Origin of the sequence: Kocuria salsicia (assembly GCF_039532055.1) — a bacterium.
Taxonomy (GTDB): domain Bacteria; phylum Actinomycetota; class Actinomycetes; order Actinomycetales; family Micrococcaceae; genus Kocuria; species Kocuria salsicia.
Map to the genome: position 1 here is coordinate 56847 of NZ_BAAARF010000008.1, position 57671 is coordinate 114517.

Genomic DNA, 57671 nt, shown 5'->3' on the forward strand with positions numbered 1-57671 from the left:
GAGGCCCCTGCCAAGTCCACGACGTCGTTCTGCCACGATGATGTCCCTCCACGTAGTAATCGTTGCATCCATCGTAGTCAACGCAAGGGTGGAAGAACCGCCGAAAGGCTGTGTTTGCCGGTCAGCGACCTCCCCTCAGTCGATGTCCGTTCCCCAAGCGGCCCCCAGACAAGGTGCGCATCGCGTACTTCATGGCCGCCCATTGTGCGCCAGGATTACAAGCACGTGAAGCACTCCCAAAACTCGACAACGACGAAGGGCCGCGATGTTTCACGTGAAACATCGCCGCCCTTCGTCGTTGTCGAGTTTTNCATAGGTGATGACGCTCTGCTGATAACTCGGTGCCTCGGAGATGCGCACGGAGCGCGGAATCATTGTCTCCATGACCTCATCCGGGAAGTGCTGACGCACTTCGTCGGCCACCTGTGACGCGAGGTTCGTGCGCCCGTCGTACATGGTGAGGAGAATGTTGGATACCGTGAGCCCGGGGTTCAAGTGCCTTTGGATCATTTTGATGTTGTTGAGCAACTGGCTGAGCCCCTCGAGTGCGTAGTACTCGCACTGGATGGGGATGAGGACCTCAGTGGCCGCCACGAACGCGTTGATGGTCAGCAGGCCCAGACTCGGCGGGCAGTCGATGAACACGTAGTCCAGACGGGGGAGCCCTGCTTCTTCGCGTGCTGCGGCGTACTCGGCCAGCGCGCGCTGCAGCCGCTGCTCACGAGCAACGACGGAGACGAGCTCGATCTCAGCGCCCGCGAGATCAATGGTTGCGGGCAGCACCCACAAACTCGTGGACTCGGGAGACTGCTTGACCACGTCCACCACGGGCACCTCGTCGATGAGGATGTCGTAGACCGAGTCCGCGTCCGAGCCGTGGGGGATGCCCAGCGCGGTGGAGGCGTTGCCCTGTGGGTCGTTGTCGACCACCAGGACGTTCTGCCCCTGCTCGGCCAGCGCCACCGCCAGGTTCACGGAGGTGCTGGTCTTGCCAACCCCGCCCTTCTGGTTGCTGATGGTGATGTACCGAGTGCTCTCGGGTCGGTCCAGCTGGACGTTTTTGAGCTTGTCGCGGCGCTTGTTCTCTTCCACGAGTTTCCTCCCCAGGGCGGTATCCGCCACCGCGTCTTGTGCCGTCAGCCCCACCGGACCGCCTGTTTCACGTGAAACATGCTTACCGCGGTCGGGGACAACCTTCTTCGTTTGGGATACCGGATCCGGCGGCAGACCGAAGTCGTGCCCGCGCGTGAGTCCCTGATCGGAATGATCCGGAGTGGTCATGTCGACTGTCCCTTTCGTGGCTGCTGCGGTGCTTCCCGTAGCTTATCGACATCCCCGCCTGTCAGGGCGGGGGTCTTCACAGAACCAGCCGGACCACCGTGGTGGGTTCCGCCAGGACGTCCGCGCCCACCGTGACGATCTCCGAGGAGCGCACGCCGAAACGGTTGAACTTCTTGGACGCCTTCTGCAGCTCCTCATCCGCCGCACGCCCTTTCAGCGCCAGGAGCTCACCCTGGCCCTTCAACAGCGGCAGGGTGATGTCCACCAGCCCCACGAGGGCAGAGACCGCCCGGGCCGTCACAACATCCACGGACCCCAGCTCGGCCTTGGCCTGCTCGGCCCGGGCACGCAGGACGCTCACATTCTCCAGCCCGAGATCCGCGACGACCTCCTCCAGCCACGTCACCCGGCGCTCCAGCGGCTCCACGAGCGTGATCGACAGATCAGGTCGCGCGATCGCCAGGCAGAGACCGGGCAGACCGGCTCCTGACCCCACGTCCACCACGCGCGCGTCCGGGGCGATGAGCTCCTGCACCACGGCGCAGTTGAGCACGTGCCGTTCCCACAGCCGGGGTGCCTCACGGGGGCCGATCAGACCACGGACGATCCCCGACGACGCGAGGTGCTCCGTGTAGCGCTGCGCGAGCTCCAGGCGGTCCCCGAAGATCTCGCGGGCAGCTCCCTCGAGTGGCCCGAGCTCAGGTGCCGGCTGGGGGTCCGGTGCGGCACGCGGACGCTGCACCGCCACGGCGTCGCCCTCCGGATGGGACCCACCGGGGGTGGCTTGCGAGGCAGAACCGGAGCCGCTCATTCGCCCGCCGAGACCACGATGTGCCGCCCGGCGCCGTCACCCTCGGACTCCGAGACGAGCCCGGCCTCCGCCACGGCGTCGTGCACGAGCTTGCGCTCGTACGGGGACAGCGGGGGCAGATGGACGCTCGACTCCCCGCCCTGGACGCGGGAGACGGCGTCCTCGGCCACCTCGCGCAGCTTGGTGGCGCGCTCATCACGGTGGCCCGCGATGTCCAGGATCAACCGGCTGCGTCGCTGCGTGGAGCTGAGCACGGACAGCCGCGCGAGCTCCTGCAGGGCCTCCAGCGTCTCTCCGTCCTCACCCACGAGCGCGCGCAGCTCAGAGTCGTCGCCGTCCTCTGAGACCACGGAGACGTACGTGCGGCCGTCGCGCACCTCGATGTCGATGTCACCGTCGATGTCCGCGGTGTCGAGCAGCTCCTCGATGTAGTCCGCGGCGATCTCGCCCTCCTCCTCGAGGGGGGACAGCGTCGAGTCCTGCGCATCCTCGGAGGGCGTCTGCTCCTCGGAGTGCAGAGGATTGTCCATCTCGTTCATGGGATGCGGACCTCTCAACCGTTGTTCTTCTTGGTCTGCTGCCTCTGCCGCTTCTTGGAGACCGGCTGCTGGCGCTGGCCCGCCGCCGCGCGCTCACGCTGCTCCGCGAGCTTCTCCTCGTGCTGCTGCTTGGTCATGCCCACGGGCGGCAGGCCCTTCGCGGCACGGCGCTCGTTGAGCTCGCGCTCCGCCTGCGACCCCTTGGTGGGGTTGTTGCGGATGACCCACCACTGCTGGCCCATGGACCACAGGTTGGAGACCGTCCAGTAGATCAGCACGCCCAGCGGGAAGTTGATGCCACCGATCGCGAAGATCAGGGGGAACAGGTAGAGCATCATCTGCTGCTGGCGGTACATGGGGGACTCCTTCGCGGAGTCGCTCATGTTGCGCGCGGTCAGCTGGCGCTGGGTGATGAACTGGGTGGCGCTCATGGCAACGATCATGATGAGCGCCAGGGTGATGGTCGCCGCGTGGTTGCCGGAGCCCGGCTCCATCAGCGTGGAGAACAGGGGCGCACCGAAGATGGTCGAGTCGTTGAACTGATGCACCAGGTTCGGTGCCAGCACGTGGATCGACTCGTTGTTCTCCGCGGCCTTCGGCACGGAGCGCAGCACCTGGAACAGCGCGAAGAAGATGGGCATCTGCACGATGATCGGCAGGCAGGCCGCGAACGGGTTGGACCCGTGCTCCTTGTAGAGCGCCATCTGCTCCTCCGCCATGGCCTGGCGGGAGAGCTGGTCCTTCTTGCCCTTGTACTTGGCCTGCAGCTTCGCCATCTCCGGCTGCAGCTCCTGCATGCCACGCATGGACTTGATCTGCTTGAGGAACAGCGGAATCGTCAGCGTTCGCATGACCAGGGTCAAGCCCACGATGGACAGCACCCAGGTGAAGCCCCAAGCCGGGTCCAGGCCGATAGCCGTGAACAGTTCGTGGAAGACCCACAGGACCGCGGAGACGATCCATCTGAAGGGGAAGAGGATGATGTCGAAGAAGTTCATCGAGCGTTAGCTCCTTGAGCCGCGTGGTGGCGGGCCGGGCAGTCGTGCGCATGGTCCCGCACGAGGTTCGGGTGGTTGAGCAGAACGATTTTCGGGGTGTCGGCCAGGGAGACGAACTCCCGGCCGCCCGACGGCACCCTGTCGATCCCACCGGCCGCCCATGGGTGGCAGCGCAGCAGCCGGGAGACGGTCAGCCCCAGTCCTCGCACGGCCCCGTGGCGCGTGAACGCTTCAAGTGCGTAGGCCGAGCAGGATGGAAAGTAGCGGCACACGTCCCCGTAGAGCGGGGAGACGATGGTGCGGTAGAGCTTGAGCAACGCGATGCACAGGTTCTGGGGCGCACGGAGGACCGCCTGCACCACGCCGCGGGGCACGTTGTACTCATGGGGCGCGCGTGCCAGGATCTGCTCAGGAGTCAGCGGTGACGTCACGCGCGTGCCTCCTTCTCCACAGTCTTCTGCCAACGGTACGGCATGGCTGCCGGGGCCGACGGCGCGCTCACCGCTGCCGGCGCACTGCGCCGTCGAACGCCGCGGCGTAATCCTGCCCCAGTTCCTGCCAGCTCGCCCCCGCTGCGGCCGGAAGAGCCCGCACGACGACGGAGAGGTTCCGCGGGTGCTCCCGGACCGTCTGTGCCGTGAGCTCACGCAGGCGCCGCTTAACCTTGTTGCGGGTCACGGCGTTGCCGACCGCCTTGGAGACGACGAACCCGACACGGGTGTCTTCCCCGGTATTCAGCCGCACGGATACGACGACGTTCCGGCGGCCGCTGCGGGCGCCGGAACGTACGGTGGCTGAAAACTGCGCCGAGGTCCGCATCCGGTGCCGAGTGGGCAGCATGATGCGAACCTCGCGGGTCGAATGGGTCTCAGGCCGACAGGCTGGCGCGGCCCTTGCTGCGGCGAGCACCGATGATGGCGCGGCCGGCACGGGTACGCATGCGAGCACGGAAGCCGTGCTTGCGGGCGCGGCGGCGGTTGTTCGGCTGGAAAGTCCGCTTGGGCATTAGTCACTCCACGAGGTTGGACAACGGTGTGCCACCGCGACGGATCGCAGGGGCGCACGCGGTACGTACATGAGGGCGTGCGGGCACGCAGAAATCGCGATACTACACGCACAAGACTGACCCACAGTAGTCAATGGCGACACACCGGTCAAATGGCACCGATGCCCCTGGGACGCGGTCCGGTGCCGCTGGACAGCTGATCCCCGGTGGCGGCGGCTCTCCACAGCTGTGCACACCACCCCTCCCAGGCATGTGGAAAACCACGTCCGGACGGGCATTCGACGGGAGTTATCCCCATAGTAGAACTACACGATTGTAGTTACGCACACCCCCGTGCTCGGGCTAGGTGCAGGCCGGAACGATGCTCTAGGCTGAGGTTCGCGGCCGCCCCCACGAGGTTTATCCACCGCTGTGTACAACTCTGTGGAAAACTGGAGCGTTCCGGTCCCTCACGTCAGGAGTCGTTCATGCAGCAGGACAACCAGACCTTGCTCGAGCAGTGGGCAGAGTGCGTCCGCATCATGAACGAGAACCCCCACGTCACCGGCCGCGGCCGCGGCAACATCGCCGTGTGCGAGCCGCGCGGGCTTATGGGGACCACCCTGCTGATGGCGGTGCCAAGCGAGGTCACCCGCGAGTTCTTGCAGCACCGACCCATGTCCGAGGTCCTGGATGCCACCGTCAGCCAGGTCTTCGGGGAGGACACCCTCATGGCCTTCGTGGTGGACCCGGAGCTCGAGGTGCAACCGCGCCCCGCCCGCCCCGCAACGGATGCGCGCGTCTCGGACGCCCGCACCTCCGACACCGCCATGCCCTCGCTGAACGAGGTGGAGGCCGAGCGCGCGCCGGGCGCCTTCCACCCCGGGCACACGGACAACTCCTCCAGCCTCGACGCAGCACCCTTCCTCTCCGGTGCATCGGCCGATGCCTTTGCCGACGCCGTGGCGAACGCCGGGAACCTCCCACCGCGTCGCGATCCCCAGGCGGCACCGCCCGCCCGTCAACCGGCGGAGGTCCTGAGCACGGGCAGCGGCTCGGACACGAGTCCCGCGGACTCCGAGTGGGACAGTTCGGCCCGACTGAACCCCAAATACGTGTTCGACTCGTTCGTGATCGGGCAGTCCAACCGCTTCGCCCACGCCGCCGCCTTCGCTGTGGCCGAGACCCCGGCCAAGGCATATAACCCGCTGTTCATATATGGGGAGTCGGGACTCGGGAAGACCCACCTCCTCCACGCGATCGGCCACTACGCCAAGCGGCTCTATCCGAAACTGCGGGTGCGGTACGTGAACTCCGAGGAGTTCACCAACGACTTCATCAACTCCATCCGGGACGACGAGGGCTCCTCCTTCAAAGGCATCTACCGCAACGTGGACCTGCTGCTGATCGACGACATCCAGTTCCTCGCGGGCAAGGAGCACACGCAGGAGGAGTTCTTCCACACGTTCAACGCGCTGCACAACCACGAGAAGCAGATCGTGATCACGAGCGACATGCCCCCGAAGCAGCTCACGGGATTCGCAGAGCGCATGCGCTCACGCTTCGAGTGGGGTCTGATCACGGACGTTCAGCCCCCCGAGCTCGAGACGCGCATCGCGATCCTGCGCAAGAAGGCCATCAGCGAGGGGATGGACGCCCCTGACGACGTGATGGAGTACATCGCTTCGCACATCTCCACCAACATCCGTGAGCTCGAGGGCGCGCTGATCCGCGTCACGGCGTTCGCATCGCTGAACAAGCAGCCGGTGGACCTGCCGCTGGCGGAGCTCGTGCTCAAGGACCTCATCACGGACGACGGCGGCCAGGAGATCACGGCGGCCTCGATCCTCGGGCAGACCGCGGCATTCTTCAACATCACGCTGGATGAGCTGAAGTCCAAGTCTCGCACCCGCACGCTCGTGACCGCCCGGCAGATCGCCATGTATCTGTTGCGGGAGCTCACGGACATGTCGCTGCCGAAGATCGGCCAGGAGCTGGGCGGGCGGGACCACACCACGGTCATGCACGCGGACCGCAAGATTCGCACGCTGATGGCGGAGCGGCGCCAGATCTTCGACCAGGTGACCGAGCTGACCAACCGCATCAAGCAGCAGTCGCGCGAAGGCTGACACTGCCGCCGCACCCACTCGGCAGGAGGGGATCCCTGGACTTGGTCCCGGGGATCCCCTTTTTCCCGTCGTTCATCCACAGGCTGCGCCCGCACCGGCACTGGACCGGGGTGCCCTCATCCACATGATTCGACGGGTGTGTGGACGGGCTGTGAACAGCCGCCCGAGGGGCGGTGTGGAAAAATCTGTGGACAACCGGGGTCCGACCGTGGACAACTCGCCGGAATCGGTGGGTGGAGTTGTGGAATCCCCGGAATCACGCGGAAGTTCTGCACGCCACGGCCACAGCCCGACCTCGATCCATCCACAACCGATCAACACCCAGAACCCACGGATCCGCTGCGATGAAGGCGGTTATCCACAGAGTCCACAGGGGTTGTTAACACTTCTACCCCTTAAGAAAAGATCCACCGAATAACAAAAATCCTGACGTCCGCACGCCCGAACGAGCCCTGAGACCTCTGTAATTACACGAATCCTCAGACCCTGCCGTACAGAGTGGACTCCAGAGACTCACTACAGGTCGATGCCTGTCCGCCCCGCCGGATACCATGCAGGCACGACACTTCTGTTCTCCGGCAAAAGAGGGGCCCTCCGTGAAGTTCTCCGTCGAGCGCGACGTACTGGCCGAAGCAGTCACCTGGACTGCTCGTTCACTGTCCCCTCGCCCGCCCGTCCCCGTGCTCTCTGGGCTGCTGATCAAGGCCGAGAACGGGTCCCTGTCCATCGCGAGCTTCGACTACGAGATCTCCGCACGCCTGACCATCAGCGCTGACGTGATCGAGGAGGGGACCACCCTGGTCTCCGGCCGACTGCTCGCGGACATCTGCCGTTCCCTTCCCTCAGCACCTGTGCAGCTGGAGGCAGAGGGGGGAAAGGTCACACTCACGTGCCGGTCCTCCAAGTTCAACCTCGCGGCCATGCCAGTGGAGGACTACCCCCAGCTGCCGGGGCTGCCGGAACTCTCCGGCGTCGTCGCCGGGGACGAGTTCGCCCACGCGGTTGCCCAGGTGAACATCGCGGCCTCCAAGGACGACACCCTGCCAATCCTCACCGGAATCCGGGTGGAAATTGAGGGTGAGAAGATGACGCTGCTCGCCACGGACCGCTACCGCCTGGCCATGCGGGAGCTCACCTGGCGCCCCTCCGACCCCACCATCTCCACGGCCGCCCTCATCAAGGCCAAGACGCTCAACGACATCGCCAAGACGCTCGGCTCCTCCGGTGACGTGAACATCGCGCTGGCGGAGAACACCGAGCTCGTCGGTTTCGAGTCCGGCGGCCGACGCACCACGAGCCTGCTGATCGACGGCGAGTACCCGAAGATCCGCTCCCTCTTCCCGGAGAACACACCCATCACGGCGGTTGTGCGCACCTCCGAGCTCGTGGAGGCGGTGCGTCGCGTGTCTCTGGTGGCTGAGCGCAACACGCCCGTGCGTCTGGCCTTCAGCGAGGGGCAGGTGGCGCTGGACGCCGGTACCGGGGAGGACGCCCAGGCCTCCGAGGTACTCGACGCGCAGCTCAACGGGGACGACATCACCGTGGCGTTCAACCCCACGTACCTCTCCGAGGGCCTGCACGCCTTCGACTCCGCATACGTCAGGTTCTCCTTCACCGCCCCGCCCAAGCCCGCGGTGCTCTCGGCACAGGGAGACTCCGAGGGTGAGGACGACGTCACGTACAAGTACCTGCTCATGCCGGTTCGACTGCCCAACCAGTGATCGTGTGTTCGTAGACCACCTCTCGCTCCTGGACTTCCGCACCTACCACACCCTCGACCTCCCGCTGGCCCCGGGTCTCACGGTGTTCGTGGGACCCAACGGCGTGGGGAAGACCAACATCGTGGAGGCCTTGGACTGGGCCGCCACGCTCGGATCGCACCGGGTCTCGAGCAACGGCCCGCTGATCGCCACAGGTTCGGAGCGGGCGGTGATCCGCACCCGCGTGGACAGGGCCGGTCAGCGCACGGTCCTGGAGTACGAGCTCAACGCGGCACAGGCCAACCGGGTTCGGATCAACCGAGCGGCACCCGTCCGGACCCGGAAAGCCCTCGGCACGCTGCACACGGTGCTCTTCTCCCCGGAGGACCTCACCCTCGTCAAGGGGGACCCCTCGCACCGGCGACGTTTCCTGGACGACCTCGCCACGGCCATGCGGCCTGTGCTCTCCGCGGCCCGCTCCGACTACGAGCGAGCACTCAAGCAGCGCAACGCCCTGCTGAAGTCCACCCGCGGCCGGCGCGGCTTCGACGAGTCGGACCGGGCCACTCTTTCGGTGTGGAACGACCAGCTCGCGCGCGCCGGTGCGGCCGTCATGGGTGCCCGCCTGCAGCTGCTGGAGGCACTGGAACCCGAGGTGGACCGCGCCTACCAGCAGCTCACCGACGGCCCCAAGCACGTCTCGCTCGGCTACGAGAGCTCCTCCGTGGCCCCTGGCACGGACCAGCGGGCGCTCGCGCACTTCTCCGTGGCGGACCTCTACGACCTGATGATGCAGGCGTTCGAGCGGATGGAGCGCCAGGAGCGCGAGCGCGGTCTGACCCTGGTGGGCCCGCACCGTGACGACCTCCTGATCCGACTGGGCGAGACCCCCGCCAAGGGCTACGCGTCCCACGGGGAGACCTGGTCCACTGCCCTCGCCCTGCGTCTCGGCTCGTGGTACGTCCACCTCGCGGACGATCCCGGCCGGGGCTCGGCGCCCGTCCTGATCCTGGACGACGTCTTCGCGGAGCTCGACGCCCGACGCCGCCGCCGCCTGGCTGAGCTCGTGGGGCAGGCCGAACAGGTGCTTGTCACCGCGGCCGTGGACGAGGACCTGCCGCTCGCGCTGCTCGAGCACACCCACACCGTGGTGGATGTGGAACCGGGCTCGGTCGCCGTGCGCGGCGACGCGTCGTCGTCGTCCGAGATCGTCCGGCATACCCAGGGCGAAGAAGGCGGGAACGGCGAGGACCACGGGGACCGCCACGACGGCGGCGACCGCAGCGGGCCCGGACCTGAAGGTGTGGAAAGCGCGACGAGGGGAGCCGAGGGTGGCTGAACCCGCACACCGGGACGTGGTGGACGCCGCCGCCGTGGCGTTGCAGCGCGTCCGCAAGGCTGCCCAGGGCCGCGGGGACATGCCGCTGTCCAAGGCCGCCGCGGCCAAGAACATGCGGGCCTTCGGCACCGCGATGGAGGAAGGCACGGGGTCCCCGGCTCTGCGCAGGTCCACCCGGTTCGGCACGGATCCGCGCCAGCTGGGAGGATTCTCCGGCCCCGGAAAATCTGCGCGGGACCCCAGACCACTGTCCTCCGTCGTGGACACCCTGATGACCCACAGGGGGTGGAAGACGCCCGTGAACGTGAGCACGGTGCTCGCGGACTGGCCGTCCCTGGTGGGTGTGCGAAACGCCGAGCATTCGTGGCCGGAGCACTTCGAGGACACCGTGGTGCGGGTGCGCTGCGACTCCACCGCGTACGCCACGCAGCTGCGCCTGATGCAGTCCGCGATCCTCGCGAACTTCGCGGACAAGCTCGGGGAGGGCATCGTGACCCGGCTGGAGATCCACGGGCCCGTGGGACCTAGCTGGAAGCGCGGACGGTGGCGTGTGCAGGGGCGCGGGCCACGGGACACCTACGGTTAGTCAGCGGTCCGGGGACCCGCCGACTCGACCCAGTGGCCCAGGAGGCACCACCCAGCACCCGGGGACCACCGCCAGCGCCCCGTCAGCGGCGGACACGAGTACGTCCGATCCGCGAGACGCGGCTCACCGGTCGGCCCAAAAACTGGCCAGAATCCTGCGAGCCGGTCCGCACCCCGAAAATGGCTCCACCCTGCGGCGAGGGGTTCCGGAGCGTCTGCGGGCCGTTCAGCGCGTCATCCGGTAGAATGTGGAGTCACAGATCTTCGTCCCGCCAGCCGATGAGCCGCGAGCCGTCTCATCGGCTGCACTCATGTGGGCGGGCGGTGATCGACATCCAATACGCAGGAGGACCGGAAACCCCGTGGCTACAGAGGATCCCCTAGAGCACGAGTACGGCGCGAGCGACATCACCGTTCTGGAAGGCCTCGAGGCGGTCAGGAAACGCCCCGGGATGTACATCGGCTCCACTGGTCCCAGGGGCCTGCACCACCTGGTCTACGAGGTGGTCGACAACTCCGTGGACGAGGCGCTCGCCGGGTACTGCGACAACATCGAGATCACGCTGCAGTCGGACGGCGGGGTGCGCGTCTCCGACAACGGCCGCGGCATCCCGGTGGACATGCACCCCACCGAGGGCAGACCCACGGTGGAGGTCGTGATGACCATCCTGCACGCCGGCGGCAAGTTCGGCGGCGGCGGGTACGCGGTCTCGGGCGGCCTGCACGGCGTCGGCATCTCCGTGGTCAACGCCCTGTCCCGTCTCGTGGAGACAGAGGTGCGCCGCCAGGGTTACGTGTGGCGCATGAGTTTTGCCAACGGCGGGCACCCCCAGGGCGAGCTGGCGCGCGGGGAACAGACGCAGGAGACTGGCACCACACAGGTCTTCTACCCGGATCCCGAGATCTTCGAGACCGTCGACTTCGACTTCGAGACCCTGCGCGCCCGCTTCCAGCAGATGGCGTTCCTGAACAAGGGCCTGCGGATCAGCCTCACGGACGAGCGGGCCACGGAGGAGACCGGCGACGAGATCGCCGGTGACGCCCCCGCGGACGTCACCGGCCCCCTCGAGGGCCAGGACGGCGGCACGATCGGTGCGGACGAGGCGGCTGCTGCCATCTCGGGCGCCCGCCAGGTGGTCTACTGCTACGAGGACGGCCTGCTGGACTACGTGACGTTCCTGAACTCGTCGAAGAAGGCGGAGCTGATCCACGAGGACGTCATCTCGCTCGAGGTGGACGACCCCGAGAAGAAGATGTCGCTCGAGCTGGCGATGCAGTGGACCACGGCGTTCAACGAGTCCGTGCACACCTACGCCAACACCATCAACACCCACGAAGGCGGCACCCACGAAGAGGGGTTCCGCACCGCGCTGACCACCCTGATCAACCGCTACGCGCGGGAGAACAAGATGCTGCGCGACAAGGACGACAACCTCACGGGTGAGGACGTCCGCGAGGGGCTCACCGCGGTGATCTCCATCAAGCTTGCCGAGCCGCAGTTCGAGGGCCAGACCAAGACCAAACTGGGCAACTCAGAGGCCAAGACCTTCGTGCAGCGTGAGATGTTCGACCTGTTCGGAGCATGGTTGGAACGCAACCCCAACCCGGCCAAGGACATCATCCGCAAGGCCATCTACGCCTCCCAGGCGCGGCTCGCGGCCCGCAAGGCCCGCGAGACCACCCGGCGCAAGGGCCTGCTGGAATCGGGCGGCATGCCCGGCAAGCTCAAGGACTGCTCGTCCAAGGACCCCACGCTCTCGGAGATCTACATCGTGGAGGGCGACTCCGCCGGTGGTTCCGCGGTGCAGGGCCGCGACCCGGCCCACCAGGCGATCCTGCCGCTGCGCGGGAAGATCCTGAACGTGGAGCGCGCGCGCCTGGACCGGGCGCTGTCCAACGCGGAGGTGCAGTCCATGATCACCGCGTTCGGCGCGGGGATCGGGGACGACTTCGACATTGAAAAGGCCCGGTACCACAAGATCGTGCTCATGGCCGACGCGGACGTGGACGGCCAGCACATCACCACGCTGCTGCTCACTCTGCTGTTCCGCTTCATGCGTCCGCTGATCGAGCACGGCTACGTGTACCTCGCGCAGCCGCCCCTCTACCGGATCAAGTGGTCCAACGCCGCGCACGACTACGTGTTCTCGGACGCGGAGCGGGACGCCGCTCTGGCCAAGGGCCTGGCGGAGAACCGCCGTCTGCCCAAGGACAACGGCATCCAGCGCTACAAGGGCCTCGGCGAGATGGACTACACGGAGCTGTGGGAGACCACCATGGACCCGGCGCACCGCACCCTGCGCCAGGTCACCATGGACGACGCCGCGGCTGCGGACCAGGTGTTCTCCGTGCTGATGGGCGAGGACGTGGAGTCCCGCCGAGAGTTCATCCAGCGCAATGCCAAGGACATCCGGTTCCTGGACATCTAGTCCGTCCCCGCACACAGTGATCGCCGGACATTCCCCCTCCGGCATGTACAGCAGTGGGCCGTGAAGGCCAAGACGAAACGGATACAGCAACGCATGAGTGACGAGACGCAGGACGGCAACGGTCCCGTGGAGCCGGAGAACACCCCCGAGGTCATCACGGAGGTCGGGACCGGGGAGGTCGAGACCGCTGGAGACCGAGTGGAGCAGATCGACCTGCAGACGGAGATGCAGCGCTCCTACCTGGACTACGCGATGGCCGTGATCGTGGGCCGGGCGCTGCCGGACGTGCGGGACGGCCTCAAGCCGGTGCACCGCCGCGTGATCTACACGATGTACGACGGCGGCTACCGCCCGGAGCGCTCGTTCAACAAGTGCGCGCGCGTCGTCGGCGACGTCATGGGCAACTACCACCCCCACGGCGACTCCGCGATCTACGACGCCCTGGTGCGCCTGATCCAGGGCTGGATCATGCGCTACCCGCTCGCGCTGGGGCAGGGCAACTTCGGCTCCCCGGGCAACGACGGCGCCGCGGCACCGCGGTACACCGAGACCAAGATGGCGCCGCTGGCCATGGAGATGGTCCGGGACATCCACGAGGACACCGTGGACTTCCAGGACAACTACGACGGCAAGCAGCAGGAGCCCACCGTGCTGCCGGCGCGCTTCCCCAACCTGCTGGTCAACGGCTCCTCGGGTATCGCGGTGGGCATGGCCACCAACATCCCCCCGCACAACCTGCGGGAGGTCGCGGACGGCGTCCAGTGGTACCTGCAGAACCCGGACGTGGACCGCGAGACCCTGCTGGAGGAGCTCATCAGGCGCGTCAAGGGCCCGGACTTCCCGTCCGGCGCCCAGATCCTCGGGCACAAGGGCATCGAGCAGGCGTACCGCACCGGCCGCGGCTCGATCACCCAGCGCGCGGTGGTCAGCGTGGAGGAGCTCAACAACCGCACCTGCCTGGTGGTCACGGAGCTGCCGTACCAGGTCAACCCGGACAACCTGGCGATCAAGATCGCCGACCTCGTCAAGGACGGCAAGGTCCAGGGCATCGCGGACATGCGGGACGAGACTTCGGGGCGCACCGGTCAGCGCCTGGTGATCGTGCTCAAGCGGGACGCCGTGCCCAAGGTGGTGCTCAACAACCTCTACAAGCACACGCAGCTGCAGGAGAACTTCTCCGCGAACATGCTCGCGCTCGTGGACGGGGTGCCACGCACGCTGTCCCTGGACGCCTTCGTGTTCCACTGGGTGGCCCATCAGATGGAAGTCATCGTGCGGCGCACCCGGTTCCGCCTCAAGCAGGCGCAGGAGGAGGCGCACATCCTGCTGGGCCTGCTCAAGGCCCTGGACGCCCTGGACGAGGTGATCGCCCTGATCCGCCGCTCGCCCACCGTGGAGGAGGCGCGCTCCGGGCTGATGGAGCTGCTCGGCATCGACGAGGCTCAGGCCCAGGCGATCCTGAACATGCAGTTGCGCCGACTGGCCGCCCTGGAGCGTCAGAAGATCCAGGACCGCCACGCGGAGCTGCAGCGGCTGATTGACGAGTACGAGGCGATCATTGCGTCCGAGGATCGTCAGCGCGAGATCATCTCCGAGGAGCTCGGGGAGATCGTGGAGCGCTACGGGGACGACCGCCGCACGGAGGTGCTCTACGGCTTCGACGGGGACGTCTCCATGGAGGACCTCATTCCGCAGCAGCAGGTGGTGGTCACCATCACCCGCGACGGCTACGTCAAGCGCACCCGCGCGGACGAGTACCGCGCGCAGCACCGCGGCGGCCGGGGCATCAAGGGTGCCCAGCTGCGCGGTGACGACGTCGTGGAGCACTTCTTCGTGACGAACACCCACAACTGGATCCTGTTCTTCACCACCCTGGGGCGGGTATACCGGGTCAAGGCGTACGAGTTCGTGGAGGCCGGGCGTGACGCCAAGGGCCAGCACGTGGCGAACCTCATGGAGTTCCAGCCGGACGAGCGCATTGCCAAGGTCATGGAGCTGCACTCCTACCAGGACGCCCCGTACCTGGTGCTCGCCACCCGCAGCGGGCTGGTCAAGAAGTCCCGTCTCACGGACTACGACACCAACCGTTCCGCCGGCGTGATCGCCATCAACCTGCGCGAGGGCGACGAGCTGGTCTCGGCCATGCTCGTGAACACGGACGACGACATCATGCTGATCTCGCGCCACGGCCAGTCCTTGCGCTTCACGGCCGACGACGACGCCCTGCGCCCCATGGGCCGCGCGACGTCCGGTGTGACGGGCATGAAGTTCCGTTCCGGCGACGAGCTGCTCTCGGCCAACGTGGTCACGGACGACTCGCACGTGTTCGTGGTGACCGAGGGCGGCTACGCCAAGCGCACCGAGGTGCAGGAGTACCGCGTCCAGGGCCGCGGCGGCCTGGGCATCAAGGTGGCCAAGCTCGCCGAGGTCCGTGGTGGCCTGGTGGGCGGTCTGATCGTGGGCGAGAACGACGAGGTGCTCGTGGTCATGGAGAGCGGCAAGGTGGTGCGCTCCAACGTCAGCGAGGTGCCGTCCCGGGGCCGCGACACCATGGGGGTGATCTTCGCGAAGCCCGGTGCCAACGACACCATCGTGGGTGTGGCCCGCAACGCGGAGCGCGAGATCGAGAAGGAAGTGGCCGAGGAGGGCGTCGAGGAGGCCGGGCACGAGGACGTCGCGGCCGCCACGGCGGTCGATCCGTTCGCGCGCACCGAGTCCACGGTCGAGAAGGATGCGATCCGGGGCGGCGAGAGAGAGGCCGTCTCCGAGGAGGTCGACGTCGTGATCGTCGAGGACGCTGGTGACCCGGCGGACGATGCGGATGCAGTAGCGTTGGAGGACAACGACAACGGAGGTGACGCATGAGCGCGAGCTCGGCCTCGAAGGCGGGTCAGACCGTGAAGGCTTCTTCCCCCAAGAAGCCCGCCGCCCAGCAGAGCGGCAGCAGGAAGACCCCGGCCCAGCAGGGTGGCAAGGGCGGCAAGGGTCTCGTGCGGCCGGCACCACGGGCAAAGGTGCGCCGCGCCCGCCTGGTGGTCTCCAAAGTGGACACGTGGTCCGTGCTCAAACTGGCGTTCCTGCTCTCCGTGGCCCTGGGCATCATCACGGTCGTGGCGTCCCTCGTGCTGTGGATCGTGCTGAACCTGACCGGCCTCTTCGACGGGATCAACGAGATGCTCTCCATGCTCGGTGGCAACGCCGGGGGCACGGACATCAAGAGGTTCCTCTCGCTCGGCAACGTGGCCCTGTTCGCCACGGTGATCTCGGTGGCCAACGTGATCCTGCTGTCCGTGCTCTCGGTGCTCGCCTCGCTGCTCTACAACATCGCGGCGTCGCTGATCGGCGGCATCGGGGTCACGCTCACGGACGACTGATCCGCGGGCGGGCTCCTGCACCGAGGGATTTGGTGCGGGGGAGCAACCTCCGGTAAAGTTTTGGCGTGGCCAGGCAGACAGTGTTCTGTTGGCACACGCTGAGGGCGTATAGCTCAGACGGTTAGAGCGCTTCGCTGATAACGAAGAGGTCCCAGGTTCAATTCCTGGTACGCCCACCCCTCGAATTCCCCACCAGCCGCGAGATGTTCTCGTTCGGAAGGTTCCCCATGAAGGCTCGTATCGCAGCACTGATCGCCGTCGCCGGACTCTCGGTGGCTGCAGTGAAGTCCTGGCGGGACGCAGAAGCCAAGCGTGAGGCCTGGAATTCGGCTGTGGATCCCGTGGACTGAGTCCCACGGTCGCAGGTGCCCCGCCCGTCCGCGGCGCACTCCAATCAAATACGGGGCCTTAGCTCAGTTGGTAGAGCGCTGCCTTTGCAAGGCAGATGTCAGGAGTTCGAATCTCCTAGGCTCCACGGCACACAGACCAGAGGCCGCATCCCCGACGGGATGCGGCCTCTGGTCGTTCCCACGTGGGGGCGAGGCACGCGTGTGTCACGCGGAGCCCGGTGCAGGGCGGGGGAGAGCCGCCGTGACAGACTTGGGTCGACGTTGTGACACCCCTCATACCCCGGACGTGTGGAGTAGCCGTATGCGCGAGAAGACCCCCCTGCAGCCCCTGCCGTCGGTGGACCCCCACGAACGCCTGGAGACCATCCAGCGGTGGCGGCTGATCGGTCCGGGTCTCGTCGTGGCTGCCACGGGTGTGGGGGCTGCCGACATGGTGGCCACCTTGACCGCCGGCTCGCGCTACGGCTACACCCTGCTGTGGGCCGTGGTGGTGGGCACCATCATGAAGATCGTGCTCGTGGAGGGCGCGGGGCGCTACTCGCTGGCCAGCGGTCGCACGATCTTCGAGGGCTGGCGGTCGCTCGGACGCTGGACCACGTGGTACTTCGGCCCGTACATCCTCATTTGGGGCTTCGTGTACGGGGCCACCGCCATGTCCTCCTCCGCGCTGCCGCTCGCCGCGCTCTTCCCCGTGCTGCCACTGTGGGCGTGGGCGATCCTCATGGGTCTGCTCGGCTTCGGCATCGTGTGGGCAGGGCGCTACGCGTTCGTGGAGAAGATCACCGCGGCCATGGTGGGGATCATGTTCCTGGTCATGGTGGGCCTGGCGATCATCACACTGCCCAACATCCCCCAGATGATCACGGGTCTGATCCCCGTGATCCCGCAGGGGGGCGTGGTCTACACGCTGGCCCTGGCCGGGGGCGTGGGCGGAACCATCACCCTGGCGGCATACGGCTACTGGCTGCGGGAGAAGGGCTGGCACCAGCCGCGCTGGATGCGCGTGATGCAGCTCGACAACACCGTGGCGTACGTGGTCACGGGCATCTTCGTGCTCGCCATGCTGGTGGTGGGCGCGGAGGTGCTCTACTCTGCCGGCTACGCGATCGGCGCCGGTGACAAGGGGCTGCTGGACCTCGACAAGGTGCTGCGGGCGCGCTACGGGGACGTGATCGGAGTGACGTTCCTCGTGGGCTTCTGGGCGGCGTCCTTCTCCTCCGTGGTGGGGGTGTGGTCCGGTGTGTCCCTGATGTTCGCGGACTACTGGGGCAACATCCGCCACAAGCCCAGCGGCCACCCGGACACCCGCAACGGTGGAAAGTACTTCAAGTTCTACCTGCTGTGGCTCACGTTCCCGCCTATGCTGCTGCTGATCCTCGACCGCCCCGTGTTCCTGATCCTGCTCTACGGGGTGCTGGGCGCGCTGTTCATGCCGTTCCTGGCAATCACGTTGCTGGGACTGCTCAACACCTCGCGCACGCCCAAGCGCTGGCGCAACGGGATGTGGACCAACGCCGTGCTCGTGGTGTGCGCCATCCTGTTCATCATCCTGGGCATCTACCAGACCTACGACACCGTCTCGGACATCTTCTCCTGACGGCGGCGCTCCGGCCCTGACACGCAAAGGTACCCCCGTCGCAGTCTCCGGACTCCGGCGCGGGCGCTTCCATGCCCGCAGGTCCCGATCCTGCCTGCGGCTCCGCAGGACGACGAACGCCGCGCCCCTCGAGCGAGGAGCGCGGCGTCGTGGTCAGCAGCACCGGAAGCGGTGCCTCAGGGGCCTCAGTGCTTGGGGCCCTGCTTCGGATCGTGCTTGGAGCTGTTGTCCGCGGAGCCCAGCTTGGTGTCGTCGCTGCCGGAGCCCTTGATCTGCTCCTTGACCTCGTTGACGGTCTGCTTGGCGTCCTCCGCCACGGACTTCACGCTGTCCGTGGCGCGGTGGGCCGCCTGCGACGCAGTGCCCTCCTTGTGGACGGGGGAGGACGGATCCTTGACGTCGTCCACCTTCACACCGGCGCCGGCGGCCACGGTGGAGTTGGTGTTGACGGGCGAGGCCGAGACGCGCGGGGACGCGGTCGCGGGGGTCTTCCAGGGGTCCTGGACCGGACGGGAGGCGCGCCACGCTGCCGCACCGGCCACGCCGCCGGCCACGAGCAGGCCGAGGAACAGGAGGCCCTTGTGGCCGCCCTGCGCCTTCTTCTGCTGCTTGGCGTACTCCTTGGCGGAGTTCTTCGCGGCCTTCTGGATGCGCTTGACGGTCTTCTTGTCGCCGGTCAGCTTCGCCACGAGGGCGTCGAACTGGTCCGAGGTGTCCGCGTCCGCGACCTTGGAGGCCAGGGCGGCGACGGCGCCGGAGTACTTCTCCTGGGCGGCGGCACGGCCGTGCGCGGTCTTCTTGGCGGCCTTGGCGGCCAGGGGGGCGGCAGCAGCTGCACCCGCGGCCTTCGCCTTGTCGCTGCGGTGCTTGACGTCCTCACCGAGCTCCTGGGCGCGGCCGAGTCCGTCCTGGACGTACGGGCCGGTGGCCTCGACGCCGCTCGCGAGAGCGGACGCGCCGGCCTGCACACCGTGCTGCAGCTTCTCGCCGAGCTCGCCGATCTCGCTGGAGAGCCAGTCCCCGGCGTTGACGACCTTGGACTCCGCGGCCTTGTTGGCGGCCTTGGCCTGCTTCTGGGCCTTGCTCTTGAACAAGCTCATGTCTGTGTCCCTCCTAGAGGTGATGATTCTGCACATCTCCTCTCTCAGCATACGTTCTGCGAACCCTGGAATTCCCGGGGAAAACAGGGGTTCAGGCCGCTTTTCACTGTGCGCTGAACAACGTCGGCCCGCTCTGCCGCCGTCCCGGGCCCCGTGCCACAATGACAGGCATGACTTCCGCTATCGCCACGCACAAGGCCACCATCCACACCAACCACGGGGACATCGTGGTGGAGCTCTTCGGCAACCATGCGCCCAAGACGGTCAAGAACTTCGTCGGTCTCTCGGACGGAACCCAGGAGTGGGCCGATCCCCGCACCGGTGAGAAGCAGAACGGCCCCCTCTACAAGGACGTCGTCTTCCACCGCATCATCAAGGACTTCATGATCCAGGGCGGCGATCCGCTGGGTCAGGGCATCGGCGGCCCGGGCTACAACTTCGACGACGAGATCAGCCCGGAACTGAACTTCAACGCCCCCTACATGCTGGCCATGGCCAACGCGGGCACCCGCAACGGCCGCGGCACCAACGGGTCGCAGTTCTTCATCACCACCGCGCCCACCACGTGGCTGCAGGGCAAGCACACCATCTTCGGCGAGGTCGCGGACGACGCCTCCAAGAAGGTCGTGGACGAGCTCAACAACGTGCGCACCGGCGGCCAGGACCGTCCCGTGGAGGACTGCGTGATCACCTCCATCGACGTGGAAGAGGTCTGAGACCCGCACGCCCCCTCTCATGAAGCCCACCCGGTTCTCCGGGTGGGCTTCACGCGTACCCGGGCCCCTGCGCAGCCTGCAGGATCACCGCAGCCCCGCTCCCACCAGTGAACATGCCGGAGAAAACATGAATCCACACTCACCCGACGAACCCCGCGACGAGACGCCCGCCGACGGCACGCCCCAGGAGCCCACGCCCGCTGACCGTACCCCCTGGGGTGGCGCCTCCTCCGGTGGGGTCCCGCACGGGACGCCGGCGTCCGGTTCCGCTCCCGACGGCGAGCTGCCGGGCGGCGGGCCCGTCCCCGCCCCGCAGTACGGCCAGTACCTCCCGGGCCACGGTGCTGCCGGTCCCCGCGCCGGCGGCGAGCCGTACGGAGCGCAGGACCCGTATGGCGTGCAGCGTCCGCAGGGCGTGGCGGCACCGGGACCCCACGATCCGCGCCGCCCCGTGGGGGCCCCGGCGCGGCGTCGTCGTACCGGGATGCCCGTGACCTGGTGGCTCATCGGGATCTGCGTGGGGGTCTGGGGTGCGCAGTGGCTCGTGGCGCTGCTGACGCCCTACAGCCTGGTCAGGGTGCTCGGCTACGTTCCAGCCCTGACCTGGGACGAGCCGTGGCGGATGCTGACGAGCGGTTTCCTCCACTCGATGCCCTCGCCGCTGCACCTGCTGCTGAACATGTACACGCTGTACCTCTTCGGGCGGATGCTCGAGCCGCTGCTCGGCACGTGGCGCATGCTCGTGCTCTTCCTGCTCTCGGTGCTGGGCGGCTCGGTGGGGGTGCTGCTGCTGGGCGATCCGTGGGTGGTCGTGATCGGTGCCTCGGGCGGCATCTTCGGACTCTTCGGGGCGATGTTCGTGTTCATGCGCCACTTCGAGAGCGACATGACACCGATCGTGGTGCTGATCGTGATCAACCTGGTCTTCGGCTTCGTGGTGGGGGGCGTCGCCTGGCAGGCCCACGTGGGTGGTCTGGTGGTGGGCGGTCTCGTGGCGCTCGCCATGCTCCCGGGGCTGCGGCGCAGCCCCCTCGCCTGACTGTCCACAGGGGTTGTCCACACCTGTTAACAACTTACACACCTGTAATTCCACAGCTGTGAACACCCCTGTGGACAGCGGTATCCCGGGCGTCCTGGCCTCATCCGCACACATGTTAATCGAGATATGCACAATCTTCTCCACACCTGTGGAAAACCTTCGTGCACCGCATGGGGAGAACCGGGTTCGCGTGTGACATCCACAACTCGTGTGCGGGAGCGCGAATAAACTGTGCGGCGGGGGCGTTCCATGGATTCAGGCCGCAGGCCAGTCACGCCTCGACGACGCGGCACCCCGGATCCCACACCTCCCCGACATCCAGCCGGCACGGCAGTGCCGCGGGAGGGCCCAGGCTCCGGTCGGCGTGCACTGCTCAGCCCCTTCCTCAGTGCGCGCCCAGTCCCGATCCCCGCGGCGTCCCGATCGCCCGGGTCACCTCGAGAACCCCGGAAAGGCCGCGTCTCCATGACCCAGCTGACTCCTGCCCGCCGCCGACTCGCCCTCTTCGCCCTCGCACTGGGCGGCTTCGGCATCGGCTGCACGGAATTCGCCTCCATGGGCCTGCTCCCGCAGATCGCCCAGAACCTCCTGCCCGACCTCTACGGATCCTCCCCCGAGACCGGCATTGCCCACGCCGGATGGCTCGTGAGCGCGTACGCCGTGGGCGTGGTGGTGGGTGCCCCCGTGATCTCCTTCCTGGGGGCGAAGTCCTCCCGCACCGTGATGCTGCTCGTGATGGCCTCCGCTCTGCTGGTGGGAAGCTTGGCCTCCGCGCTCGCGCCGTCCTTCGCGGGGCTGCTGGTGATCCGCTTCCTCGCGGGGCTGCCCCACGGGGCGTACTTCGGCCTGGCGTCGCTCGTAGCGGCCACCGTGATGGGCCCGGGCAACCAGGCCAAGGGCGTGGCGCTGGCGCTGTCGGGCCTCACGGTCGCCAACGTGGTGGGTGTGCCCGTGATGACGGCGATCGGCCAGGCCTACGGCTGGCGCGCAGCGTACGGGGTGGTGAGCGTGGTCTTCGCGGTGACCGTGATCGGCCTGTGGCTGACGGTCCCACGGCAGGCCCCGCTGCCCGGTGCTACCCGACGCGGTGAGTTGAAGGCCTTCACCCTTCCCCAGGTCTGGATTGTCATGGGCGTGGCCGGTGTGGGCTTCGGCGGCTTCTTCGCGATCTACAGCTACCTCTCCCAGATGGGCCGTGAGCTGGCGGGACTGCCCGAGGGTGCCATCCCGTGGCTGCTGGCCGTGGTGGGTGTGGGCATGACGATCGGCAACATCGTGGGCGGCATCAGCGCCGACCGCAGTGCCCGCCGCACGATGGCCGTGGGGTTCCCGGCGCTCGCTGTGGTGCTTCTGCTGATGGGGGCGCTGGGTGGTTCGCCCGTGGGGATCTTCGTGGCGGGGTTCCTGATGTCCCTGGTCAACTCCTACATCATGCCGAGCATCCAGAGCTGGCTGATCACTGCCGCACGCGGCGCGCAGCTGATGGGTGCGTCCTTGAACCACGCAGCATTCAACGTGGCCAACTCGATCGGCGCGCTGCTCGGCGGCGCCGTGATCTCGGCCGGGTTCGGCTACCGATCCCCGGCGCTCGTCGCGTGCGCACTGTCGATCGTGGGCGGGATGCTGGCGCTGGCGGGCGTCCAGCGGCAGAAGCGGGATCGGCGGCGCCGCGTGGAGTCCGGTTTCCCCGTGACCTCCTCCCAGCAGGCGGTCTGAGCATCTTCGGACGACGACGCCGCTCGCCACTCGTGGTCTCGCGCGGCGGGTGACCGGGGGCAGGGTGCCGCACGCCGGGCGTCCGGAGGTCGGACTTCCGCACGCCGAACGGCGGGTGATCTGACCCCGGGTGGTCGTAGGGGCGGCGGTCGTGTGTGCCCTGGCTGGACGAAGGTCGGCGGCACGCCGGGGGACGGACCAGCGCACGCCGGGCGGCCGCAGGGATAGTGGCCGTGCGCCCGCTGGCCGGACAGAGGGCGGCGGTACGCAGGGGTGACCCCAGGCAGGGTGGCGGCGCGGCGGCGTCGTCGTGACGTGGCTCAGCGGACCAGGAAGTGCCCCGCGAGCAGGTAGGCGCCCGAGTCCAGGGCCATGAGCAGTGCCGCGAGAGCGAGCAGCCACGTGACGAGCAGGTTCACCCACGGGGAGACCGTGTCCCACGCGCGGCGCATGATCCGGGAGAAACGCTCCTGCCTGCCGACCGCCGTGAGCGCCACGAGCAGGGTCAGGGGCAGCTGGCTCAGCAGGGCCCAGACGATCCATCCGACGACTGCCCAGGTGAGCGGACACGCGGAGGCGACCGCCACGTGGACGTCGAACGGGAGATCGAGGACCACGATGGCCACGAAGACGCACGCCGTGGCGTAGAGGGCCCACAGAGTGGTGGCCGGTTTCTTCTCGGGGGCCTGTGCGCCACGGGCACGACGGCGGGCGAGCGCCCGCCACACGGCGTAGCCACCGACCACGACCGCGAGGCCGAGCTCGATCCTCGCGGAGATGCTGCCCTGCCGGATCAGGTGCCACCAGTCGACCTCCTGCAGCCGCGGGCCCATCACCAGGGTGAGGGTCAGACCCCACGCCGCGGTGCCACCGAGCAGCAGCAACGAGGACCCCACCATGTGCCGGCGCCGGACACCGGCGCCGAGAGCCGCGGCCATGATCACCATGGGTGCTGGGTCGAAGCCGGCCACGGCGGTTCCGAGGACGGTCAGGGTGTATTCCCACACGGTCATATTCGCGGGCCGCCGGTCAGCTCGCCACCGGTGCGAAGGCCGGGGAGGTCTTGCCCAGCCACGTCAGCCCCGGGTCCAGCTGGGCCTCCCACAGGGCCACGCGGTGCCCTCCGGTCTGCGAGATGTTGCTGGAGAGCCCCGTGGGCGCGGAGACGGAGCCCTCAAAGCCGCGGACCGCCTTCACAGAGATCGAGTCCTCGCCGCCCGAGAAGAACCAGATGCCCACGTCTGGCTTCTCGCGCGCCACGACCTTCGCAAGGTCGTACGAGGCGGGGTTCGCCGTCTTCCACTCCTGGCCCCTGGTGTACATGGGCGCGAAGTATCCCGCGAGGTTCACGCTGCGGGACCAGATCTCCGGGTGGCGCACGGTGAACATGGAGGAGCACCAGCCGCCCGCGCTGTAGCCCAGAGTGGCCCACGCGTCCCGGTCCGTGGAGACCCGCAGATTGCCGCGGATCCAGGAGACGACGTCCGTGCTCACGTAGGTCTCCCACTTGCCGTGGGTGCTGTCCACGCACTCGGTGTCGTTGTTGCCGGGGTAGACGTCCGGGATCACGACGATCGACTCTCGCAGGGTGGAGTCGCCCACGTTCGCCTTGATGTGGTGGGCGATGTCCATGGCCTGGGTGTAGGTCCGCACGTCCCCCGGGAAGCCGGTGAACGCCGTGATCACCGGATAGGTTCGCTGGGGCTCATGCATGTAGGAGGGCGGCAGCCACACCGTGGCGTCCTCGGTGATCCCGGACTGCCTGCCTGCGATCTTCAGGTAGACCCACTGGCCCGAGGTGTTGGAGGGATCCAGCTGGGAACCGAAGGACGCGTTGCGGGTGGGCTGGCTCTGTCCCGTGCTGTAGACCGCGTGCGGGAGCTCCTTGACCGCCTTCACGGCCACCATGGCGGCCCCGGCGTCCGTGGTGGTCACCGGGCCCCCGCCGCTGGAGAGCAGGTCCCCCCAGCTGGAGTACCACTGGTTGTCCATGTTCAGCTTCAGGAAGCAGACTGCGAGCACCAGCAGGCACACGAGCACCAGGCACACGAGCTGCAGGACGTACTTGAGGACCCCGGGGCGGCGCTGGCGTGGCAGCACCAGGACGGTGACGGCCACCAGCACCACCGCGACCGCGGTGACCGTGATGAACAGGGGCCACCCGTTCAGTTCGAAGAACGCCATTGCGAAGTGCTCGTTTCCAGTGGTTTCCCACGTATCTTGTCAGCAGTGCCGAGCCGCCGGACGTAGGACGTACTCAGCGGTGCCGGTTCGGCACACAGCATAGGGACAACCGACCCGGCCGGAACGCTCTGCCGGGCCCTCGAAGGGGAGTTGATGGGTAACACCCAGGTGGTACGCGGCAGGCGCACACGGGACGTCAGGACCGCCACGGCCCGGCAGGAGCGCTGGGCACGAATCCTTATCTGGATCTTCGCGCTGGCCACGGCGGCGGGTGTGGTGCTGCTGCTGCTGCACTGGGTCACCCGGGTCAACCCGCTGCCGAGCATCCTCTTCGGAACCCTCAACCTCCCCGTGGCGCCGTCCCTGGTCTCCGTGGTGGTGCTCGGGCTGCTGACGGGCGCGCTCGTGCGGCGCAAGCGGATCGCCCTGGTACTGGTGGGCACCACCCAGGTGGTGGGTGTCACCTGGTCGGTGCTCAGGCTGGTGCTGCGCGCCGTGGTCCCGGACCTGCCGCACCACGGCCCCTTCCCGGTGTGGGTCAGTCCCATGCTCGACGCGGTCGCCGTGGCGGTGGGCATCGCCGCACTGGGCCTGCTGTGGTGGCTGCGCCCCGCGTTCCCTGCCCGCACCGAGTCCCGGGGTGCACTCGCCGCGCTGGCGATGCTGGTGGGCGGCGTGGTCCTCACGGTCGCGGCCACGCACGCGCTGCTGCTCGCGACCACCAGCTCGGCCATCGACGACTGGAACGTCCTGGGGGAGGCGCTCGTGCGCAGCCTCGGGTGGGCGGGCCCGCGACGTCGCTACCTCAGCACCGTGCCGCCCTGGCTCCCCGAGCTCACCTCGGCCCTGCTGGCCCTGACCATCGTGCTTGCCGTGCTGATCTTCCTGCGCTCCAGCTCCCGCTCGGCCGCGTGGCGGCCCGAGGACGAGGTGGCGGTGCGCTCGCTGCTGCGCGAGTTCGGGGGTGAGGACTCCCTGGGGTACTTCGCCACGCGGCGGGACAAGTCCGCAGTGTTCTCCGCGGACGGCCGGGCCTGCGTGACGTTCCGGGTAGTCGGGCAGGTCTCGATCGCCTCCGGAGACCCGGTGGGCGATCCCGCGGTGTGGCCGGACGCCATCCGGCGTTGGCTCGACCGTGCCCACCACTACGGTCTGCTGCCCGCGGTCACCTCCGCCTCGGAACGTGCGGCACGGGCATATGCGGAAGCGGGCCTCAGCGTGCTCGTCATGGGGGACGAGGCCGTCCTGCACCCGGACCGCTACTCCCTGGCCAACTCGTCCATGACGCCGGTGCGCCGGGCCGTTCGGCGAGCGCGCCGTGCCGGGCTGGTCACGGAGATCGCCCGCCACCAGGACTTCCCGCCGGAGGAGCTGACGCGGCTGGGTGTGCTCGCGGACCAGTGGCGTGGCGATGAGCCGGACCGCGGGTTCTCCATGGCCCTGAACAGGTGGGGGGATCCGGCTGACGGGCAGTGCCTGCTGGTGGTGGCCCGGGACGAGCACGGGGCAGAGCAGGGGCTGCTCTCCTTCGTGCCGTGGGGCCGCGGCGGGCTGTCCCTGGACGTGATGCGCCGGGCACCGCACACCCCGAACGGCGTCACCGAGCTGATGGTCACGGACCTGATGGAGCACTGCGCATCGCACGGGATCAGACGGGTCTCCCTGAACTTCGCGATGTTCCGCGGGGTCTTCGAGGACTCCGAGAAACTGGGTGCGGGCGTGATCACCCGGTTCAACTCCTCGGTGCTGGGCTACATGGACCGCTTCTTCCAGCTGGAGAGCCTCTACCGCTCCAACGCCAAGTACCTGCCCGAGTGGGTACCGCGCTACGCGTGCTTCGACGGTGTCCTGGCCCTGCCCCGCATGGCCGTGGCGACCGCCCAGGTGGAGGGCTTCCTGCCCGCGGTGTTCGTGCGCACGCCCCCGCAGCCGGAGCTCGACGCGGGGACGCTCGAGCAGATCCTGGAGATCCAGCACGAGCCGGCGCCCATGCGGGTGCTCGCGCCCCGGCGCTCGCAGCAGACGCGCCACCGCATGCGCCACGCCCGTGCCCTGGCCCGCGACGGGGTCAACCCGTACCCCGTGGGGCTGGCCCCTGCGGAGACCGTCGCGCACACGCAGGCCGCGCGCCTGCGAGGCGACGCGGCGTCGTCGTCGGAGGTGCGGACCAGCGGGCGGGTGCGGCGGTTCCGCGACTTCGGCGGCGTGGGCTTCGTGGACCTCACCGACGGCGGCGTGACCGTCCAGGTGCTCGTGGACCGCGCACGCGTGGACTCCACGTGGTCCACGATCCGGCGCAACCTGGACGTGGGGGACCTCCTGGTGGTGGACGGTCGGTGGGGGAACTCTCGCACGGGGACGGAGTCCATTCTCGCGCGGCGCGTGACCGTGGCGGCGAAGGCCCTGCAACCGGTGCCCTACAGCGGTTTCGAGAACCCCGAGCAGCGGCTGCGCAGACGCTCCCTGGACCTGCTGGTGCACCCGCACGGGATGGACCTGCTGCGGCAGCGCTCGCAGGCCGTGGACACCGTCCGCCGGCTGCTGCAGGAGGAGGGGTACCGGGAGGTCGAGACGCCCGTGCTGAACACCGTGCACGGCGGCGCCTCCGCCCGGCCGTTCCGCACGTTCATCAACGCGTACGGCATGGACCTCACACTGCGCATCGCCCCGGAGCTGTACCTGAAGCGGCTGCTCGTGGCGGGAAGCGGGCCGATCTTCGAGGTGGCCCGCAACTTCCGCAACGAGGGCGCGGACGCCACCCACAACCCCGAGTTCACGGCGCTGGAGGCGTACCACCCGTACGCGGACTACACGGTCATGCGGCAGCTGACCGAGCGCCTGGTCAAGGCCGTGGCCACGGCACTGCACGGTGCGCCCGTACTGCCGCTGCGGGACGTCCACGCCCCGGACGCCGAGCCCACCCCCACGGACGTCTCCGGGCCGTGGCCCGTGGTCACCGTGACGGACGCCGTGAGCCGGGCCGTGGGGCGCGAGATCTCGATCCGAACGGACTTCGAGGTGCTGCTGCAGGCGGCGGCGGCGCATGACGTGGAGATCGGCCCGGGCATGGGTCCCGGCGCCGTGCTCGAGGCCCTCTACGAGGAGCTCGTGGAGCCGCTCACGGTGTTCCCCACGTTCTACTGCGACTTCCCCGAGGAGACCTCGCCGCTGACCGCGCCGCACCGCAGCGAGCCGGGGCTCGTGGAGCGCTGGGACCTGGTGGTCAACGGGATGGAGCTGGGCACCGCGTACTCGGAGCTGACCGACCCCGTGGTGCAGCGCCACCGGCTCACGGAGCAGTCCCTCAAGGCCACGGCGGGGGATCCGGAGGCCATGGAGGTGGACGACGACTTCCTGGACGCCCTCGAGGTGGGCATGCCACCCGCCGGCGGGCTGGGGATCGGACTAGACCGGCTGGTCATGCTCATGACGGCCACCTCCATCCGGGAGGTGCTGGGGTTCCCGTTCGTGAAGCCGCAGAAGAACTGAGGGATCCTGCGTGCGGGGGCACCTCACCCGCACGGCCCGGCGAGGGAAGGCATACTAGGACACCATGACCCCTGAACTGATGCACACGGCGGGGCTGCTCACCCCGGAACTGCTCCCCCTGGGGGATCCAGCCCAGCTGCTCGAACAACTGGGCCCGTGGGCGCTCGCGGGGACTGCCCTGATGGTGTTCATCGAGTCCGGCCTGCTGTTCCCCTTCCTGCCCGGCGACTCGCTGCTCTTCGCGTGCGGGCTGCTGCACCAGGCGCTGCACATCCCGCTGTGGCTCATGATCCTCGTGCCGTTCCTCGCGGCCGTGGCCGGTGACCAGGTGGGCTACTACCTGGGCCACAGGTTCGGACGGCGGTTCTTCTCCGACGACGCCCGGTTCCTGAAGACCAAGTACCTCACCCAGACCGAGGACTTCTTCCTGAAGTACGGCGGCCGGGCGATCGTGCTCGCGCGCTTCGTGCCGATCGTGCGCACGTACGTCCCCCTGGTGGCCGGCACCGCGCGGCACCCGTACCGCCAGTTCGTGGGGTGGAACATCCTGGGAGGCTTCCTGTGGGTGACCATCATGGTGGTGGCCGGCTCCCTGCTGGGCGGCATCCCCTTCATCCGGGACAACGTGGACCTGATCGCCGTGCTGATCGTGGCGCTGTCCCTGATCCCGGTGGGGCTGCAGATCCTCACGAGCCTGCGGGAACGGCGTCGGGAGCAGGACGCTACGGAGTGATCGTGAACTTCACGTTCCCGTCACCGCCGCGCTCCGCGATCCGCAGCACCTGGCCCGTCTCCTCGAGGGTGTGCACGGGGCCCAGGCAGTAGTCCACGTCCACCTCGCCGTCCCGGATGCGGCGCACGGCCTCGTGGAAGGACACCAGTCCGGGCTCGGACTGAGCCGCGACCGAGCCCTGCAGGCGCACGCACTTGCGGAAGACCTCGTAGATGGGGACGGGGGCGGGATCGAAGTTCTCGTACAGCCCGAACCACCCCACGATGCCGCGGTGGGCAACGACCTCCACAGCCTCCGCCCGCAGCGCGTCCGACCCTACGGCCTCGATCACGAGGTCCGCCCCTGCGTTGCCAGTGAGCTCGGAGACGACCTCCGGCAGGCTCTCGTCCGGCACCAGGACCGTGCGGGCGCCGAGTCGGCGGGCGATGTCCAGGCGGTGCTGCTGGGTGTCCGAGACGATCACCTGCTCGAAGCCGCGCAGCAGGGCGTCCTGCAGGAAGAAGAGGCCGGCCGAGCCCGCGCCCATGATCACGCACGTGCCCGCGTGGCGCTCGGGGACCTCGCGGGGCCAGTAGAGGTTCATCGCGTAGAGGCACGTGCCCATCTGCTGCGCCATCATGTACCGGCGCATGGTGGTGAGGTCCTCCGGGTCCACCTCCGGGGGCAGCGCGACCGCGTGGTCCTCGTCCAGCAGGATGAACTCGGCGAATGTGCCGCCCAGCTCACCCGGCGGCACGCACAGCACCGGTGTGCCCACGGGGAACTTCTCCGAACGGGAGGACACGACCACGCCCACCCCTTCGTGGCCGGGATAGCCCGCGAGCTCCGGGCCGCGGGGGTGCAGCGTCCCGTGCAGGGCGGAGTGCAGGTCCGAGCCGCACACAGAGGCCGCCACCACGCGGGCCACGAACTCTCCGTCCCGCGTGGCCTCCGGTTCGGGCCACTGTTCGACGTTGACAATCCCGGTGGCCGGGACATGGGTTGCGCGCACGGTGTGCTCCTCGGGGCAGTGGGGCGGGTTCTCGGTCCCACGGTAGGCCATGGTGTGGGCCCTGCCCACGAGGTGCCGCGCCCGGCCGGTAGCCTGTGACGGTGCCTCTGCCCCGAGCCCTCAGACCATTCTCCTCCCGGGCCTACACCGTGCTGGTGCTGGCCATGTGCGTGAGCGTCTTCGGCTCCGGGCTCTGGGCCGTGGCACTCGTGGCCCGCGTGATGGCCCTCGGGGGCTCGGCGGTGGACCTCTCCGTCGTCACCTCGGCCGGTGCGGTCGGTGCGGTGGTCTTCGTGCTCGTGGGCGGGGTGGCCGCGGACCGCTTCCCGCTGCCCGTGATCCTGCGCTGCGTGGAGCTCGCCAACCTCACCACCGCCCTGGCCATCGTCGTGCTGACCTGGACTGACACCCTCGCCCTGTGGCACCTGGCGCTCGCCGCGTTCGTGTTCTCGGGCGCCGTGGGCTTCTTCTACCCCGCCTACTCGGCCGCCCTTCCCCGCGTCCTGCCCCCGGAGCAGCTGCTCGCGGCCAACGGTGTGGAGGGCACAGCCCGCCCGCTGCTGCAGCTCGCCGCTGGCCCCGCGGTGGGCGGAGTCCTCACGGGGCTCGCCCTGCCGGGTGCCCCGGTGCTGGCGATCGCGGTGGCCCACGGGATCGCGCTCTTCTTCATGCTGCGGCTGCGGCTCCCGGAGCGCGACGTCGCTCCCGTGGACGACGGTGCGCCCGCCCGGTCCTCCGCCCTGCGGGACCTCGTGGAGGGGTTCCGCTACTGCCTGCGCACGCCCTGGCTGCTGTGGACGCTGCTGTGGGCCATGAGCGCCGTGTTCCTCTTCACGGGCCCCCTGGAGGTGCTCGTGCCGTTCCTGGTGGTGGATCGCCTGGGCGGCACGGTGGCGGGCTACGGTGCGATGCTCGGGCTCTACGGGGTCTCCACGGCCGTGGGCGCGAGCATCATGGCGTCCTTCCAGCTGCCGCGCAAGTACCTGACCACCATGATCTGGCTCTGGGGCTTCGGCACGCTGCCGTTCGGACTCGTGGGCAGCACGCACTCGTGGTGGGTCATGGCACTCGCGCTGTGCGTGTTCGGGGCCACCGGTGGAGCGGGCCAGGTGATCTGGGGGACACTGCTGCAGCGCCGGGTTCCGGGGCACATGCTGGGTCGAATCTCCTCCCTGGACTTCTTCGTCTCGCTCTCCCTCATGCCGGTCTCCATGGCCTTGGCCGGCCCGGTGTCCCAGGTGCTGCCGCCCGAGGCGGTGTTCTGGGGCGTCGCGGTGCTCACCCCCGCGCTGGGTGTTGCCGCGGTGCTGGTGGGGCGCATGCATCGGGACCAGCTCGAGCACCCCCTGCGCTGAGGCCGCGCCCCTTCCCAGGGACGACGACATCGCGGTGCCCCTCCCGTCGAAGGGGGCGCCGCGGCGGCGTCATCGTCCGGGATGAACCCAACACGAACAGTCAGTATGCTTTGCGGCGCTGCTCCACAATGAGGTGGATCAGGGCGAAGATGTGCTCCTCGTCGATCGCGCGGCAGGCCTGCTCGAGGGCCGCGGGGATCTCCGACTCCCGCTCCACGCGCACCCCGAAGCCGTGGAAGGCGCGGGCCATGGCTGCGAAGTCCGGGTTCTTCAGCTGCGTGCCGGAGACGTGCCCCGGGTACTGCACCTCCTGGTGGGTGCGGATGGTGCCGTACTCCTGGTTGTCCATCACGATCACGAGCGGGGTGGCACCGTACTGCGCGGCGGTAGCGATCTCCTGGCCGTTCATCAGGAACTCCCCGTCCCCGGCGATCGAGACCACCCGGCGCCCGGGGTGGTTGAGGGAGGCGGCGACTGCGGAGGGTATCGAGTAGCCCATGGAACCATTGCGGGCCGAGATCATCGACGCGTAACCGTTGGTGGGGAAGTAGCGGTGCGCCCAGTTGGTGTGCTCACCTGCCCCGAACGTGACCATGGCATCCTCGGGAAGCGTGGCCACGAGGTTCGCCATCATGGTGTCCATCCTGGCCGGGCCGTCCTCGGGGTGGGTCTCGGTGGGCGCGGAGAACTTCTCCTGCTGGCGCCGCATGCGGGAGCACCAGTCCCGCCACACGTCCTTGACCGGCAGCTCCATGCGCACGAGGTCTCGCACGAAGACGTCAGGTTTGGCCACGATCTGGTAGGTCACGGGCCCGGATCGGCCGCGCATGGAGGGGTCCATGGTCACGATGAAGTTGTGCTTGGACCAGTCCTGGCGCACCAGGAAGCCGTTCGTGATCACGTCGCCGGGGACGGTTCCCACGAAGACCAGCAGGTCCGTCTCCTCCAGGAGGTCCACGGTGGGCTTGGGGCGCCCGTAGCCGATCGGCCCCACGTAGGAGGGGGAGCCGAACGGCACGGTCCCCTCGCAGCGCCACTCCGCGGCGGCCGGGATGTGGTGCTGCTCCAGCCAACCGGTGAACTTCTCCGCGCCCTCCGTGGTCCAGTCGTTGCCGCCGAAGACGAACAGCGGCTTGCTGGACTCCTGGAGGGCCGTCTCCAGGGCCTTCCAGTCCTCCACGGTCATGCCTCCGCCCGCCACGGGGATCTCGGGGTGCAGCGCAGGGTCGATCTTCCGCGTGATGATGTCCTCCGGCAGCCCCACCACCACGGGTCCGGGGCGTCCGGAGCGCGCCGCGAACATGGCCTCCGCCACGTACTCGGACGCGCGCTCCGCGTGGTCCAGGACCATCACCCGCTTGGCGCCGGACGCGAACCACGAGTGGGGGTCGAATTCCTGGAAGGCCTCCTTCTCCCGGTGCTCGAACGGGATGAGACCCACGAAGAGCACCATGGGGGTGGAGTCCTGCCACGCCGTGTGCAGCCCCACGTGCGCGTTGGCCGCACCCGGACCGCGGGTCACCATGGCCACGCCCGGCACGGTGTTCATCTTCCCGTCCGCCTCCGCCATGTACGCGGCACCGCCCTCCTGGCGGCACACCACTGTCTCGATGGGTGAATTGTGCAGCCCGTCCAGCACGTCCAGATAGCTCTCGCCCGGGACTACGTAGGCCCGCTGCACCCCGTGGGCTGCGAGGGAGTCGACGATCACGTGGCCCGCGGACTTGCGGTCCGTGGAACGTGTGGCTGTGGGATGCGTCATGGGATGCTCTCTTTTCGCCGTTGAAGTTCGAGTGATCACCACGCGGGGCGATCCCTGTGAGGTGTGTCTCATGAGATGTGTCTCGAAAATACCCGAACCCGGCGGTAACTACGTCATTGTGGCGCCGCCCATGACGATGCCCCGGTCCGCGTGGCGGATCCGGGGCATCGTGGTGGTGCTGGGGAAGGGGATCAGGCCCGCATGTCCTCGAGCTCCACGTTGTTGGTCTCCCGCACCATCTTCACGGTGAAGACCAGGGACACCAGCGCGAAGAACGCGTAGATGCCGTAGGTCAGGCCCAGCGAGTAGTTGGACAGGGACGGGAAGGAGACAGTGACGCCCCAGTTGGCGATCCACTGCACGGCCCCGGCGACCGCCAGGGCGGCACCGCGGATGTGGTTGGGGAACATCTCGCCCAGCAGGACCCACATGAGCGGACCCCACGAGACGCCGAAGAACACCACGAAGAGGTTGGCGGCGATCAGCGCGAGCGGGCCGGCCACGGGGCCGAGGTCCGGGGTGAGCTGGCCGTCCACCATGACCTTGTTGGCCGTGGCGAAGACGACCGCGAGGACCGCCAGGGAGGCGGTCATCCCGGCCGAGCCCACGAGCAGCAGGGGACGGCGGCCGATGCGGTCGACCAGGAAGATGGCCACGATCGTGACCAGCACGTTGACCACGGAGGTGGCCACCGAGATGGTGAAGGAGTCCGACTCCTTGAAGCCCACGGACTCCCACAGCACGTTGGAGTAGTAGAAGATCACGTTGATGCCCACGAACTGCTGCAGCGCGGCGAGGCCGATGCCCACCCACACCACGGGCTTGAGCCCGGCCAGGGAACCGCGCAGGTCCGCGAAGCGGGGCTTGCGCTCGTTGTTGACGGTGCTCTCGATCTTCGCCACTCGGGAGTCCACGGCCTCGTCGCCGTGGATGCGGGAGAGAACGGCGCGCGCCTCGTCCGGGCGGCCCGCGGAGACCAGGTACCGCGGGGACTCGGGGATCATGAACGCACCCACGCCGTAGCCGACGGCGGGCACGGCCATGACGAGGAACATCCATCGCCAGGCTGCGAGACCGAACCACAGCTCCTGGGCGGCGCCGCCCGCCCAGTTGGCGAGCAGGGCGTCGATCAACAGGGACAGAAAGATGCCGAGCACGATGCCCATCTGCTGCAGCGAGCCGAGTCGCCCGCGCAGGTGGGCCGGTGCGACTTCCGCGATGTACGCCGGGGCGATCACCGAAGCCACGCCCACGCCGATGCCGCCCACCACTCGCCAGAAGACGAGCCACTCGATGGACTGGGTGAGGGCGCAGCCGATCGCGGAGAGCAGGAACAGCAGCGCCGCGACCTTCATGATCGGGATGCGCCCCGTGCGGTCTGCGATGCGCGAGCCGAAGAACGCGCCGACCGCCGCACCAAGCAGCGCCGCGGCAACCGCAAAGCCGAGGGGGCCGGGGCCGACGTCGAACGTGGACTGGATGGAGGAGACCGCGCCGTTGATCACGGCGGAGTCGTACCCGAAGAGGAGACCACCGAAGGCGGCCACGGTCGTGATGCGGATGACCGCGCCGGTGTTCGTCTGATGACGTTCCGGCTGATGTGCTTGCCCTGGATGACTCATCCCGCAGCTCCCTTGCTGTGCAGTGTCGAACCCTCATGAGAGTCCCACGCCCGGGAAGACGCCGTGCCTCCGGAGAGTCACCGGGGGCGAGGGCGCGTCGCTGCGGGTCTCCCGGGCCTGATCGGCCCGGATGGAGCGGCTGCCGGGGAAGGACAGTGTCCCAAGAGTAGGACGGGCACAGGGGAAAGTAAACAAACCCCGCAGTGGGCTCCTGCCGTGGCGCACACAGCATGCGTGATGCGTGGCCGGAAAACATTCTGGCTGAAGAATAAAAACTCTATAAATTGTTTATTAATCACGTGTTTCACGTGAAACATCATGTTCCGTCATGTTTTTGTTCCCTGCTCGTCACGACACGCCGTGATCAGGGTTCACTCGGTGTCCCGTGTCACCATTGGGTCATGACCAATCCGGCGCAGTACACTTCCCCCTCGCCGGGCGGGTCCCCGTGGCAGTTGCCGCAGTTGCGACACCGCGTGGCCGTACCTCTCGTCACCGTGCTTCTGACGGCGACGATCGGTCGGTTGCTGGTGTTGTCACCGCAGGTCACCGACGGGGAGACCGCGTTGCTCGAGGGGCTGTCCCAGCATCGCAACGTCCTCTTGGACACCCTGGCCACGGCGGTGACGTTCGCACTGTCCAACGGTGCAGTGGTGCTCATCGTGGCCGCCGTCATCGGGTGGCTCACGGTCGTCCGACGACGCCCCCTGGACGCCACGGGTTTCGGCATCCTCGCCCTCGCGGGCTGGGGTGCGGTGGGCCTCGTGAAGGTCCTCGTGGAGCGCCCCCGCCCCACCTTCCTCACGGGCGACCCCCTGAGTCCCGTGACCGGCTCCCTGTCCTTCCCGTCCTCGCACACGGGCGCGGCGGTGGCCATCGTCCTCGCGCTGAGCCTGGTGGCGTCGAGTCGGCGCGCCCGTCGCAACCTCCTGCTGTGGGGTGGTCTCACCACGGCGCTCGTGGCCGCGGCCCGGGTGTACTCCGGGGCGCACTACCCCCTGGACGTCCTTGCGGCGCTGCCCGTGGCCGCCGCGGGTGTGATGGTCGGCGCCTCCGTGGCCAACACCGTGGTTCCCGCGCTCGCCTTCGGCTTCTCCTGGCAGCAGGCCGGGGTCACCCCGCGGCTGCCCGCCACGGCGCGCACTGCGGCCCGGTCCGCCGCGGCCACGGCTCGCGCAGGTGCTGAACCTCAGCGGGGCACCCGTTACACGGAGCAGCAGCCGGTGGTCACCGCAGCTCGCACGGCTCCATACGACGCCTCCGCCCACACCGGGCACCGATCGGACCGCGCGGCCTGAGACGCTTCCCACCATCCCCATCCACGAACGACGGCGGGCCGGACCTCGAAAGGTCCGGCCCGCCGTCGTTCGTGGGGTCTGTCGTCGTTGGCAGCCCCGGGGCTGCGTGCTCAGTCGGAGCCGTACCCGGCCTTGACGCACAGGACGGGGCAGCCCGCTTCGAGCAGCAGGCGCTGCGTGGTGGGTGCCATGATCAGCTTCCCTACGGGGGTGCGCCTGCGTGTGCCGATCACGAGAAGCTGGGTGTGGGTGCGGTCCGTGACGTCGAGGATGATGTCCGCAGGATCGGCGTCGTCCGCCACGGGCACGAGCTCGTACTTGAGGCCGCTCTCCTCCAGCGCCGCGCGGTCCTCGCGCAGTGCCGTCTCGGTCTCCTCGGGGCTGGTGTGGCGGCCCCAGCGCTTGGTGTGGTGCGCCTGGACCACCACGAGCTCCGCGGAGCGCAGGGTGGCCTCTGCCATGGCTGCGCGCAGGGCGGCTCGGCCGGCGGGGGTGGGAAGGTAGCCGACGACGATCTTCATGGCGTCTCCTGGTCGTGAGGGGTGTTCTGCGGGGGCACTTGCGCTCACCGGTCGATGTCCTCGAGGTGCGCGATGTCCTCCGGGTGCTGGAACCGCGTGCGGCGCCCGGTGACCAGGCGGCCGTAGAGGAAGTTCACGAGCCACAGCACCACGCCGAGTGCCAGCAGCACGACAGCGATCTGGTACTCGATGGTGTCCTGTGCCCACGGCCCGAGCAGGAACGCGCACGTGACGGCGCCGAGATAGGGCAGGATGCGCGGGGCGTGGAAGTACTCGTGGCCCTCCTGGGAGTGGTCACGGCGCAGGATGATCGCGGCGATGTTGACCACCGTGAAAACCCCCAGCAGCAGCAGCGCGGTGGTGCCACCGAGGGCGGAGGCCGTGCCCTTGCCCATGGCGTTGTTCACCAGAATGATCAGCACCATCCCGAGCGCGGTGGTGAAGATGATGGCCGTCCACGGGGTCCGGCGGCGCGGGAGGACCTTGCCCAGGAACCCGGGGATCACACTCTGCTTGGCCATGCCGTACAGCAGTCGGGAGGCCATGAGCATGTTGATCAGCGCCGTGTTCGCCACCGCGAAGATGGTGAGGAACGGGTAGATGGTGTCGATGGGAACGCCCGGCGCACCGATCTTCACCACGTCGAGCAGCGGGGTGGTGGACTCGCCGAGCTCGCCGATGGGGACGATCGCCACGGTGAACAGGGACACCAGCACGTAGATGACGCCGGTGATGCACAGGCCCGTGAGCATGACGCGCGGGAAGTTGCGGGTGGGGTCCTTGGTCTCCTCGACCATGTTGACGGAGTCCTCGAAGCCCACGAAGGAGAAGAACGCCAGGGAGGTCACAGCGGTCAGGGCCATGAACATTCCCTTGTCGTCAGAGGTCTCGAACACCACCGTGCGGCTGAAGTCCGCGTTGCCCTGGAACGCGGCCCAGAAACCCACGAGGATCACGATGAGCAGGCCGGTGAGCTCGATGACCGTGAGCACCACGTTGAGCTTCACGGACTCGGAAACCCCGCGCAGGTTGATCAGCGCCAGCAGCGCCATGAAGCTCACGGCCACCAGGGTGATGCCCAGGGGGCTCATGTCCAGGTGGAAGCCCTTGGCGAAGTTGGACGCCACGGTGCTGGAGGCGGTGGCAGCGGACGTCAGCCCGGAGCACAGCACGGCGAAGGTCACCAGGAACGTGAGGAAGTGCAGACCGAAGGCCTTGTGCGTGTAGAGCGCCGCACCGGAAGCCCCGGGGTACTTGGTCACCAGCTCCAGGTAGGAGAAGGCGGTGATCGTGGCGACCACGAAGGCCACGAGGATCGGGGCCCACGCAGCACCGCCGATCTCCCCGGCGATGTTTCCCGTGAGGGCATACACGCCCGTGCCCAGGATGTCCCCCACGATGAACAGCAGCAGCAGTCCCGGGCCCATGACCCGCTTGAGCTCGTGGCTCTGCCCACCGGAGTCGGTGCTGTCTCCCGCGGGTGCGGGGGTCGTGTCCCTCGACGCTGACGCCGAGGTGGCGCCCCGCGATGATGATGGATCGCTCATGGTCTCCTCCACGAAGGGACCCTGTGGGATCCACTCCGGATGTTCGGTCCGATCACACCGGGGTGTGACCTGCGGCTCATTCTTACAGGCAACCATAAGGGATGGGGAGTAGGGGCGGGGGCACCGGCGTGGAGCCGGGGGTGCGGTGTCATCGCCCCGGAGGAGGAGTGGCGTCCCCCAGGGAGTGAAGCGGTGCCGTCGTCCGGGACGTGAGCGGGCGTCGTCGGCGAGGAGAGAGACGCGCCCCGCGCCGTGGAAGCGGCGCGGGGCGCGGTGGTGCGGGAAGGGGTTCTCAGCGGATGCCGCGCATCAGCTTCAGGATGGGCTTGGACGCCAGGAGCATCACGACGCCGAGCACGATGGTGATCGCGCCCATGGTGCCGAAGTACCCCACCTCGTTGTCCGCGGAGTAGAACTCCGCGAGCGAGCCCGACAGCGCGGTGCCGAGGGCCACGGAGAGGTTGTACAGCGCGATCATCTGTACGGGGAACTTCCGCGGGGCGAGCTTGGTGGCCAGGGACAGGCCCACCGGGGAGAGGAACAGCTCGCCCAGGGTGGCGAAGAACAGCACGAGCACGATCCACCCGATGAACACGGACGGCGTGTGTGCCTGCGTCACGAAGGTGAGGAACGCCACGCCGATCAGCAGCAGCGCCACGCCGAACTTCACGGGGGTGCTCGGCTGGCGGGTGCCCAGCTTGGTCCACGCTGCCGCGAACACCATGCCCAGCAGGACGATGAAGACAGGGTTGATGGACTGGGTCAGCGAGGGCTTGAAATCGAAGCCCCACAGGTTGAGGTTCAGCCGGGTGTCCGCGTAGATGGCGAGCACGGTGAACTGCTGCTGGAACAGCGAGAAGAATGCCGCGGTGGCAATGAACAGGGGGATGAACGCGATCACCCGGGAGTGCTCGTCCGCGGAGAGCTCCTTGTCACGCAGCATGGTCACGAACAGCGCCACGGCGGAGACCACCACCACGAGGATCACGGCGTTGGAGAGGTTCGCGGGGTTGAGGACTCCGGTGAGCAGCAGCACCACCACGAGCACCACGGCCGCCAGGACGATGCCGATCCACTTGCCGTACTGCGAGCGGGGCAGCGGGTTGGCCACGGTGTGCACCGTGGCGGGCAGGCCCTTGCGGGTGAGGGTGTACTGCACCAGGCCGAAGGCCATGAAGATCGCGGCGAGACCGAAGCCCATGTGGAAGCCCCACTTGGCCCAGGCGAAGCCGGTGAGCAGGGGGCCGAACAGGCCACCGATGTTCACACCCATGTAGTAGATGGAGAAGCCCGCGTCACGGCGGGGGTCGTCACGCTCGTAGAGGGTTCCCACGAGGTTCACGCACGTGGTCTTCAGACCGCCGGAGCCCACGGCGATGCACAGCAGGCCGATGGTCAGGCCGAGCACACTCGGAATGAGGGCCAGGGCGATGTGGCCCGCCATGATGAGCACCGCCGAGGCGAGCATGGTGCGCTCGGAGCCCAGCAGCCGGTCCGCGATCCAGCCGCCCAGGATGGAGCACAGGTACACGGTGCCGCCGTAGGCACCCACGATCCCGGCGGCCACGCCCTTGTCGATGCCCAGACCGCCGTCCGAGACGGCGTAGTACATGTAGTACAGGACCAGTGCCTGCATGCCGTAGAAGGAGAAGCGCTCCCACATCTCCACCGAGAAGAGGTTGGCCAGCATTCCGGGCTGGCCGAAGAAGGTTTTCCTGCCCGCTGGGTTGTGCGGGTCGATGGCTGGCTGGGGTGTGGCCGCCGCGGTGTGCGCGTGGCTGCCGTCCGGGCTGTTCTGACTCATAACAGTCCATGATGCACCCCCGGGCTGGGTGCCCGGGCCTGCGACGCACCACGGGAACGGCCCCGGGGTCCTCCTGTGAGGGTCCCGGGGCCATCGCTCCGCGCCGAACGGCGTGGTCGGCGCGTCAGGTGCGAGCGCCGGACGGGGGTGCCGACGGCGCCGCGTCACCTCGGGTGGGCGGCGGCTGGGCCGTGGGTGGTCACCCGGTCAGTCGTTGAAGTCGGCCGGGTCCGAGCCCAGTCGACCGTCCTCGCGAGTGAGACCGTTGATCTCCTCGATCTCCTCCGCTGTGAGGGTGACCTGCTGGGCGTCCCAGTTCTGCTGGATGCGCTCCGGGGTCACGGACTTGGGGAAGACCACGTTGCCGATGGCAAGGTGCCACGCGATGATGACCTGCGCGGGGGTGGCCCTGTGCGCCTCGGCGATCCGGCCGATGGTCTCGTCCTGCAGCTCCTCCTTGCCCTGTCCCAGCGGGGACCACGCCTCTGTGAGAATGCCGTTGCGGGCATCCATCTCACGCATGTGCTGCTGGTTGAAGGAGGGGTGCAGCTCGATCTGGTGCACGGCGGGGACCACCCCGGTGTCCACGACGTCCTGCAGGGCCTTCGGCGTGAAGTTGGAGACGCCGATGGAGCGTGCCTTGCCGGAGTCCTTGATCTCCTGGAACGCCTTCCAGGTCTCCAGGTACTTGCCCTTCTCCGGCTGCGACCAGTGGATGAGGTAGAGGTCCACGTAGTCCAGGCCGAGGCGTTCGAGGGACGCGTCGATGGCATGGAGGGCGGAGTCGTGGCCCTGGTTGTCGTTCCACAGCTTGGTGGTCACGAAGAGCTGCTCGCGGGGGATGCCGCTCTTGGCGATCGCGCGACCCACGCCCTCCTCGTTGCCGTAGATCTCGGCGGTGTCGATGTGGCGGAAGCCCACCTGCAGGGCCTTGGCCACCACGTCCTCCGCGACATCGGACTCCACCTGCCACACGCCGAAGCCGAGCTGCGGGATGGAGTGGCCGTCGTTGAGCTGAAGTGTCTGGTTCTTGGACATCCTGGTGGATCCTTTCTGTGACAACTACTCCCAGTGAACTGCTGTGCCGCGGATCTGACAAGCCGTTAAGTTCTCGGTGAAGTCCCTGGCCGGGGCCGGATCCAGCGCGGGGCGCCGGGGGAAACATGATCAAATAGGGGACATGAAGTTCAACTTCCGACGTGCCAAGACCCCCGCTTATCTCACGTCCCTCGTGCTCATCGTGCTCGGCCTGGTGTTCGCCGTGGCCTCGGTGGCCGCGCTCGCCTGGCTCCTCACCATCCTGGGCGTCGCGCTCAACGTGATGGCCGTGAGCATCACGGCGATCAACGAGGCCCCCTCCCGTGCCCGGGGCACCGGGACGCGCGTGGTCGAGGAGCCGGAGGCGGACACCGAGCAGCACGACGTCGTTCCCGCCGCCGGTTCTCGCCGGGTGGGCTCCTCCCCGCTGCGTCCCGCGGAGGGACGTCGTTCGGAGGAACGCGGTTCCGGGGCGCGGAAGCCCGTGGGAGACCGGGCGCGTTCGCCCCGCGAGTCCTCCATCGGCTGAGCAGCAACCACCGGACGACGACGCCGACGCGTGCCGAGAGCTCCGCTGCGGGGCCTCGTAGGGAATAAGGGGCTGGTCAGTTCATGGCCGCCGCGCGGTAGATCTGCTGGACCCGCTGCTCGTCCAGCCGGGTCTCGATGCTCACGGTGTGCTCCGGATCCGAGCGCAGGTAGCGCACCGGCCCGTGCGATCCCACGGTGAGCTTCTCGGCGTCAGCCAGTGCGTAGACCGCGTCCAGCACGGCGGTGAACGCCGGGCCCTGCGTGGGGTTCACGCGCAGGGTGAGGTGGGCGGTCACGGTGTCCGAGACGCCGTTCTCGTCGAAGGGGGACTCCACGTCCAGCTCGCGCACGATGCCCACACCGTGGCCGACGACGCCCGGCAGTCGTACGGACAGGTGGCGCTGGGCCCTGGCGAAACTGCGCCGCAGCACGGACACCCAGGACAGCGCGGCCAGCACGAGCACCACCGCGATGAGGCCCAGCCACCACCCGTTGTGGGCGTCCGCGAAGCGCAGGGCGCTGAGCACCACCACGAGCGCGGAGATCAGGGGGATCACGAGCAGCAGGGAGGCCGTGAGCTTCTCGCGCAGGGTGGGCCGGCCCGCGGCGGTGCGCTCCCCGGTGCCCGCGGGGTCCCGGGCGGGAACGGCGGCGGCGTCACTAGCGCCGGCGGAGTCCTGCGGAGCCGAGGCGTCCTGGAAACCGGGCCCGGCCACCTCGGGGGAGCCGACCGCCCGCTCCTCCGCCGGGGCTGCGGCGGGCTTCCTGCCCAGCTGACGCTGCACCGCGGCGTCGAACCCGCGGTCGTCGGAGGTCACGGGCGCGGGCCAGATGTCGAGGGAGTCCATGGCCCCATTATGGTGGCAGGACGTCGTCGAAAGGTGGTTGACCGGTGACCGCTGTCCGTGCCAGCACGCCTCCCTCAACGGTCGGGAGGGGCCCCCGAGCCGGACTGCTGCTGCTGGGGGTGCTCCTGCTGGGCGCCAACCTCCGGGCGGGCATCACCGCGGTGGGGCCTGTGCTGCCGCAGATCGAGGAGCAGGTGGGGCTCAGCGCGTTCCAGGCGTCCCTGCTCGTGAGCCTGCCGCTCGTGGCGTTCGCCGCGGTTTCCCCTTTCGCACCTCGGCTCGCGGAGAGGTGCGGACTCGAACGCACCCTGGGCAGCGCGCTCGCCGTCCTGGCCGTGGGCATCGTGCTGCGCTCCATCTCCGGGCCCGGACTGATCTGGGTGGGGACACTGCTGCTCGGCGCCGCGATCGCCGTCCTCAACGTGCTCATCCCGTCCCTCATCAAGCGCGACTGGCCGCAGCGCATCGGCCCCATGACCGGTCTCTACCAGTCCGTCACGGCGCTGGCCGCAGCCCTCGCCTCCGGACTGGTGGTGCCCATCGCCGGCGTGGTGCCCTCCGGGTGGCGCTTCGCCCTGGGCATCTGGGCGGGCCTCGCGGTGATCGGCGTGGCCACCCTGCTCCCCTGGATCCTGGGCACCGCTTCCGTCCGTGCGGCGACCCCGACGGCGACCGCACACGCATCCGGTCCCGACGCCGCGGCGTCGCCCTCCGCACCCGTGGCCCGCCCCGAACGCGCCCGGCTGCCCCTGCGTTCACCGCTCGCGTGGCAGGTGAGCCTGTTCATGGGGCTGCAGTCCACCATCTACTACACGATGATCACGTGGCTGCCAGCCATCCAGATTGCCAACGGGGCGAGTGCGGTGCAGGCCGGCTGGTTCCACTTCGCCTTCCAGGAGTGCGGGCTGGTGGGCACCTTGTTCTCCGCGTTCGTGATCCCCCGGCTGCGGGCCCAGTCAGGACTGGGGATCGTGCTCGCGGGCGCAGGGCTGGTGGGGGTGCTGGGAATGCTGCTCCTGCCCGGGCTGTCCCTGCTCTGGGCTCTGTGCGCGGGCTTCTGCACGGGCGGGGCGATCGTGCTGGCAATGGCCCTGTTCGGGCTGCGCACCGTCGACTACCACCAGGCGGCGGGACTGTCCTCCATGGCACAGAGCCTGGGCTACGTGCTCGCGGCGCTCGGTCCGGTGGTGATCGGTCTGGTCAAGGACGCGACCGGCTCGTGGACTCTGCCGCTGCTGCTGCTCGCGGGGATCGCGGTGGCGCAGGGGGTCTTCGTGGCGCTCGCCGGACGGCCGCGCACCATCGGCGGCTGAGGCGCGGCGCTCGGGGCGGTGTTCGCCCAGGGGCGGAAACATTTGCCGCGTAAATATATGCTCACTACACTGTTGGGCATGAGTGAGACGAACTGGCTGTCATCCGAGGAGCGGGAGGCCTGGCTCGCGCTCGTGTCCATCATGTTCAGGCTGCCGGGCGCCGTCGAGGGGCAGCTGCGCTCCGAGGAAGACATGTCCCTGGCGGAATACCTTGTGCTGGCCATGTTGAGCGAGGCTCCGGACCACCGGCACAAGATGTCCGCCCTGGCCACCGCCACCAACACCTCGCAGTCGCGGCTCTCGCGCATCGTCGCGCGAATGGAGAAGGACGGACTGGTCACTCGTGAGGGCCGCCAGGACGACCGCCGCGTGGTGATCGCGGAGATCACCCCCGCCGGGCTGCGGCGCGTGGAGGAGGCCGCACCGGCCCACGTTCGCCACGTCCGTGAGATCGTCTTCGACCGCCTCAGCGACGAGCAAGTGGGCCAGCTGCGGGAGATCGGCAGGGCGCTGAACTGCGGCTCCAGTGCCAAGGCCGCCCTGGGGGTGGACTACCCCGTCTGACGCACCGACCCCGGTGTCCGCCCCTGTGAGGGTCTGACGCCGGGTCTACAGTGACGGGCGTGAGTATGCAGAGCGCCCACATGGCCATGTGGCGGACTATGAAGGGCCAGGAGAACAAGGGGCGGAAGATCAGCCGGGACACCGTCCGGCGGATCGTGGACTTCGGCCGGCCGCACGGCAGGGCGATCCTCGCGTTCGTCCTGGTCTCCGTGGTCCTCGCCGTGCTGGGCGTGATCACCCCGGTGCTGGCCGGGCGCGTGGTCAACGCGATCACCGGCGGGCACGACGTCGCGGTGGTGGTCTGGCTCGCCGTCGCCATCGCGGCGGTGGCCGTGGTGGACGCGGGGCTCTCCCTGCTGAGCCGCTGGCAGTCCTCGCGGATCGGCGAGGGGCTGATCTACGACCTGCGCACGGCGGTCTACGACCACGTCCAGACCATGCCCCTGGCGTTCTTCACGCGCACCCGCACGGGCGCCCTGGTCTCGCGCCTGAACACGGACGTGATCGGTGCGCAGCGGGCCTTCGCGGGAACGCTCTCCGGGGTGGTCTCCAACCTGGTCTCCCTGCTGCTGACCGTGGGCGTGATGGCCACCATCTCGTGGCAGGTCACGGCACTGTCCCTGCTGCTGCTCCCCATCTTCCTGATCCCGGCGCGCGCCATGGGCGGCAGGCTGGCCGCACTGCAGCACCGCTCCGCGCAGTACAACGCGCAGATGTCCACGCGCATGACGGAGCGCTTCTCCGCCGGCGGCGCCACCCTGGTCAAGCTCTACGGGGACCCGGTCCAGGAGTCCCGGGAGTTCGCCGCCCGGGCGGCGGACGTCCGCGGCGTCGGCATCCGCGCCACGATGCTCCAGACCACGTTCGTCACGGCCCTGACCCTGGTCTCCGCGCTGGCCCTCGCCCTGGTCTACGGGGTGGGCGGCACACAGGCGCTGCTCGGCCACCTGGACGCCGGGTCCGTGGTGGCACTGGGCATGCTCCTCACACGGCTCTACACGCCCCTGACCATGCTCGCCAACGCCCACATGGACATCATGAGCGCGGTGGTGAGCTTCGAGCGCGTCTTCGAGGTGCTGGACATCAAGCCCCTGATCCTCGAGAGCCCCACCGCCCGGGCCCTGCCGGAGGGGCCGGTGGCCGTGGAGTTCGAGCACGTGGACTTCGCCTACCCCTCGGCGGAGCAGGTCTCCCTCGCGTCCCTGGAGGACGTGGCGGTGCTGGACTCCCGGGGCGGGGAACAGGTGCTGCACGACGTCGACTTCCGGGCCGAGCCCGGACACACGGTGGCGCTGGTGGGCTCCTCCGGTGCGGGCAAGTCCACGATCGCGCAGCTCGTGGCGCGGCTGTACGACGTCGACTCCGGCGCCGTGCGCATCGGCGGCCAGGACGTGCGCGAGACCACGTTCGAGTCCCTGCGCCACACGGTGGGCATGGTCATGCAGGACGGTCACCTCTTCCACGACACCATCCGCGCGAACCTGGGCGTGGCGCGGGAGGGCGTCACGGACGCCGAGCTGTGGGACGCCCTGGAGCGCTCCCGCCTGCGGCACGTGATCGAGTCCCTGCCGGACGGGCTGGACACCGTGGTGGGCGAGCGCGGCTACCGGCTCTCGGGTGGTGAGCGGCAACGCCTGACCATCGCCCGGCTGCTGATCGCCCACCCGCGCGTGGTGATCCTGGACGAGGCCACCTCCGCCCTCGACTCCACCAACGAGGCGCACGTGCAGGCCGCCCTGGACGAGGCCATGAACGGGCGCACCGCCGTGGTGATCGCCCACCGCCTGTCCACCATCCGCCGGGCGGACCAGATCCTGGTGATCGAGGCCGGGCGGATCGTGGAGCGCGGAACCCATGCGGAGCTGCTGGCTCGCGGCGGGCGGTACGCGGAGCTGCACGAGACGCAGTTCGCTCCCCACGAGACGCCATCGGTGACGACGCCGTCGGCCGGGTCCTGCGACGCGTGCGGGCATCTCGATGCCCGGGGTGAGCGGGAGGACGGAGGCGATCCCACGGGGTGGGGGCCGGAGCGGACGGAAGCGGGGCGGGCCGCCGACCGCGGAGCGGAAGGTCACGCGTGAGCGGGTGGGAGGAGCTGTGGTCCGAGCTGGGCATCAGCGCGCCGCACGCCCTGGCCGTGGTGCTCTCCGCGGTGGGCATCTACCTGGTCTTCCTGGTCTTCGTGCGGCTGCTCGGCCAGCGGGTGCTCTCGGCCATGTCCACGTTCGACGTGGTGATCACGGTGATGCTGGGCGCCGTGGCGGGGCGCGTGATTCTGGGCCACCCGCCCACGTTCGCGAGCGGCGTCGTGGGCCTGAGCACCCTGTTCCTGCTGGAGGTGGTCTTCGGAAGCCTGGGGGCCCGGGACCGCTGGCGGAGAGTGCTCAACGCGCCAGCGCGCGTGCTCATGGCCGGTGACAGGGTGGATCCGAAGGCCCTGCGGCGGGCCCACATCACCCGCTCGGAGCTCAACGGCGCCCTGCGCAGGGCGGGGGTGCGCTCAGTGTCCGAGGTCGCGTGCGTGGTGCACGAGTCCGGCGGCGGGCTGAGCGTGCTGCGGCGGGGCGTCCCCATCGACCCTGAGCTGCTGTGGGACGTGGCGGGGGCGGAGGACATCCCGGCGGAGTTCCTGGCGGCACCGGAGGCAGCCGAGCGGGATCCGCACGGTGCGTCCCCGGACGAGGGCCCGTCACGCGACGAAAGAAAGCGCGCTCACTGATAGTTGCGGACGGCTAGAATATTCCCACGCCAACGAAGGGACTCGGACGCATGACCGACATGGCCATCCTGTACCGCGGAGTCAGCAAGGTCTACCCGGACGGCACCACGGCCGTGGACCACCTGGACCTGGACATCCCGGCGGGCTCCCTCACGGTCTTCGTGGGCCCCTCCGGTTGCGGCAAGACCACCTCCCTGCGCATGCTCAACCGCATGGTGGAACCCACGTCCGGCACGGTGGAGATCAACGGTCAGGACGTCTCGAGCATCCCCGCCGCCAAGCTGCGGCGCTCCATGGGCTACGTGATGCAGCAGTCCGGTCTGCTGCCGCACCGGACGGTCGAGGACAACATCGCCACCGTGCCGCGCCTGAACGGTGTTTCCAAGCGCACCGCCCGCGCGGACGCCCGCCAGCTGCTCGCCTCCGTGGGCCTGGACGAGTCCCTCGCCACCCGCTACCCGGCCCAGCTCTCCGGCGGTCAGCAGCAACGCGTGGGCGTGGCCCGGGCGCTCGCCGCAGACCCCCCGATCCTCCTCATGGACGAGCCGTTCTCGGCCGTGGACCCGGTGGTGCGCCAGGACCTGCAGCGGGAGCTGCTGGACCTGCAGAAGCGGCTGCACCGCACCATCGTCTTCGTCACCCACGACATCGACGAGGCCGTCCTGCTGGGCAACCGCGTGGCGGTCTTCGCGCGCGGCGGTCGACTGGCCCAGTACACGACCCCGGAGGAGCTGCTGCGCGCCCCGGCGGACGACTTCGTGGCGGACTTCATCGGCCGTGACCGCGGCTTCCGCTCCCTGGGCTTCGACAGCGCCACCGTGGCCCTGCAGCCCGTGGCGGCGATCGTCTCCGGCACGGGAGAACGCACCCTGCTGGGGCCAGGCATGTGCGACGACGGCGCGGCGGCCGGTCGGGCGGCCCCCTGGCAGTCCGCCGCCGCCCCGGAACCGGACTGGCTGCTGGTGGTGGACGAGCGCCGTCATCCCCTGGGCTGGTTGCCGGTCTCAGCCTCTGGAGAGCCCGCTCCCAGCGACCAGCTGCGCGTGGGTGGCACGCTGTGGCACGACGGCGGGTCACTGCGCACCGCGCTCGACGCCGCTCTCTCCTCGCCCTCAGGGCAGGCTGTGGCCGTCAACGGGGACGGTTCCGTGGCCGGAGTGGTGCCCGGTGGGGACATCATGCGCGCCATCGAGGCGCAGCGCTCGGCGCGCTACGACCGCCCGGAGCACTCGTGAACTGGCTGACGAACAACTGGCATACAGTCCTGACCCTCTCCGGGGCGCACCTCGTGCAGTCCGTGCTGCCCGTGGTGCTGGGACTGCTGATCAGCGTGCCCCTGGCGCGGCTGGCGGCGGGCAGTCGCTGGCTGCGCCCGCTGCTCGTCACGGGCTCCTCGTTGCTCTACACGATTCCCTCGCTCACTCTCTTCGTGGTGTTGCCGCTACTGCTGGGGACCAGGATGACCTCGGTGGTCAACGTGATCGTGGCGCTGACCCTGTACGTGGTCGCCATCCTCGTGCGCTCGTGCGTGGACGCCTTCGAGTCCCTGGACCGGGACGTCCTGCAGGCCGCCACGGCCCTGGGATACCGGCCCGTGCGGCGCTTCTTCGGGGTGGAGCTGCCCCTGGCGGTGCCCGTGATGGTCGCCGGCCTGCGGGTGGCCACCGTCTCGAACATCTCCATGGTCTCGGTGGGCGCGGTGATCGGCATCCAGTCGCTGGGCACCCTGTTCACGGACGGGCTGCGCCGCTCGATCGTCGCCGAGATCCTCGTGGGCATCGTGGCCACCGTGCTGATCGCCGTGGTGCTGGACCAGCTGCTGCGACTGCTGGGACAGGTGCTCACCCGCTGGCAGCGCCCGGGAACGGGCGCGCGGGAGGCCGGCGGGCGGCGTCGTCGTGACACCCGCGGCCCCGGCCGCACTGCGGGCGGCGCGCGTGATGCGACCGGAGCCCTGGCCGCCGTGGAGTCCGGGGGTGCCCGCGCATGAGTCTCGTTGCCGACGCCGCACAGTTCCTTACGGACCCCGCCAGCTGGAGTGGGCCCTCCGGCATCCCCCAGCGCCTGCTCGAGCACGTGGGCTACAGCGCGCTGACCATGGTGATCGCGCTGGCCGTGGCCGTGCCGCTGGGCCTGTGGGTGGGGCACACCCGCCGCGGGGGCGGCGTGGTCGTGGGTCTGGCAGGTGCCCTGCGCGCTCTGCCCACGCTGGGCCTGCTGACCCTGTTCACGCTGCTCATGGGCCTGGGGCTGCTGCCGCCGATCCTCGCGCTGGTGCTGCTGGCCGTGCCGCCCATCCTCTCGGGGACGTACTCGGGGATCGCGGCGGTCTCGCCAGCGCTCGTGGACGCGGCCCGGTCCATGGGGATGACGGAGCGCCAGGTCCTCACGCGCGTCGAGATTCCCGTGGCGCTGCCCGTAATCCTGGGCGGGATCCGCAACGCCGCGCTGCAGGTGCTGGCCACGGTGACCATCGTGGCGTACATCAACCTGGGCGGCCTCGGCCGCTACCTGATCGACGGGCTCGCGGTGCGCGACTACGCGCGCATGCTCGGGTCCGTGGTGCTCGTGGCCGTGCTCGCACTGGCCGCGGACGCAGTGCTCGCCCTCGTACAACGCCTGGTGACGTCACCGGGTCTCGCAACGGCAGGAGATCGACCATGACCACCCCCACCTCCACCCGCCACGCAACCTGGCGCCCCGCAGCATGGGTCGCCGTGGCCTCCACGGCACTGCTCGCCCTCACCGCGTGCGGCGGCTCGGACCCCCTGGGCGGGGGCGACGACGCCGCGAGCGGCTCCTCCGACACCGTCACCGTGGGTTCGGCCGACTTCCCGGAGTCTCAGATCGTGGCGGAGCTCTACGCCGGCGTGCTGCGGGACGCCGGGGTCTCCGTGGAGACCAAGCCGGGCATCGGGGCCCGCGAGGCCTACGTGGGAGCGGTCAAGGACGGCTCCGTGGACGTTGTCCCGGACTACTCCGGCAACCTGCTGCTCTTCGCGGACAAGAACGCCACGGCCGCCTCCGCCGAGGACATCGTGAAGGCGCTGCCGGCAGCGCTCGAGGACCAGAAGCTCTCCGTGCTGGACGCCTCGACGGCCGAGGACAAGGACGCCCTCGTGATCACGCAGGCCACCGCGGACAAGTACGGCCTGAAGAGCATCGAGGACCTCTCCTCGGTGTGCGGGGAGCTGGTCATGGCGGGGCCCCCGGAGTTCCAGGAGCGCGCCTACGGTACGAGCGGGCTCAAGAAGAAGTACGACTGCTCCTTCAAGTCCTTCCAGCCCATCAACGACGGCGGCGGGCCGCTCACCGTCCAGGCACTGACCAAGGGCGACGCCCAGGTGGCGGACATCTTCACCACCACCCCGGCCATCAAGGACCAGAAGCTCGTGGTGCTGGAGGACCCCAAGGACAACTTCATTGCCCAGCAGGTGCTACCGCTCACCGCCCCGGACCGGCTGCCGCAGAAGGCGGTGGACGCGCTCAACGAGTTCTCGTCCAAGCTGACCACGGAGGACCTCATCGACCTCAACCGCAAGGTCAGCGGGGACGAGCAGCAGAACCCCGCGGACGCCGCCAAGCAGTGGCTGGGCGACCACGGGTACGACAAGGCCTCCTGACCCGTCCTCCCTTCTCGCGCCGTTCACGTACCACCGGGTACGTGGACGGCGCGGACCTGGTGGGAGGAGTTCTGCACAGGGTTGTCCACATACGGTGAGGATTTTCCCCACCGGCCTCTGACCTGCGGTGACACTGGTGTTTCCCCCGGTGGGGGCACCGGGGACACGCCGTGGTTTCCACACCTGTGGATAACTCTGTGCACAACCTGTGGGGTTAACGCCCGGTGCCGCCCGGGTCATCTGGCGGTCACCTCCAGGTCACCGCACTGCGCGTGTCTATGCTTGACGGGATCGTCCGCCGCCGCGCGGTGGCGGTCGGACAGAGCCCGGCATCAAGGGGGATCCCGGGCACCATGACTCCCCACGGTCGTGATGCGTGCCAACCGAGGAGGCCTCCACATGCAGCATGAGAACTCGATCCCCCAGGGCCTCGACGGTCAGGAGCAGGTGCTCCAGTTCGTCAGGGAGCACCTTCTGCGGGACACCCGGGTGGACCCCGAGGACCGCGCCGTGTTCACGGGCCGCCTCACCACCCACGTGCACCGCTTGGTCACTTCCCTCTACGCCGTCTACGGCTCGGGGCCGGGGTTCTGGGACACCGTGGCCCAGGCAGTGCTGACCGCGTGGGAGGCGTTCGTGGCCCGCCCTCGGGACCTCAAGGATCTCGACCGGCGCCGCGAGGACGCCCAGCCGTGGTTCACCTCCCGGGACGCCGTGGGCGGGGTCTGCTACGTGGACCGCTTCGGCGGGGACCTTGCCGGGCTGCGGGAGCGGATCCCGTACTTCAGGGAGCTCGGGCTCACCTACCTGCACCTGATGCCCCTCTACGAGGCCCCGGAAGGCAACTCGGACGGCGGGTACGCGGTCTCCTCCTACCGGCACGTGGACCCCGCACTGGGGACCATGGCGGAGCTCGCAGAGTTCGCCGCCCTGCTGCGGGCGCAGGGGATCGCGCTGGTGCTGGACTTCGTCTTCAACCACACGTCCAACGAGCACGCATGGGCCCGGGCTGCCGCCGCGGGGGACCCGTTCTACGAGCGCTTCTACTGGATCTACCCGGACCGCACCATGCCGGACGAGTTCGAGATCACCGCGCGCGAGATCTTCCCGGACGACCACCCGGGGGTGTTCACCCGTGTGGACAGTACCGAGGTGGGTCGCACGCTGAGCCCGCTGCACCCGGATCCCCGCTGGGTGTGGACCACGTTCCACCGTTTCCAGTGGGACCTGAACTACTCCAACCCCCACGTCTTCCACGCGATGGCCGCGGAGATGCTCTTCCTGGCCAACCACGGCGCCCAGGTGCTGCGCCTGGATGCCGTCGCCTTCATCTGGAAGCATCTGGGCACCTCCTGCGAGTCGCAGCCCCAGGTGCACGACCTGCTGCGCGCGTTCAACGTCGTCATGGCACTGGCCGCGCCCGCGGTGGAGTTCAAGTCCGAGGCCATCGTGCACCCGGACGAGGTCATCCGCTACATCCAGCCGGACCAGTGCGCCCTGTCCTACAACCCGCTGCAGATGGCGCTCACCTGGGATGCCCTGGCCACGCGGGACGTGCGGATGCTCTCAGCAGCGCTCGCGGAGCGCCACGCCACTCCGGAGGGCACCGCCTGGGTGAACTACGTGCGCAGCCACGACGACATCGGCTGGACCTTCTCGGACGAGGACGCCGCGCGGCTGGGGATCGCCGGCCACGACCACCGCCGCTTCCTCAACGCCTTCTACACCGGCCGCCACCCGGGCAGCTTCGCCCACGGCGTCGCCTTCCAGGACAACCCCCGCACCGGCGACTGCCGCATCTGCGGGACCACGGCGTCCCTGCTGGGCCTGGAGACCGAGCCTGGCCCAGCGGTGGACCGGATTTTGCTGGCCTACTCCCTGGCCATGAGCACGGGTGGCCTGCCGCTGATCTACCTGGGGGACGAGGTGGGCCAGCTCAACGACGCCCACTGGCAGGAGAACCCGGACAATGCGCACGATGCCCGGTGGGTGCACCGACCCCTGTACTCGGAGGCGGACTACGAGCGCCGTCACGACCTCTTCTCCGTCCAGGGGCGGATCTTCGGCGGGATCCGGGGGATGATCACGGTCCGTCGCAGCACCCCGGAGTTCGACGGCACCACCCTGATCCCGTTCGACACGCACAACGACCACGTGCTGGGCTACCAGCGCCCCGGTGGGCACAGCGTGGTGCTGTGCCTGGCCAACGTGAGCGACTGGTCCCAGTTCGTCACGGGCGAGACGCTGAGCGGGTTCCTGCCCACGGCCACGTCCCTGGGCGACGACGAACGGGTGGACCTGCGCGCCGGGATCCTCCTGGAGGCCCATGGCTTCCGGTGGCTGCGAGTGCTCCCCGCGGTCTAGGAACCGGTCCGGAAACGCCCCTCCACCCCTGTCCCCCCAAAAGGGGGTAGGTCTCCGCAGATGGGTGGACAACGCCGGTTATCCACATGATTTGTCCACAGCGTGGATAAGTCACACGAGTGGGATTCGATCCGCTGTCCATACGTTTATCTGGTATCTCCCCTGGTGAGAGCGGGGTGCATCCCTGGGATGCGGCAGGGTGGCTCAGGACGTCGAAAACCTGTTCGAAAAACCCACAGCTTTTTCCACCCCTGTGGACAACTTTTATCCACCCCTGTGCACGCGTCATATGACCCCGCAGAGGGTGACGTGTCCACAAGTTTGCATCAGACTGGAAGTGCCTGGTCATCCAGGCGCACTGTCACAAGCGTGTGTCGCTGCTCGGTGGGACGAGCGGCGTGGGGAGGCGCACGCACCAAGGGGGAAACATGTCTGCACACATCACGCGCCTGGAGAAGGACGCGCACGGATTCACCATGCTGGCCGAGCAGGACGTCCCCGTGGAGGGCGACGTCGTGGACGAGGCACTCAGCCGGCCAGCCGCACTGGGCAGGTGGTTCGATGTCCACTACGAGTGGCCAACGAGCATCGACGAGCCCCTGAACGTGGGGGCGGCACTGGAGTTCACCGCGGCCGTCGGGCCGCTGCGCTACGAGTTCATCATGATCGTGGCGGACCGCGTACCCGGGGAGTCGCTCATGCTGCGCACCACCAAGGGTCCGACCGACGCCACCGTGGAGATCACGTGGACAGAGGCCGACGGCGGTGTCCACGTGATCTTCGAGGGTGACTTCCGGCTGCGGGGTTCCCTGTGGTGGAAGTCGCCGTGGTCCCAGATGCTGGCCAGGCGCGCCGTGACCCGTGGTCTGGAGCGGATGCGGAAGGACCTGCTCTCGCATGCGCAGACACCCACGCCCGCCCTCCTCGGAAGGGCCGGCGGTGCTGCGGCCACGCCGCCGGCGGCGCAGGGCGGGTGCGTGGGGCGTGGCCGCGCGGCGCACAGGAAGCCGAGCGGGCGTCGTCGGGCGCAGAGCGTCTGAGGACACGAGCCGAGAGGCTCAGGGCAGCGGGCGTTCCATGCGCTGGACCGTGACCCAGAAGTCCGGGCCGGGCACGTGGAACGTGGCGGTGCCGCGCGGGGTGTACCCGAGGCCGGAGTAGAAGCGCTTGAGCGCGGGGTTGTTGTCGTCGCAGTCCAGGCGCGAGATGCGCCGGCCCGACGCCGCGATCACGGTCTCAGCCGCATGCAGCAGGCGTGTGCCCGTGCCGGTGCCGGTGAGGCTGCGGTCCACCGCCACGCCGTGGATGTACCCGGCGGGTTCGGGCTGCTCGCCCCAGATCTCCAGGTCCTCCCAGATCACGCGCACGCTGCCGAGCACCTCGCCGGGACGACTCTCGGGCTCCACCACCCACCACTGTCCCGCGGCGATCTCCTGTTCAACCTGCGCGGGGGTGAACTCGCCCTCCCGCCACTGGTCGATGCCGCGGGTCTGCATCCACCGGGCCAGCTCGTCCCTCAGCGCCACGATTCCCGGGGCGTGTGCGGGGGTGGCGGGAAGAACGTCTGTCACGGAGGAGACAGAGGGAACGGGTGTGGCGGACGTGCTGTGCGTGCGGGACATGACCCCAGCGTAGGGCGGTCCGTCACGGACGTACGCTGGTGGCTGAACGTCCTTGACCCCTCTCCGGTGCCGGACGGACAGTTGAGGCATCACGAATCCCCAGAAAGGATGATTTACCGTGGCTGAAAAGTTCACTCTCCCCGATCTTCCGTACGACTATGCAGCGCTCGAGCCGCACATCTCGGCGCAGATCATGCAGCTGCACCACGACAAGCACCACAACACGTACGTGACCGGTGCGAACACCGCGCTCGAGAAGATGGAGGAGGCCCGCGCCAACGGTGACGCCGCCGGTGCGGCGAAGCTCTCCAAGGACCTCCAGTTCAACCTGGGTGGCCACGTCAACCACTCCATCTTCTGGAAGAACATGTCCCCGGACGGCGGCGACAAGCCCACCGGCGAGCTCGCCGCGGCGATCGACGAGTTCTTCGGCTCGTTCGACAACTTCCGTGACCAGTTCACGGCCGTTGCCACCACCATTCAGGGTTCCGGCTGGGCCATCCTGGCCTACGAGCCGATCGCCGGGAACCTCGTCATCGAGCAGATGTACGACCAGCAGAACGGTGTCCCCGTGGCCACCATCCCGCTGCTGCAGCTCGACATGTGGGAGCACGCCTTCTACCTCGACTACCAGAACGTGAAGGCGGACTACGTCAAGGCGTTCTGGAACATCGTGAACTGGGCGGATGTCGCCGAGCGCTTCGGGAAGGCTCGCGCCGGGGGCAAGTCCATCATCTGATCCACCCGTGACGCGCTGCTCCGCGGCGCCCACGTCCCGCGAAACCCCGCTCGGCCCGCGCCGCGCGGGGTTTCGTGCTTCACAGTCACCCACGATAACAACAACGACAACGACGCCGCCGCCGTGCCCGCCTGTGTGCCGCGCCGTCCCTTTGCGGTTGGTTGCCTGCCGAGCCCCCTGCTGCCGCGCGGTGTCGCCCGCGCCCCACGCCCCGAGGAGTTGGTCCATGAGCACGCCCCGTTTTCTGGTGACCCAGGAGATCCCCGAGCCCGGTCCGAGCATCCTGCGCGAGGCCGGTGAGGTGGACGTGCGGCAGGGCATGAGCGCCCAAGAACTGGCAGCGGCGGTCACGAGCGGGGACTACGACGTCGTGCTGGCGCAGGTCTCCGACCGCTTCGACGCCCAGCTGCTCGCCGATGCCCGGATCAGGGGGATCGCCAACTACGCGGTGGGCTACAACAACGTGGACGTGCCCGCCGCAGCCGAGCACGGAATCGCGGTGGGCAACACCCCGGACGTGCTCAACGACGCCACCGCGAACGTGGCCATGCTGCTGCTCCTGGGCGCTGCCCGGCGGGCGCACGAGGGGTCCGCGTACCTGCGGGAGGGGCGATTCACGGGTCTGCAACCGAACCTGCTCGTGGGCCAGGACGTCACGGGCGCCACCCTCGGAATCGCCGGGATGGGGCGGATCGGCAAGGCTGTGGCCCACAGGGCGCTCGGCTTTGGGATGCGCGTGGTGTTCACGCAGCGCCCGCCGCACGACCGCGAGGTCCCCCGGGATGAGCTCGGGGACCTGGCCGGAAGGGTGACCCAGGTGCCGTGGGACGAGCTCGTGGAGACGAGCGACTTCCTGTCCCTGCACGTGCCGCTCACCGAGGAGACCACCCACCTGGTGGATGCGGAGGTGCTGCGCCGCATGAAGTCCACGGCGGTGCTCGTGAACACGGCCCGCGGGCCCGTGGTGGACGAGAAGGCCCTGGCTCACGCCCTGCGCGAGGACGAGATCTTCGCGGCCGGCCTGGACGTCTTCGAGAACGAGCCCGCCGTGGAGCCCGAGCTGCTCGAGCTGCCCAACGCGTTTCTGCTACCGCACGTGGGCTCGGCGGAGGCCGGCACCCGCGCCGGGATGGCGCGGATGGCCGCGGAGAACGCCGTCGCCATGGCCCGCGGAGAGAAGCCGCCGTACCCGGTGGAGGCGTAGGGGCGGGAGAACCGCGAGACCGACGACGTCGTCCTCGGCCTGTCGTTCAGACGCCGTCCAGCAGTGCGCCAACCACCTCTGCGGTCGCGAGCACGGCAGTGCCCACGGACTGCTCCGTCGTGTCCCTGCCCAGGCTGAAGCGCACCGCCGTGCCTGCGACCTCTGGGGAGAGTCCGAGGGCCGTGAGCACGTGGGACGGCTCCGTGGAGCCCGCCGAGCACGCGGAGCCGGAGGAGACCAGCACCCCCCGATTCTCCAGGTCCACGAGCACCGTCTCCCCGTTGACCCCGGGGAAGCAGAAGCTGGCGTTCGTGGCCAGCCTGTTCCCACCGCCTCTCGGATCCGGGCCCGTGAGCAGGGCACCCGGAACGCGGCCGCGGATGCCCTCGATGAGCCTGTCCCGGAGGTCGACGGCGCGGCGCACGTAGTCCTCGCGCTCCGCCTCAGCGCGTTCCAGGGCCACGGCCAGGCCCACCGCGCCGGCCACGGTGGATGTTCCCGAACGGCGGCCGCGCTCGTGCCCCCCTCCGCTGAACTGAGGGCGCAGCGGCGTGCCGCGACGGAGCCACAGCAGCCCGATGCCGGGCGGCGTCCCGATCTTGTGCCCCGCGAGACTCAGCGCGCTCACCCCGAGGGCCCGCACGTCCAGGGGCAGCGTCCCCGCAGCCTGGACCGCGTCGGTGTGGAGGGGGACGTTGTACTCCGCGGCCATCTCCGCCAGGGTGGCCACGTCCTGTACCGATCCGACCTCGTTGTTCGCGAGCATCACGGAGGCCACGGCGACGTCGTCGTCACCGCTGAGGGCCGCCCGGAGGGCGTCCGGGGTGACTGTGCCGCTCGGATCCACCGGGACCTGCTGCGCGGTGAAGCCGTCGTAGCGGGCGAGGTCCGCGGCGGAGTCCAGCACGGCGTGGTGCTCGATGGCGCTCGTGACCACCCGGGTCCGCGATGCGCGGCGCTCGCGGCGGGCCAGGGCGATCCCCTTGACCGCGAGGTTGTCCGCCTCCGTGCCGCCTGACGTGAAGACGACCTCCCCGGGGCGGGCACGCAGCACGGCGGCCACGCGCTCGCGGGCGTCCTCCAGGGCCGCAGCGGCGCGGCGCCCGCGTTCA

At 68.9% G+C, this 57671-nt stretch carries 49 protein-coding genes and 2 tRNA genes (1 of these 51 only partly in view); 31 read left to right on the plus strand and 20 right to left on the minus strand.

The window, feature by feature from the left end:
* Positions 1–270: 270 nt before the first annotated feature.
* From ABD264_RS07415 to rpmH, 7 genes are all read right to left on the minus strand, one after another.
* Positions 271–1281 (minus strand): ParA family protein, encoded by a 1011-nt coding sequence (locus tag ABD264_RS07415; RefSeq protein ID WP_344205247.1) that lies wholly within the window; start codon positions 1279–1281, stop codon positions 271–273.
* Positions 1282–1357: 76 nt separating this feature from the next.
* Positions 1358–2092 (minus strand): 16S rRNA (guanine(527)-N(7))-methyltransferase RsmG, encoded by a 735-nt coding sequence (rsmG, locus tag ABD264_RS07420; protein WP_344205249.1) that lies wholly within the window; start codon positions 2090–2092, stop codon positions 1358–1360.
* On the minus strand, positions 2089–2631 hold the full coding sequence (locus tag ABD264_RS07425; RefSeq protein ID WP_144941542.1) for a Jag family protein: 543 nt from the start codon (positions 2629–2631) through the stop codon (positions 2089–2091). The genes rsmG and ABD264_RS07425 overlap by 4 nt, the downstream gene beginning before the upstream one ends.
* 14 nt (positions 2632–2645) lie before the next feature.
* Entirely contained in the window at positions 2646–3629 is a 984-nt protein-coding gene (yidC, locus tag ABD264_RS07430) for a membrane protein insertase YidC (RefSeq protein ID WP_144941540.1), read from the minus strand.
* A complete protein-coding gene (gene yidD, locus ABD264_RS07435) occupies positions 3626–4060 on the minus strand; it encodes a membrane protein insertion efficiency factor YidD (RefSeq protein WP_244944844.1) in 435 nt (144 codons plus the stop codon). Before yidD ends, yidC begins: the two co-directional genes overlap by 4 nt.
* A gap of 67 nt (positions 4061–4127) precedes the next feature.
* Positions 4128–4469: a ribonuclease P protein component gene (rnpA, locus tag ABD264_RS07440; protein ID WP_144941538.1), complete on the minus strand. Its 342-nt coding sequence runs from the start codon at positions 4467–4469 to the stop codon at positions 4128–4130.
* A gap of 28 nt (positions 4470–4497) precedes the next feature.
* Entirely contained in the window at positions 4498–4635 is a 138-nt protein-coding gene (gene rpmH / locus ABD264_RS07445) for a 50S ribosomal protein L34 (RefSeq protein WP_012399425.1), read from the minus strand.
* A 467-nt stretch (positions 4636–5102) separates the two neighbouring features.
* Here rpmH and dnaA point away from each other — a divergent pair, with 467 nt between their 5' ends.
* The 11 genes from dnaA to ABD264_RS07500 all read left to right on the plus strand — a co-directional run bounded on the left by dnaA (position 5103) and on the right by ABD264_RS07500 (position 18117).
* Entirely contained in the window at positions 5103–6743 is a 1641-nt protein-coding gene (gene dnaA, locus ABD264_RS07450) for a chromosomal replication initiator protein DnaA (RefSeq protein WP_303106184.1), read from the plus strand.
* Between the two features lie 596 nt (positions 6744–7339).
* The gene (gene dnaN, locus ABD264_RS07455) at positions 7340–8464 is read left to right on the plus strand and encodes a DNA polymerase III subunit beta (protein ID WP_055086126.1); all 1125 of its coding nucleotides are present in this window, start codon (positions 7340–7342) and stop codon (positions 8462–8464) included.
* Between the two features lie 4 nt (positions 8465–8468).
* Positions 8469–9782 carry a DNA replication/repair protein RecF gene (recF, locus tag ABD264_RS07460; protein ID WP_303106183.1) on the plus strand — a complete coding sequence of 438 codons (1314 nt, stop codon included), beginning with the start codon at positions 8469–8471 and terminating at the stop codon, positions 9780–9782.
* Positions 9775–10368 carry a DciA family protein gene (locus tag ABD264_RS07465; protein WP_144941530.1) on the plus strand — a complete coding sequence of 198 codons (594 nt, stop codon included), beginning with the start codon at positions 9775–9777 and terminating at the stop codon, positions 10366–10368. Before recF ends, ABD264_RS07465 begins: the two co-directional genes overlap by 8 nt.
* Before the next feature lie 361 nt (positions 10369–10729).
* Positions 10730–12796 carry a DNA topoisomerase (ATP-hydrolyzing) subunit B gene (gene gyrB / locus ABD264_RS07470; protein WP_055086130.1) on the plus strand — a complete coding sequence of 689 codons (2067 nt, stop codon included), beginning with the start codon at positions 10730–10732 and terminating at the stop codon, positions 12794–12796.
* Between the two features lie 93 nt (positions 12797–12889).
* A complete protein-coding gene (gene gyrA / locus ABD264_RS07475) occupies positions 12890–15661 on the plus strand; it encodes a DNA gyrase subunit A (protein ID WP_344205255.1) in 2772 nt (923 codons plus the stop codon).
* Positions 15658–16170, plus strand: a complete 513-nt coding sequence (locus ABD264_RS07480) for a DUF3566 domain-containing protein (protein ID WP_295107646.1) — start codon at positions 15658–15660, stop codon at positions 16168–16170. The genes gyrA and ABD264_RS07480 overlap by 4 nt, the downstream gene beginning before the upstream one ends.
* A 102-nt stretch (positions 16171–16272) precedes the next feature.
* Positions 16273–16346: transfer RNA gene (locus ABD264_RS07485), tRNA-Ile, on the plus strand.
* A 51-nt stretch (positions 16347–16397) separates the two neighbouring features.
* The gene (locus tag ABD264_RS07490) at positions 16398–16520 is read left to right on the plus strand and encodes a hypothetical protein (RefSeq protein ID WP_344205258.1); all 123 of its coding nucleotides are present in this window, start codon (positions 16398–16400) and stop codon (positions 16518–16520) included.
* A gap of 52 nt (positions 16521–16572) precedes the next feature.
* A tRNA-Ala gene (locus tag ABD264_RS07495) sits at positions 16573–16645 on the plus strand.
* 176 nt (positions 16646–16821) lie between these two features.
* Positions 16822–18117 (plus strand): Nramp family divalent metal transporter, encoded by a 1296-nt coding sequence (locus ABD264_RS07500; protein ID WP_344205260.1) that lies wholly within the window; start codon positions 16822–16824, stop codon positions 18115–18117.
* A 185-nt stretch (positions 18118–18302) separates the two neighbouring features.
* On the opposite strand, the gene ABD264_RS07505 is transcribed toward ABD264_RS07500, so the two are convergent.
* The gene (locus ABD264_RS07505; RefSeq protein ID WP_144941526.1) at positions 18303–19217 is read right to left on the minus strand and encodes a hypothetical protein; all 915 of its coding nucleotides are present in this window, start codon (positions 19215–19217) and stop codon (positions 18303–18305) included.
* Between the two features lie 161 nt (positions 19218–19378).
* Here ABD264_RS07505 and ABD264_RS07510 point away from each other — a divergent pair, with 161 nt between their 5' ends.
* From ABD264_RS07510 to ABD264_RS07520, 3 genes are all read left to right on the plus strand, one after another.
* Positions 19379–19933, plus strand: a complete 555-nt coding sequence (locus tag ABD264_RS07510; RefSeq protein WP_174233399.1) for a peptidylprolyl isomerase — start codon at positions 19379–19381, stop codon at positions 19931–19933.
* A gap of 127 nt (positions 19934–20060) precedes the next feature.
* A complete protein-coding gene (locus ABD264_RS07515) occupies positions 20061–20972 on the plus strand; it encodes a rhomboid family intramembrane serine protease (protein WP_344205263.1) in 912 nt (303 codons plus the stop codon).
* A 465-nt stretch (positions 20973–21437) separates the two neighbouring features.
* Positions 21438–22688, plus strand: coding sequence for an MFS transporter (locus tag ABD264_RS07520; RefSeq protein WP_303106178.1), 1251 nt, complete (start codon positions 21438–21440; stop codon positions 22686–22688).
* Between the two features lie 320 nt (positions 22689–23008).
* Here the strand turns inward: ABD264_RS07520 and ABD264_RS07525 are convergent, their stop codons facing one another.
* Positions 23009–23701: a hypothetical protein gene (locus ABD264_RS07525; protein ID WP_425554298.1), complete on the minus strand. Its 693-nt coding sequence runs from the start codon at positions 23699–23701 to the stop codon at positions 23009–23011.
* Positions 23702–23717: 16 nt separating this feature from the next.
* Positions 23718–24872, minus strand: a complete 1155-nt coding sequence (locus ABD264_RS07530) for an alpha/beta hydrolase (RefSeq protein WP_055086146.1) — start codon at positions 24870–24872, stop codon at positions 23718–23720.
* Positions 24873–25025: 153 nt separating this feature from the next.
* Between ABD264_RS07530 and lysX the strand changes: the two genes are divergently transcribed.
* Both lysX and ABD264_RS07540 read left to right on the plus strand, forming a co-directional pair.
* Positions 25026–28361, plus strand: a complete 3336-nt coding sequence (gene lysX, locus ABD264_RS07535; RefSeq protein WP_344205267.1) for a bifunctional lysylphosphatidylglycerol synthetase/lysine--tRNA ligase LysX — start codon at positions 25026–25028, stop codon at positions 28359–28361.
* A 64-nt stretch (positions 28362–28425) separates the two neighbouring features.
* A complete protein-coding gene (locus ABD264_RS07540; RefSeq protein WP_232300396.1) occupies positions 28426–29094 on the plus strand; it encodes a DedA family protein in 669 nt (222 codons plus the stop codon).
* Here the strand turns inward: ABD264_RS07540 and ABD264_RS07545 are convergent.
* Positions 29084–30085, minus strand: coding sequence for a zinc-binding dehydrogenase (locus ABD264_RS07545; RefSeq protein ID WP_126874185.1), 1002 nt, complete (start codon positions 30083–30085; stop codon positions 29084–29086). The two genes, ABD264_RS07540 and ABD264_RS07545, sit on opposite strands and share 11 nt — an antisense overlap.
* Positions 30086–30186: 101 nt before the next feature.
* On the opposite strand from ABD264_RS07545, the gene ABD264_RS07550 reads away from it, so the two are divergent.
* On the plus strand, positions 30187–31440 hold the full coding sequence (locus ABD264_RS07550; protein ID WP_144941521.1) for an MFS transporter: 1254 nt from the start codon (positions 30187–30189) through the stop codon (positions 31438–31440).
* Positions 31441–31540: 100 nt separating this feature from the next.
* Here ABD264_RS07550 and ABD264_RS07555 read toward each other — a convergent pair whose 3' ends face one another.
* Together ABD264_RS07555 and ABD264_RS07560 are read right to left on the minus strand one after the other, a co-directional pair.
* On the minus strand, positions 31541–33202 hold the full coding sequence (locus tag ABD264_RS07555; RefSeq protein ID WP_126874187.1) for a thiamine pyrophosphate-dependent enzyme: 1662 nt from the start codon (positions 33200–33202) through the stop codon (positions 31541–31543).
* Between the two features lie 191 nt (positions 33203–33393).
* On the minus strand, positions 33394–34824 hold the full coding sequence (locus ABD264_RS07560; RefSeq protein WP_144941519.1) for a sugar porter family MFS transporter: 1431 nt from the start codon (positions 34822–34824) through the stop codon (positions 33394–33396).
* 401 nt (positions 34825–35225) lie between these two features.
* On the opposite strand from ABD264_RS07560, the gene ABD264_RS07565 reads away from it, so the two are divergent.
* Positions 35226–36122, plus strand: coding sequence for a phosphatase PAP2 family protein (locus ABD264_RS07565; protein ID WP_344205272.1), 897 nt, complete (start codon positions 35226–35228; stop codon positions 36120–36122).
* A 110-nt stretch (positions 36123–36232) separates the two neighbouring features.
* Here ABD264_RS07565 and ABD264_RS07570 read toward each other — a convergent pair whose 3' ends face one another.
* The 4 genes from ABD264_RS07570 to ABD264_RS07585 form a co-directional block, all read right to left on the minus strand.
* Complete coding sequence (locus ABD264_RS07570; RefSeq protein WP_145011244.1) at positions 36233–36643, minus strand: universal stress protein; 411 nt, start codon at positions 36641–36643, stop codon at positions 36233–36235.
* 44 nt (positions 36644–36687) lie between these two features.
* Positions 36688–38190: an APC family permease gene (locus tag ABD264_RS07575; protein ID WP_344205274.1), complete on the minus strand. Its 1503-nt coding sequence runs from the start codon at positions 38188–38190 to the stop codon at positions 36688–36690.
* Between the two features lie 292 nt (positions 38191–38482).
* Positions 38483–39994: a peptide MFS transporter gene (locus ABD264_RS07580; RefSeq protein ID WP_344205276.1), complete on the minus strand. Its 1512-nt coding sequence runs from the start codon at positions 39992–39994 to the stop codon at positions 38483–38485.
* Between the two features lie 207 nt (positions 39995–40201).
* On the minus strand, positions 40202–41032 hold the full coding sequence (locus ABD264_RS07585; RefSeq protein ID WP_144941509.1) for an aldo/keto reductase: 831 nt from the start codon (positions 41030–41032) through the stop codon (positions 40202–40204).
* Between the two features lie 142 nt (positions 41033–41174).
* Here ABD264_RS07585 and ABD264_RS07590 point away from each other — a divergent pair, with 142 nt between their 5' ends.
* Positions 41175–41561: a hypothetical protein gene (locus ABD264_RS07590; RefSeq protein ID WP_144941507.1), complete on the plus strand. Its 387-nt coding sequence runs from the start codon at positions 41175–41177 to the stop codon at positions 41559–41561.
* A 76-nt stretch (positions 41562–41637) separates the two neighbouring features.
* On the opposite strand, the gene ABD264_RS07595 is transcribed toward ABD264_RS07590, so the two are convergent.
* Positions 41638–42411 (minus strand): hypothetical protein, encoded by a 774-nt coding sequence (locus tag ABD264_RS07595; RefSeq protein WP_344205280.1) that lies wholly within the window; start codon positions 42409–42411, stop codon positions 41638–41640.
* 44 nt (positions 42412–42455) lie between these two features.
* Between ABD264_RS07595 and ABD264_RS07600 the strand changes: the two genes are divergently transcribed.
* The 10 genes from ABD264_RS07600 to ABD264_RS07645 all read left to right on the plus strand — a co-directional run bounded on the left by ABD264_RS07600 (position 42456) and on the right by ABD264_RS07645 (position 54034).
* The gene (locus ABD264_RS07600) at positions 42456–43724 is read left to right on the plus strand and encodes an MFS transporter (RefSeq protein WP_344205282.1); all 1269 of its coding nucleotides are present in this window, start codon (positions 42456–42458) and stop codon (positions 43722–43724) included.
* A gap of 78 nt (positions 43725–43802) precedes the next feature.
* Positions 43803–44288: a MarR family winged helix-turn-helix transcriptional regulator gene (locus ABD264_RS07605; protein ID WP_144941502.1), complete on the plus strand. Its 486-nt coding sequence runs from the start codon at positions 43803–43805 to the stop codon at positions 44286–44288.
* Positions 44289–44347: 59 nt separating this feature from the next.
* A complete protein-coding gene (locus tag ABD264_RS07610) occupies positions 44348–46369 on the plus strand; it encodes an ABC transporter ATP-binding protein (protein WP_414672754.1) in 2022 nt (673 codons plus the stop codon).
* On the plus strand, positions 46366–47007 hold the full coding sequence (locus ABD264_RS07615) for a DUF421 domain-containing protein (protein WP_126874192.1): 642 nt from the start codon (positions 46366–46368) through the stop codon (positions 47005–47007). The genes ABD264_RS07610 and ABD264_RS07615 overlap by 4 nt, the downstream gene beginning before the upstream one ends.
* Positions 47008–47057: 50 nt before the next feature.
* Positions 47058–48242: an ABC transporter ATP-binding protein gene (locus ABD264_RS07620; protein ID WP_344205286.1), complete on the plus strand. Its 1185-nt coding sequence runs from the start codon at positions 47058–47060 to the stop codon at positions 48240–48242.
* Positions 48239–48997: an ABC transporter permease gene (locus tag ABD264_RS07625; RefSeq protein ID WP_344205288.1), complete on the plus strand. Its 759-nt coding sequence runs from the start codon at positions 48239–48241 to the stop codon at positions 48995–48997. Before ABD264_RS07620 ends, ABD264_RS07625 begins: the two co-directional genes overlap by 4 nt.
* Positions 48994–49671: an ABC transporter permease gene (locus ABD264_RS07630; protein ID WP_144941496.1), complete on the plus strand. Its 678-nt coding sequence runs from the start codon at positions 48994–48996 to the stop codon at positions 49669–49671. Before ABD264_RS07625 ends, ABD264_RS07630 begins: the two co-directional genes overlap by 4 nt.
* Positions 49668–50630 carry an ABC transporter substrate-binding protein gene (locus ABD264_RS07635; RefSeq protein WP_055083281.1) on the plus strand — a complete coding sequence of 321 codons (963 nt, stop codon included), beginning with the start codon at positions 49668–49670 and terminating at the stop codon, positions 50628–50630. Before ABD264_RS07630 ends, ABD264_RS07635 begins: the two co-directional genes overlap by 4 nt.
* Positions 50631–51029: 399 nt before the next feature.
* Positions 51030–52994, plus strand: a complete 1965-nt coding sequence (locus ABD264_RS07640) for an alpha-amylase family protein (RefSeq protein WP_344205291.1) — start codon at positions 51030–51032, stop codon at positions 52992–52994.
* Positions 52995–53422: 428 nt separating this feature from the next.
* Positions 53423–54034, plus strand: a complete 612-nt coding sequence (locus tag ABD264_RS07645; protein ID WP_055083285.1) for an SRPBCC family protein — start codon at positions 53423–53425, stop codon at positions 54032–54034.
* Positions 54035–54052: 18 nt separating this feature from the next.
* Here ABD264_RS07645 and ABD264_RS07650 read toward each other — a convergent pair whose 3' ends face one another.
* Entirely contained in the window at positions 54053–54616 is a 564-nt protein-coding gene (locus ABD264_RS07650; RefSeq protein WP_260983291.1) for a GNAT family N-acetyltransferase, read from the minus strand.
* A 118-nt stretch (positions 54617–54734) separates the two neighbouring features.
* Between ABD264_RS07650 and ABD264_RS07655 the strand changes: the two genes are divergently transcribed.
* Positions 54735–55355 carry a superoxide dismutase gene (locus ABD264_RS07655; RefSeq protein WP_144941490.1) on the plus strand — a complete coding sequence of 207 codons (621 nt, stop codon included), beginning with the start codon at positions 54735–54737 and terminating at the stop codon, positions 55353–55355.
* Between the two features lie 226 nt (positions 55356–55581).
* The gene (locus ABD264_RS07660; RefSeq protein ID WP_344205294.1) at positions 55582–56559 is read left to right on the plus strand and encodes a 2-hydroxyacid dehydrogenase; all 978 of its coding nucleotides are present in this window, start codon (positions 55582–55584) and stop codon (positions 56557–56559) included.
* A 46-nt stretch (positions 56560–56605) separates the two neighbouring features.
* Here the strand turns inward: ABD264_RS07660 and ABD264_RS07665 are convergent, their stop codons facing one another.
* A protein-coding gene (locus ABD264_RS07665) for a cysteine desulfurase family protein (RefSeq protein ID WP_344205296.1) crosses the window boundary here: on the minus strand, positions 56606–57671 show its 3' portion. It continues 104 nt past the right edge of the window; only the last 1066 of its 1170 coding nucleotides appear in the window; its start codon lies beyond the right edge, outside the window — the gene reads right to left on this strand; the stop codon is at positions 56606–56608.

Coding starts and splice junctions, on each gene's coding strand:
- ABD264_RS07575 (WP_344205274.1), bottom strand. CDS start 38,190: ATGAGCGATCCATCATCATCGCGGGGCGCCACCTCGGCGTCAGCGTCG.
- ABD264_RS07525 (WP_425554298.1), bottom strand. CDS start 23,701: ATGACCGTGTGGGAATACACCCTGACCGTCCTCGGAACCGCCGTGGCC.
- ABD264_RS07660 (WP_344205294.1), top strand. CDS start 55,582: ATGAGCACGCCCCGTTTTCTGGTGACCCAGGAGATCCCCGAGCCCGGT.
- ABD264_RS07500 (WP_344205260.1), top strand. CDS start 16,822: ATGCGCGAGAAGACCCCCCTGCAGCCCCTGCCGTCGGTGGACCCCCAC.
- ABD264_RS07565 (WP_344205272.1), top strand. CDS start 35,226: ATGACCAATCCGGCGCAGTACACTTCCCCCTCGCCGGGCGGGTCCCCG.
- ABD264_RS07530 (WP_055086146.1), bottom strand. CDS start 24,872: ATGGCGTTCTTCGAACTGAACGGGTGGCCCCTGTTCATCACGGTCACC.
- ABD264_RS07490 (WP_344205258.1), top strand. CDS start 16,398: ATGAAGGCTCGTATCGCAGCACTGATCGCCGTCGCCGGACTCTCGGTG.
- ABD264_RS07540 (WP_232300396.1), top strand. CDS start 28,426: ATGACCCCTGAACTGATGCACACGGCGGGGCTGCTCACCCCGGAACTG.
- ABD264_RS07590 (WP_144941507.1), top strand. CDS start 41,175: ATGAAGTTCAACTTCCGACGTGCCAAGACCCCCGCTTATCTCACGTCC.
- ABD264_RS07505 (WP_144941526.1), bottom strand. CDS start 19,217: ATGAGCTTGTTCAAGAGCAAGGCCCAGAAGCAGGCCAAGGCCGCCAAC.
- ABD264_RS07635 (WP_055083281.1), top strand. CDS start 49,668: ATGACCACCCCCACCTCCACCCGCCACGCAACCTGGCGCCCCGCAGCA.
- ABD264_RS07620 (WP_344205286.1), top strand. CDS start 47,058: ATGACCGACATGGCCATCCTGTACCGCGGAGTCAGCAAGGTCTACCCG.
- ABD264_RS07580 (WP_344205276.1), bottom strand. CDS start 39,994: ATGAGTCAGAACAGCCCGGACGGCAGCCACGCGCACACCGCGGCGGCC.
- ABD264_RS07510 (WP_174233399.1), top strand. CDS start 19,379: ATGACAGGCATGACTTCCGCTATCGCCACGCACAAGGCCACCATCCAC.
- ABD264_RS07480 (WP_295107646.1), top strand. CDS start 15,658: ATGAGCGCGAGCTCGGCCTCGAAGGCGGGTCAGACCGTGAAGGCTTCT.
- ABD264_RS07650 (WP_260983291.1), bottom strand. CDS start 54,616: ATGTCCCGCACGCACAGCACGTCCGCCACACCCGTTCCCTCTGTCTCC.
- rpmH (WP_012399425.1), bottom strand. CDS start 4,635: ATGCCCAAGCGGACTTTCCAGCCGAACAACCGCCGCCGCGCCCGCAAG.
- gyrA (WP_344205255.1), top strand. CDS start 12,890: ATGAGTGACGAGACGCAGGACGGCAACGGTCCCGTGGAGCCGGAGAAC.
- ABD264_RS07560 (WP_144941519.1), bottom strand. CDS start 34,824: ATGAGTCATCCAGGGCAAGCACATCAGCCGGAACGTCATCAGACGAAC.
- ABD264_RS07425 (WP_144941542.1), bottom strand. CDS start 2,631: ATGAACGAGATGGACAATCCTCTGCACTCCGAGGAGCAGACGCCCTCC.
- ABD264_RS07595 (WP_344205280.1), bottom strand. CDS start 42,411: ATGGACTCCCTCGACATCTGGCCCGCGCCCGTGACCTCCGACGACCGC.
- ABD264_RS07515 (WP_344205263.1), top strand. CDS start 20,061: ATGAATCCACACTCACCCGACGAACCCCGCGACGAGACGCCCGCCGAC.
- yidC (WP_144941540.1), bottom strand. CDS start 3,629: ATGAACTTCTTCGACATCATCCTCTTCCCCTTCAGATGGATCGTCTCC.
- ABD264_RS07520 (WP_303106178.1), top strand. CDS start 21,438: ATGACCCAGCTGACTCCTGCCCGCCGCCGACTCGCCCTCTTCGCCCTC.
- lysX (WP_344205267.1), top strand. CDS start 25,026: ATGGGTAACACCCAGGTGGTACGCGGCAGGCGCACACGGGACGTCAGG.
- ABD264_RS07570 (WP_145011244.1), bottom strand. CDS start 36,643: ATGAAGATCGTCGTCGGCTACCTTCCCACCCCCGCCGGCCGAGCCGCC.
- ABD264_RS07605 (WP_144941502.1), top strand. CDS start 43,803: ATGAGTGAGACGAACTGGCTGTCATCCGAGGAGCGGGAGGCCTGGCTC.
- ABD264_RS07630 (WP_144941496.1), top strand. CDS start 48,994: ATGAGTCTCGTTGCCGACGCCGCACAGTTCCTTACGGACCCCGCCAGC.
- rsmG (WP_344205249.1), bottom strand. CDS start 2,092: ATGAGCGGCTCCGGTTCTGCCTCGCAAGCCACCCCCGGTGGGTCCCAT.
- ABD264_RS07645 (WP_055083285.1), top strand. CDS start 53,423: ATGTCTGCACACATCACGCGCCTGGAGAAGGACGCGCACGGATTCACC.
- ABD264_RS07555 (WP_126874187.1), bottom strand. CDS start 33,202: ATGACGCATCCCACAGCCACACGTTCCACGGACCGCAAGTCCGCGGGC.
- ABD264_RS07640 (WP_344205291.1), top strand. CDS start 51,030: ATGCAGCATGAGAACTCGATCCCCCAGGGCCTCGACGGTCAGGAGCAG.
- dnaA (WP_303106184.1), top strand. CDS start 5,103: ATGCAGCAGGACAACCAGACCTTGCTCGAGCAGTGGGCAGAGTGCGTC.
- rnpA (WP_144941538.1), bottom strand. CDS start 4,469: ATGCTGCCCACTCGGCACCGGATGCGGACCTCGGCGCAGTTTTCAGCC.
- ABD264_RS07585 (WP_144941509.1), bottom strand. CDS start 41,032: ATGTCCAAGAACCAGACACTTCAGCTCAACGACGGCCACTCCATCCCG.